The organism is Brevibacterium sp. SMBL_HHYL_HB1, assembly GCF_018208375.1.
Classification (GTDB): domain Bacteria; phylum Actinomycetota; class Actinomycetes; order Actinomycetales; family Brevibacteriaceae; genus Brevibacterium; species Brevibacterium intestinavium.
Map to the genome: position 1 here is coordinate 57,672 of NZ_CP062936.1, position 57,671 is coordinate 115,342.

Annotated in this window: 49 protein-coding genes, 1 tRNA gene, 3 pseudogenes and 1 other annotated feature (2 of these 54 cut by a window edge); of the genes and pseudogenes, 33 read left to right on the forward strand and 20 right to left on the reverse strand. The window is 66.5% G+C overall.

All coding sequences use genetic code 11. The annotated features are described in order from the left end of the window. The 3 genes from IG171_RS18920 to IG171_RS00280 form a co-directional block, all read left to right on the forward strand. A protein-coding gene (locus IG171_RS18920) for an HNH endonuclease signature motif containing protein (protein WP_249203883.1) crosses the window boundary here: on the forward strand, positions 1 to 1,147 show its 3' portion. It extends 1,106 nt beyond the left edge of the window; 1,147 of the gene's 2,253 nt are visible here — the last part of the coding sequence; the start codon falls outside the window, past its left edge; its stop codon occupies positions 1,145 to 1,147. A 98-nt stretch (positions 1,148 to 1,245) separates the two neighbouring features. After that, positions 1,246 to 2,331, forward strand: coding sequence for an MsnO8 family LLM class oxidoreductase (locus IG171_RS00275; protein ID WP_349252133.1), 1,086 nt, complete (start codon positions 1,246 to 1,248; stop codon positions 2,329 to 2,331). Between the two features lie 433 nt (positions 2,332 to 2,764). Beyond that, a complete protein-coding gene (locus IG171_RS00280) occupies positions 2,765 to 3,853 on the forward strand; it encodes a C40 family peptidase (protein WP_212128971.1) in 1,089 nt (362 codons plus the stop codon). A gap of 226 nt (positions 3,854 to 4,079) precedes the next feature. On the opposite strand, the gene pepN is transcribed toward IG171_RS00280, so the two are convergent. After that, entirely contained in the window at positions 4,080 to 7,004 is a 2,925-nt protein-coding gene (gene pepN, locus IG171_RS00285; protein ID WP_212128973.1) for an aminopeptidase N, read from the reverse strand. Between the two features lie 85 nt (positions 7,005 to 7,089). On the opposite strand from pepN, the gene IG171_RS00290 reads away from it, so the two are divergent. The 8 genes and pseudogenes from IG171_RS00290 to IG171_RS00325 all read left to right on the forward strand — a co-directional run bounded on the left by IG171_RS00290 (position 7,090) and on the right by IG171_RS00325 (position 15,094). After that, positions 7,090 to 8,241, forward strand: coding sequence for an FUSC family protein (locus tag IG171_RS00290; protein WP_212128975.1), 1,152 nt, complete (start codon positions 7,090 to 7,092; stop codon positions 8,239 to 8,241). A 421-nt stretch (positions 8,242 to 8,662) separates the two neighbouring features. Then, positions 8,663 to 9,283: pseudogene (locus IG171_RS00295) on the forward strand (ISL3 family transposase); the annotation flags it as partial. Positions 9,284 to 9,394: 111 nt separating this feature from the next. Continuing rightward, positions 9,395 to 10,726, forward strand: a complete 1,332-nt coding sequence (locus IG171_RS00300; protein WP_249203587.1) for an IS1634 family transposase — start codon at positions 9,395 to 9,397, stop codon at positions 10,724 to 10,726. A gap of 45 nt (positions 10,727 to 10,771) precedes the next feature. Continuing rightward, entirely contained in the window at positions 10,772 to 11,083 is a 312-nt protein-coding gene (locus IG171_RS00305) for a transposase (RefSeq protein ID WP_212127336.1), read from the forward strand. Then, positions 11,041 to 11,173, forward strand: a sequence feature (AL1L pseudoknot). (Overlaps the previous gene by 43 nt.) Next, positions 11,122 to 11,994, forward strand: coding sequence for an IS3 family transposase (locus IG171_RS00310; RefSeq protein WP_249204296.1), 873 nt, complete (start codon positions 11,122 to 11,124; stop codon positions 11,992 to 11,994). Its footprint overlaps the feature before it by 52 nt. Positions 11,995 to 12,036: 42 nt before the next feature. After that, positions 12,037 to 12,315, forward strand: a pseudogene (locus tag IG171_RS00315) (IS1634 family transposase); the annotation flags it as partial. Between the two features lie 17 nt (positions 12,316 to 12,332). Further along, positions 12,333 to 13,025, forward strand: a pseudogene (locus IG171_RS00320) (ISL3 family transposase); the annotation flags it as partial. 1,189 nt (positions 13,026 to 14,214) lie between these two features. Further along, positions 14,215 to 15,094 (forward strand): IS5 family transposase gene (locus IG171_RS00325; RefSeq protein ID WP_212127312.1). Its coding sequence is split into 2 segments (ribosomal slippage): positions 14,215 to 14,571 and positions 14,573 to 15,094, totalling 879 coding nucleotides; the frame shifts between segments, so codons are not numbered across the junction. Between the two features lie 82 nt (positions 15,095 to 15,176). Here the strand turns inward: IG171_RS00325 and IG171_RS00330 are convergent. Then, on the reverse strand, positions 15,177 to 15,794 hold the full coding sequence (locus IG171_RS00330) for an XRE family transcriptional regulator (RefSeq protein ID WP_212128977.1): 618 nt from the start codon (positions 15,792 to 15,794) through the stop codon (positions 15,177 to 15,179). A gap of 66 nt (positions 15,795 to 15,860) precedes the next feature. Here IG171_RS00330 and IG171_RS00335 point away from each other — a divergent pair, with 66 nt between their 5' ends. From IG171_RS00335 to IG171_RS00365, 7 genes are all read left to right on the forward strand, one after another. Then, positions 15,861 to 16,706 carry an AzlC family ABC transporter permease gene (locus IG171_RS00335; protein ID WP_212128978.1) on the forward strand — a complete coding sequence of 282 codons (846 nt, stop codon included), beginning with the start codon at positions 15,861 to 15,863 and terminating at the stop codon, positions 16,704 to 16,706. After that, entirely contained in the window at positions 16,703 to 17,140 is a 438-nt protein-coding gene (locus IG171_RS00340; RefSeq protein ID WP_212128979.1) for an AzlD domain-containing protein, read from the forward strand. Before IG171_RS00335 ends, IG171_RS00340 begins: the two co-directional genes overlap by 4 nt. Before the next feature lie 159 nt (positions 17,141 to 17,299). After that, complete coding sequence (locus IG171_RS00345) at positions 17,300 to 17,611, forward strand: DUF2516 family protein (protein WP_212128980.1); 312 nt, start codon at positions 17,300 to 17,302, stop codon at positions 17,609 to 17,611. Between the two features lie 13 nt (positions 17,612 to 17,624). After that, the gene (locus tag IG171_RS00350; protein WP_212128981.1) at positions 17,625 to 18,434 is read left to right on the forward strand and encodes an alpha/beta hydrolase; all 810 of its coding nucleotides are present in this window, start codon (positions 17,625 to 17,627) and stop codon (positions 18,432 to 18,434) included. A gap of 20 nt (positions 18,435 to 18,454) precedes the next feature. Continuing rightward, entirely contained in the window at positions 18,455 to 19,753 is a 1,299-nt protein-coding gene (locus IG171_RS00355; protein ID WP_249203887.1) for a glycosyltransferase, read from the forward strand. A 51-nt stretch (positions 19,754 to 19,804) separates the two neighbouring features. Continuing rightward, positions 19,805 to 20,395 (forward strand): YbjN domain-containing protein, encoded by a 591-nt coding sequence (locus IG171_RS00360; protein WP_212128982.1) that lies wholly within the window; start codon positions 19,805 to 19,807, stop codon positions 20,393 to 20,395. Further along, a complete protein-coding gene (locus IG171_RS00365) occupies positions 20,392 to 20,772 on the forward strand; it encodes a DUF1801 domain-containing protein (protein ID WP_212128983.1) in 381 nt (126 codons plus the stop codon). The genes IG171_RS00360 and IG171_RS00365 overlap by 4 nt, the downstream gene beginning before the upstream one ends. 31 nt (positions 20,773 to 20,803) lie before the next feature. On the opposite strand, the gene IG171_RS00370 is transcribed toward IG171_RS00365, so the two are convergent. Both IG171_RS00370 and IG171_RS00375 read right to left on the reverse strand, forming a co-directional pair. Beyond that, entirely contained in the window at positions 20,804 to 21,415 is a 612-nt protein-coding gene (locus IG171_RS00370) for a GNAT family N-acetyltransferase (protein WP_212128984.1), read from the reverse strand. After that, on the reverse strand, positions 21,412 to 22,455 hold the full coding sequence (locus IG171_RS00375) for a bile acid:sodium symporter family protein (RefSeq protein WP_212128985.1): 1,044 nt from the start codon (positions 22,453 to 22,455) through the stop codon (positions 21,412 to 21,414). Before IG171_RS00375 ends, IG171_RS00370 begins: the two co-directional genes overlap by 4 nt. A gap of 122 nt (positions 22,456 to 22,577) precedes the next feature. Between IG171_RS00375 and IG171_RS00380 the strand changes: the two genes are divergently transcribed. Further along, positions 22,578 to 23,321 (forward strand): phosphoglyceromutase, encoded by a 744-nt coding sequence (locus IG171_RS00380; RefSeq protein ID WP_212128987.1) that lies wholly within the window; start codon positions 22,578 to 22,580, stop codon positions 23,319 to 23,321. 61 nt (positions 23,322 to 23,382) lie between these two features. On the opposite strand, the gene IG171_RS00385 is transcribed toward IG171_RS00380, so the two are convergent. Next, positions 23,383 to 24,297, reverse strand: coding sequence for a LysR family transcriptional regulator (locus tag IG171_RS00385; protein WP_212128989.1), 915 nt, complete (start codon positions 24,295 to 24,297; stop codon positions 23,383 to 23,385). Positions 24,298 to 24,368: 71 nt separating this feature from the next. Between IG171_RS00385 and IG171_RS00390 the strand changes: the two genes are divergently transcribed. After that, on the forward strand, positions 24,369 to 25,325 hold the full coding sequence (locus IG171_RS00390; RefSeq protein WP_212128991.1) for an EamA family transporter: 957 nt from the start codon (positions 24,369 to 24,371) through the stop codon (positions 25,323 to 25,325). Here the strand turns inward: IG171_RS00390 and phoU are convergent. Further along, positions 25,288 to 25,950, reverse strand: a complete 663-nt coding sequence (gene phoU, locus IG171_RS00395; RefSeq protein WP_212128993.1) for a phosphate signaling complex protein PhoU — start codon at positions 25,948 to 25,950, stop codon at positions 25,288 to 25,290. The genes IG171_RS00390 and phoU overlap by 38 nt on opposite strands. A gap of 272 nt (positions 25,951 to 26,222) precedes the next feature. Here phoU and IG171_RS00400 point away from each other — a divergent pair, with 272 nt between their 5' ends. Together IG171_RS00400 and IG171_RS00405 are read left to right on the forward strand one after the other, a co-directional pair. Next, entirely contained in the window at positions 26,223 to 27,674 is a 1,452-nt protein-coding gene (locus IG171_RS00400; protein WP_249203888.1) for an ATP-binding protein, read from the forward strand. Beyond that, positions 27,671 to 28,354, forward strand: coding sequence for a response regulator transcription factor (locus tag IG171_RS00405; protein WP_212128995.1), 684 nt, complete (start codon positions 27,671 to 27,673; stop codon positions 28,352 to 28,354). The genes IG171_RS00400 and IG171_RS00405 overlap by 4 nt, the downstream gene beginning before the upstream one ends. Positions 28,355 to 28,490: 136 nt before the next feature. Here the strand turns inward: IG171_RS00405 and IG171_RS00410 are convergent, their stop codons facing one another. Continuing rightward, positions 28,491 to 29,057 (reverse strand): hypothetical protein, encoded by a 567-nt coding sequence (locus tag IG171_RS00410; RefSeq protein WP_212128997.1) that lies wholly within the window; start codon positions 29,055 to 29,057, stop codon positions 28,491 to 28,493. Positions 29,058 to 29,354: 297 nt separating this feature from the next. Here IG171_RS00410 and IG171_RS00415 point away from each other — a divergent pair, with 297 nt between their 5' ends. From IG171_RS00415 to IG171_RS00425, 3 genes are read left to right on the forward strand one after another with little or no spacing between them, the layout of a single operon-like run. Beyond that, positions 29,355 to 29,837, forward strand: coding sequence for a CarD family transcriptional regulator (locus IG171_RS00415; protein ID WP_212128999.1), 483 nt, complete (start codon positions 29,355 to 29,357; stop codon positions 29,835 to 29,837). Between the two features lie 11 nt (positions 29,838 to 29,848). Then, positions 29,849 to 31,300 (forward strand): 2-C-methyl-D-erythritol 2,4-cyclodiphosphate synthase, encoded by a 1,452-nt coding sequence (ispF, locus tag IG171_RS00420; protein ID WP_283091858.1) that lies wholly within the window; start codon positions 29,849 to 29,851, stop codon positions 31,298 to 31,300. Beyond that, complete coding sequence (locus IG171_RS00425; protein WP_212129001.1) at positions 31,297 to 32,232, forward strand: hypothetical protein; 936 nt, start codon at positions 31,297 to 31,299, stop codon at positions 32,230 to 32,232. Before ispF ends, IG171_RS00425 begins: the two co-directional genes overlap by 4 nt. A 38-nt stretch (positions 32,233 to 32,270) precedes the next feature. Here the strand turns inward: IG171_RS00425 and IG171_RS00430 are convergent, their stop codons facing one another. The 5 genes from IG171_RS00430 to IG171_RS00450 form a co-directional block, all read right to left on the reverse strand. Continuing rightward, on the reverse strand, positions 32,271 to 33,689 hold the full coding sequence (locus tag IG171_RS00430) for an amino acid permease (protein ID WP_249203891.1): 1,419 nt from the start codon (positions 33,687 to 33,689) through the stop codon (positions 32,271 to 32,273). Between the two features lie 139 nt (positions 33,690 to 33,828). Continuing rightward, entirely contained in the window at positions 33,829 to 34,500 is a 672-nt protein-coding gene (locus IG171_RS00435; protein WP_212129003.1) for an MBL fold metallo-hydrolase, read from the reverse strand. Continuing rightward, the gene (locus IG171_RS00440) at positions 34,500 to 35,591 is read right to left on the reverse strand and encodes an S-(hydroxymethyl)mycothiol dehydrogenase (protein ID WP_212129005.1); all 1,092 of its coding nucleotides are present in this window, start codon (positions 35,589 to 35,591) and stop codon (positions 34,500 to 34,502) included. The genes IG171_RS00435 and IG171_RS00440 overlap by 1 nt, the downstream gene beginning before the upstream one ends. A 423-nt stretch (positions 35,592 to 36,014) precedes the next feature. Next, positions 36,015 to 36,119, reverse strand: a complete 105-nt coding sequence (locus IG171_RS00445; protein WP_212129007.1) for a methionine/alanine import family NSS transporter small subunit — start codon at positions 36,117 to 36,119, stop codon at positions 36,015 to 36,017. Positions 36,120 to 36,121: 2 nt separating this feature from the next. Next, complete coding sequence (locus IG171_RS00450; protein WP_212129009.1) at positions 36,122 to 37,696, reverse strand: sodium-dependent transporter; 1,575 nt, start codon at positions 37,694 to 37,696, stop codon at positions 36,122 to 36,124. A gap of 249 nt (positions 37,697 to 37,945) precedes the next feature. On the opposite strand from IG171_RS00450, the gene cysS reads away from it, so the two are divergent. Further along, positions 37,946 to 39,397 (forward strand): cysteine--tRNA ligase, encoded by a 1,452-nt coding sequence (gene cysS, locus IG171_RS00455; RefSeq protein ID WP_212129011.1) that lies wholly within the window; start codon positions 37,946 to 37,948, stop codon positions 39,395 to 39,397. Positions 39,398 to 39,458: 61 nt separating this feature from the next. Continuing rightward, on the forward strand, positions 39,459 to 40,397 hold the full coding sequence (rlmB, locus tag IG171_RS00460) for a 23S rRNA (guanosine(2251)-2'-O)-methyltransferase RlmB (RefSeq protein WP_212129012.1): 939 nt from the start codon (positions 39,459 to 39,461) through the stop codon (positions 40,395 to 40,397). 88 nt (positions 40,398 to 40,485) lie between these two features. On the opposite strand, the gene IG171_RS00465 is transcribed toward rlmB, so the two are convergent. From IG171_RS00465 to IG171_RS00480, 4 genes are all read right to left on the reverse strand, one after another. After that, positions 40,486 to 41,976 carry an amino acid permease gene (locus IG171_RS00465; RefSeq protein ID WP_212129013.1) on the reverse strand — a complete coding sequence of 497 codons (1,491 nt, stop codon included), beginning with the start codon at positions 41,974 to 41,976 and terminating at the stop codon, positions 40,486 to 40,488. A gap of 108 nt (positions 41,977 to 42,084) precedes the next feature. Continuing rightward, on the reverse strand, positions 42,085 to 42,906 hold the full coding sequence (locus IG171_RS00470; protein ID WP_249203893.1) for an SDR family NAD(P)-dependent oxidoreductase: 822 nt from the start codon (positions 42,904 to 42,906) through the stop codon (positions 42,085 to 42,087). A gap of 51 nt (positions 42,907 to 42,957) precedes the next feature. Beyond that, entirely contained in the window at positions 42,958 to 44,202 is a 1,245-nt protein-coding gene (locus IG171_RS00475) for a DUF4032 domain-containing protein (protein WP_212129014.1), read from the reverse strand. Positions 44,203 to 44,205: 3 nt separating this feature from the next. After that, positions 44,206 to 44,913 carry an ABC transporter ATP-binding protein gene (locus IG171_RS00480; RefSeq protein WP_249203894.1) on the reverse strand — a complete coding sequence of 236 codons (708 nt, stop codon included), beginning with the start codon at positions 44,911 to 44,913 and terminating at the stop codon, positions 44,206 to 44,208. A gap of 183 nt (positions 44,914 to 45,096) precedes the next feature. On the opposite strand from IG171_RS00480, the gene IG171_RS00485 reads away from it, so the two are divergent. Further along, the gene (locus tag IG171_RS00485) at positions 45,097 to 46,152 is read left to right on the forward strand and encodes a LacI family DNA-binding transcriptional regulator (protein WP_212129016.1); all 1,056 of its coding nucleotides are present in this window, start codon (positions 45,097 to 45,099) and stop codon (positions 46,150 to 46,152) included. Further along, complete coding sequence (locus tag IG171_RS00490) at positions 46,149 to 47,252, forward strand: LacI family DNA-binding transcriptional regulator (RefSeq protein WP_212129017.1); 1,104 nt, start codon at positions 46,149 to 46,151, stop codon at positions 47,250 to 47,252. The genes IG171_RS00485 and IG171_RS00490 overlap by 4 nt, the downstream gene beginning before the upstream one ends. A gap of 115 nt (positions 47,253 to 47,367) precedes the next feature. Here the strand turns inward: IG171_RS00490 and IG171_RS00495 are convergent, their stop codons facing one another. Next, positions 47,368 to 48,306 carry a trehalose-phosphatase gene (locus IG171_RS00495; RefSeq protein ID WP_212129019.1) on the reverse strand — a complete coding sequence of 313 codons (939 nt, stop codon included), beginning with the start codon at positions 48,304 to 48,306 and terminating at the stop codon, positions 47,368 to 47,370. Between the two features lie 10 nt (positions 48,307 to 48,316). Further along, positions 48,317 to 49,906 (reverse strand): trehalose-6-phosphate synthase, encoded by a 1,590-nt coding sequence (locus IG171_RS00500; protein ID WP_212129020.1) that lies wholly within the window; start codon positions 49,904 to 49,906, stop codon positions 48,317 to 48,319. A 65-nt stretch (positions 49,907 to 49,971) separates the two neighbouring features. Here IG171_RS00500 and IG171_RS00505 point away from each other — a divergent pair, with 65 nt between their 5' ends. From IG171_RS00505 to IG171_RS00515, 3 genes are all read left to right on the forward strand, one after another. Beyond that, positions 49,972 to 51,963, forward strand: coding sequence for a serine/threonine-protein kinase (locus IG171_RS00505; RefSeq protein ID WP_212131452.1), 1,992 nt, complete (start codon positions 49,972 to 49,974; stop codon positions 51,961 to 51,963). A 133-nt stretch (positions 51,964 to 52,096) separates the two neighbouring features. Further along, complete coding sequence (locus IG171_RS00510) at positions 52,097 to 52,957, forward strand: thioredoxin domain-containing protein (RefSeq protein WP_212129022.1); 861 nt, start codon at positions 52,097 to 52,099, stop codon at positions 52,955 to 52,957. A 176-nt stretch (positions 52,958 to 53,133) separates the two neighbouring features. Further along, positions 53,134 to 53,209: transfer RNA gene (locus IG171_RS00515), tRNA-Thr, on the forward strand. 119 nt (positions 53,210 to 53,328) lie between these two features. Here the strand turns inward: IG171_RS00515 and IG171_RS00520 are convergent. Beyond that, complete coding sequence (locus IG171_RS00520; RefSeq protein ID WP_249203896.1) at positions 53,329 to 55,341, reverse strand: AarF/UbiB family protein; 2,013 nt, start codon at positions 55,339 to 55,341, stop codon at positions 53,329 to 53,331. Between the two features lie 58 nt (positions 55,342 to 55,399). Continuing rightward, complete coding sequence (locus tag IG171_RS00525; protein WP_212129024.1) at positions 55,400 to 56,680, reverse strand: MFS transporter; 1,281 nt, start codon at positions 56,678 to 56,680, stop codon at positions 55,400 to 55,402. A gap of 84 nt (positions 56,681 to 56,764) precedes the next feature. On the opposite strand from IG171_RS00525, the gene IG171_RS00530 reads away from it, so the two are divergent. Beyond that, positions 56,765 to 57,671: the 5' portion of a low temperature requirement protein A gene (locus tag IG171_RS00530; protein WP_249203897.1), read on the forward strand. The gene runs 347 nt beyond the window's last position; only the first 907 of its 1,254 coding nucleotides appear in the window; it begins with the start codon at positions 56,765 to 56,767; its stop codon lies off the right edge, out of view.

Below are 57,671 nucleotides of genomic sequence, written 5' to 3' on the forward strand. Positions count from 1 at the left end.
ACAGGTGCGCGTCCGCGATATCCATGTGCTGTTCGACGAAATCCTCGGCTGGATCGACCCCGATGGGAAGCGACCGAAAGAAGAGGCGGACCGGGAGAGCTTCAATGTCAACCTGCGCCAGATGAAGGACGGGACCTGGGCCCTCAAAGGGCGGCTCGACGAAGAGACCGGTGGAGTCCTCAACGGGCTGCTCACTTCCCGGATCAAGACCGACGGCAAGTCGGACGCGGGCAGTGCCGAGGCCGCGGCAGGCCGTGACGCCGCAGCCGGTCGGGACGCTGCCGCCAGCGCCGACACCGCGGTCGACACCGCAGCCGATAACGCGGCCGACGACGATCCGGCGGCCGACGACGGTCAGGCGGCCGGCCGAGGCGGAACGGAAGCCGCCGAAGAATTCGATCAGGCCGTCGTAGACGCCTATTCCGAAGTCCTCCGTGGCGACCGCGCCGACTGTCTCGACCCCTCGCTCGATTTCTCGCAGCCGCAGGTCGGCGACAACGGAGAGATCCCACAGGGAGCGGGGGTACGAGAGGACGGCTCGCTTGTCGCCATGGCGGCCGAGCAGCCGAGCGTTCGCAGGCGCATCTACGAACGCTTCTCCAGCCTCGTCGGCAGCATCGAGATGAACCGGATCAAAGCCGGAGCGGCGTACGCCCTGGTCGTGACCGCCAAGGCCGAGGACCTCGCCGAGCAGACGGGCAAGGCGACCACCGGGGCCGAAGCGCCCTTCCCGGTCACCACTGCCGCACTCGAAGGGCTGAACGGCTCGGTCTTCTTCCACCTGATGAGTGAGAAGACGAAGACGATGGCCCTGGCGACCGAACGTCGACTGGCGACCGAGAAGCAGCTGGCGATTCTGGCCAGCCGGGATCAAGGCTGCACCTTCCCCGGATGCGACACACCTCCCGGATGGTGCGAGGCGCACCACATCGTCCCCTGGGCAGACGGAGGCAGAACAGACGTCAACAACCTCACGTTGGCCTGCTCTGCACACCACCACTTGATCGACAGATCCGACTGGTACTGCCGAATGCTCGCGGACGGTCGACCGGCCTGGGTGCCTCCGGCATCGATCGACCCAGCCAGGGAACCGGTGCTGCACGCCCGATTCATCGCTCGCGAGATCGTGGAGACGCTCTTCGGCTGAGTTGCGACCCGCTTCGGCTGGGGCCTGCTCGGGTGTGTCAGGAATGAACCTGTCACGCCGGCTGTTGCCTCGATATGAAGCTTTCCATCCTTGACCTCGTGCCGGTTCGCACGGGACAGACGACCGCAGACTCCTTTGCCGCCTCGAAGCAGATCATCGACAAAGCGGACAAGCTCGGTTTAACTCGTTACTGGGTCGCGGAGCACCACAACATGCCCTCGATCGCCTCGACGATGCCGGGTCCCGAACTCATGCACCTCGGCCAGGGGACCGAACGCATCCGACTCGGTTCCGGTGGGGTCATGCTTCCCAATCATGCGCCTCTGGCGGTCGCCGAGCTCTTCGCCCTGCTCGCCGCGGTCTACGGTGATCGCATCGATCTGGGAATCGGACGCGCGCCCGGAACAGACCCGATCACCTCGGCGGCGATGCGCGGGCACCTCGGCGAAGGTCGGATGGTCGATCGGGACGGTCGAGCGATCGACCCTGTGGAACAGTTCCCACAGCATGTGATCGACACCCTCAGCCTGATGACTCCGGAAGGGCTGCGCATTCCCCTGCACGGCGGACGCGAGCATGTGCTGAAAGCGACGCCGGCCGCGGTGCCGGGAACCCAGCCCCTGCCCTGGCTCCTCGGGTCCTCCGGCTACTCGGCACGACTGGCCGCCGAACTCGGCATGCCCTATGTCTTCGCCAATCACTTCGCCTCCGGAGCGACCACGGGCATGAAGATCTATCGTGACAACTTCACCCCGGGCGCCTATGGCGACCAGCCGCAGACCTTCGTCACGGCCAACGTCGTCGTCGCACCGACCGCCGAAGAGGCTCAGCTGCGATCGGAGCCCTTCCTGCTGCAGATGTCGCGTCTGCGCACCGGCGGACCGATGGAGAAGCTCCATCTTGCCGGCGATGACGTGCGCTCGGTGATGAACGACAATGAGCGCATGGTCGGTGAGGAGTTGTCGAAGAACTGGATCATCGGCGATCCGAAGTCCGCTGCCGCGCAGCTCGAGGAGCTCGCAGCTCGGTTCGACGTCGACGAGATCATGATCCAACCGATCGCCGGGGCGATGGACGGTGAGGACCCGCGTGAGGATCCCGGCCGTGTGCAGACGATCGACCTCCTCGCCGACGAACTTCTCGGGGCGGATGCGGCGGCCGAATCAGTGGGCGCAGACGCGTAGACCGGGATGACTGGGTCCGACACTGGAGACGCATCGGCTGGGCCCGACCCCGGGGCCGGGTCGGCCGGACCCGATGCGTAGACCGGACCGGGTGGACCCGATGCGTAGACCGCGACGACCGGCGCGCCCGTACCGACGCGGAATCCGGCGCTCAGCCACGGCCCTGCGCCCCGTCTGAGGTCTCAGCTCAGCATCGATTGGAGCAAGTGGACTTCAAACCAGCGGCAGAGCACGTTATTCTGTCAACGTGTCATGATTGGTGACGGCCCCAGGGTCGTCAGTAGGATTGACACCGTGCATTGACTCGGCATCGGCGAGAACGACCCGCAAGGGGCGCTCTTCACAGTGGCGAATCAAGCACGCCGAACGCGCACGCGCACCTTCGGAGACTTCCCCCACGCGGGCCCGCCGCCCGCAGACCGAAAGAGAAATAATGCGTACCAAAATTGCTGTTTCGGCAGCACTTGGGGTCGGACTGGTATTCGGCGCCGGTGCTCCCGCACTGTCGAGCAATCTGTCCTCGACCGACGCTGCCAAGTCAGCGGACATCACGGCTGATGTCGTTCCGGGTCAGGAACTCGAACGGATCAGTGACGGAAAGATCGAAAAGGGTGAGACCGCCTACGTCGATGTCACGGTGGCAACTCTCTGGGCCGACCGCGACGCTCCCCGCAAGGTGGACAAGCCCGCCCTCGGCCATCCTGTCGACCTCGACAAATGGAACAAGAACCTCAAGAGCACCGATGTGCGACGGGGCTTGACCGGCAAGACCGAGACGCAGGCGGTCTACGGTTCGGAAGTCACCGTCCTCGACATCAAGGGCGACTGGGCCGAAGTCAGCGTCAAGGACCAGAAGACGCCGAAGAACGAGAAAGGCTACCCGGGCTGGCTGCCGACGAAGCAGCTGGTCGAGAACGATCGGTTCACCAAGCTTCGCGAGGAGCAGCCGCGTGCCGTCGTGACGACACCGAAGAGCGACCTCGAGGGCATCGAGTTCACCAAGGACGCCGGTGCCGACGTCAGCTTCAACGTCGACGTGCCGCTCATCGCCCAGGACGTCGACGATGTCCGCGTCGCCCTCCCCGGTGGTGGAGCGGCCTGGATCGACGCCGATGACGTTGATGTCTACGACGTCGGAGAGAAGCCCGAGAAGCCCAGCGGCAAGGACCTCGTGAAGACCGCGAAGCAGTTCGACGGCCTGCGCTACCTGTGGGCCGGCGTCTCCGCCTACGGATTCGACTGCTCCGGGTTCACCTACAGCATCTACCGCGCCCATGGCATCGACCTTCCACGCGACTCGGGGGACCAGGCGAAGGCCGGCAAGGCCGTGTCCTCGTCGGACCTCAAGGCCGGTGACCTGCTCTTCTTCTCCACTTCGTCGGGGACCGTCCATCACGTCGGCATGTACGTCGGTGACGGCAAGATGATCCACTCGCCGAATGCCTCGAAGGACGTCTACGTCACCGACTGGAAGAAGTGGGACACGGGCAACGAGTTCTCCGGAGCCCGCCGGATCCTCTGACCCGTCGGCAGGCGAATCGACTGGTCAGCCAGCAGGTCTATCGGCTGATCAGTCGCAAAGTGCGTTGGCAGACCCGTCGGCGGCGGATGCAGCGCAAATCAGAAGGCCGGTGCCCCGTCAGCGGGCACCGGCCTTCTGCTTGTCAGTTCAGGGGCGGGGCAACGTCCTCGGACCAGTGGGGGAGAGGAGTGCCCTCCGCGCTCGGGTGCAGGCACTCACCGTCGACTCAGTGACGCGAGCTCTGCGTTGATTTGAGGAAGATGGCGCGGGCCAGGTCGTCGCGTCGTTCGATGATCAGACGGCGCAGAGCCGCAGGCGCATCGTCGTGGGCGGCCAACCAGGCATCGGTCTTCTCGACCACGGCCTCCTCGTCGACCGACCAGCGCGGATAGAGTCCGAGCACCAGCCGGCGGGCGATCTCGATCGAATTGTCGGTCCAGAAGCCGAGCAGGCCAGCGAAGTATTCGTCGACGTAGTCCTCGATGAGAGGCAGCGCGCTCGAGGCGATGAACCCCGAGATGACGGCCGAGAGGACATCGTTGCTCAGCGAACCCGCCTCGCGGATGACCTCCCACGCGCGGATCTTGACGATGGGCAGGGGCAGAGCGGCACTGGCCGTCTCGGCGCGGAGCCGCCCCGAGGAGCTGGGGTCCGACTGAGTCTCTCTGGCGATGTCCGTCTGATCCGCCCAACCAAGACACACGAGCGCTGTGAGCGCATTCCACCTCAGCGTGTGGTCGTTGATGAGACCGCGGAAGGGCAGCGCCCCGGCCGAATGCTCGGCCCCGCCTCCGTCGTCCGCAGCCTCGGAGGGGGCTCCGGGGTACATGCGGTCGATCTCCTCACCGACGGGCACGGCCAGCACCTGACTGGCGAAGCTGCGTCCCAGAGCCACCGCCGAGCCGCCGGCCGAACAGCGCGCCGTCCGCGAGGTCAGCGCGAGCACGAGATTGGCCAGATGCAGCTGAGCGTCCGAACCGGACTTCGCCGCGGCCAGGGCATCGAGAGCGGCCCCGAGCAGTCCGCCGATCGCGGTATCGAAATTGCGGTCGGCGACCCACTGATCGATGCAGGTCAGGGCCGTCTGACTGAGACCAGCCATGATTCCCGCATGGCTTTCCTTGCCGAGGCTGCGCGCATAGGCCGTGAGGTACTTCTGCACGGGCAGGAGTCCGTCCCGAACGGCATTGTCCAGGGCCGACCACACGAGCGCCCGCGACAGAGGATCGATGATCCGCGACACCGAGGTGATCGCCGTCTCCGTCGATGCCGGGTCGAGACGCACCCGAGCGTAGTCCAAGTCGTTGTAGTTGAGCAGGGTGATCACACCGGCGCTGCGCCCGATGAGCTGTTCGACCTCGGCGGATGCGGTGGAGAACTCGCAGCGGAACGTGTCCAGCGGAACGATCGCACGACCCGAGCGGCCGAGAGTGGCGATCTCGATCGTGTGGGGCCGCAGCAGAGCCGCACCTCTCGCCGAATCGGCCTGGGTGATGGTCGCGGCCGTGATCTTCTCCGCTCCGGTCCGTCGGCGCGGAGCCCGAGCATCGGCCCCACCTGCGGTGCCGGCCCCGCCTGCGGCGTCGGCCCCGCTGGCCATGCCGACGGCGGCAGTCCCCTGCCCGTCACCGGCATCGGCGGTCGCTCGCAGCCTGGCTCCCGTGCTCGAGGCGATGCGGACCCCGCTTCCCGCGCCCTGGGCCGGGTCGGTGGCCGAGGCATCGGAGGTGGTCAGTTCCAGCGACAGCTCGGACACCCCGGATGTGCCCAGCCAGGCACCGGCCCAGTGCGCGATATCCCGGTCAGGAGCCGCCTCGGCGAGGCAGTCGAGGAAGTCGGCGAGCTCGGTATTGCGGTACTCGAACCGTTTGAAGTACAGCCGGGACCCGGCGAAGAAGGCCTCTCTGCCGACGAAGGACACGAGCTGTTTGAGCACGGACGCACCCTTGGCATAGGTGATGCCGTCGAAGTTGAGCTTCGCGGCCTCGACATCGGGGATGTCAGCCACGATCGGGTGCGTCGTCGGATACAGATCCTGGGTGTACGCCCAGGCCTTCCGCCGCAGCGCGAAGGTCACCCAGCCGTTCGTGAACCGGGTCGCCTCGGCCAGGGCCAGCCCGCCCATGTAGTCGGCGAAGGACTCCTTGAGCCACAGATCGTCCCACCACTTCATCGTCACCAGGTCTCCGAACCACATGTGCGCCATCTCGTGGAGGATGACGTTCGCGCGTGACTCGTAGTTCGCATCCGTGACCTTGTCGCGGAAGATCAGGGAGTCCGTGAAGGTCACCAGCCCCGGGTTCTCCATCGCGCCGAGGTTGTACTCTGGAACGAAGATCTGATCGTACTTGCCCCAGGGGTAGGGGTAGTCGAATTCGGCGGTGAAGAATTCGAGGCCGGCCTTCGTGATGGAGAAGATGTCGGAGGCATCGAGGTGGTCGACCAGGCTGGCTCGCGTCCATGCGCCCAACTGCACGGTCTGCCCGGTGTTCGGGTCCGTCCACTCATCCCTCGCCCCCTCATAGGGTCCGGCGGTGATGCACGTGATGTAGCTCGACTGCCTGAGCGTGGGCAGGAACCGGTGGGTGACGACGTCGCCGACCGCATCCGTATCCGCCTCGGCCCGATGCGGTTCGGCCGGCCCGGAGTCCGCCTCCGGCCGGTTCGACAGCACCTGGAAATGCGCCGGGGCAGTGACGGAGAAGCTGAACTCGGCTTTGAGGTCGGGCTGGTCGAAGTTCGCGAACACCCGCCGGGCATCGGTGGGTTCGTACTGCGTATAGAGGTAGACCTTGCCGTCCGCGGGGTCGGTGAAGCGGTGCAGTCCCTCACCCGAGGTGGAATAGCGGGCCTGCGCTTCGATCGTCAGCGCATTCCGACCGGCGCGAACCGGAAAGGTGACACGAGCACCATCGAACACCTCGGCGGGGGAGAGGGTCTGACCATTGATCTCGACGAAGGAAACGGAGGCGGCGATCAGGTCGATGAACGTCGAACCGGTCGAACCGGCAGTGAATTCGACGACTGTGCGGGAGAGATAGGTCTCGTCATCGGTCTCGGCGTTGCTGATGTCGATATGGACTGAGTAGGATTCGACCTCGAGCAGCTGAGAGCGACTCTGCGCTTCGTTTCGGGTGAGATTCGTCGTCATTCAATAGCCTCCTCAGCGCACAGACTTTAGCATGCCACATTTCCGGTATTCTGAGTACAGCACCGGCGAGAGGCAGAGGGGACTGATGGCGAAGACTCGGGTCAGCCAGCTGCCTCGGCGGGCGGTCAATGTCGCCTCCCACCGCCTGCGTCTGGGACTCAAGCGCGTATGGGTGAACTCCGGCCAGCTGATCCAGATCCCGATCGCCGCCACCGCCGCCTATGCCTTCTGCGTCTATGTGCTCGGCCACCCCTATCCGTTCCTCGCCGCGGTCGCCTCGGCGGTCGGGATCGGCCCGGTCGCCGACCGTCGCCTGCGAAGAGCACTCGAGATCGGCTTCGGAGCCACCTTCGGGGTGCTCGTGGGCGAGGCCCTCGTCAACTTGTACGGCACCGGCATCTGGCAGCTCGCCCTGACCCTGATCATCGGCCTGTGCATCGGCACCATCATCAACTCCGGCGGCATCTTCATCACCCAGATCGCCGTCCAATCCGTCTACGTCGTCGTGGTCCCGGCCACCTCCACGACCATGCCGTTCCCACGCACGCTCGACGCCCTGACCGGATCGATGTGCGCGATCCTGTTGGCCTTCCTCATCCCGCGCGATGCCCGGAAGGTGCCCAGACGCCTGGCCGCGGACATGCTCGAAGAGATCAACGACGTGTTCAAGATGATGAAGCGGGCGCTCAGCGATGCGGACTCGACGATGGCGAACCGCGCCCTCGAACGCGCCCGCGAGACCCAGGACATCATCGATTCGTGGGGTTCGTCGCTGCGGATCTCCCGCGAGGCGGCGAAGATCAATGCTCGGGCCCGCCGCCACGCCGCCGAGGTGACCCGACTCTCCCGGGCCCACACCTTCTCAGACCGGGCGATGCGGACCATGCGGGTGATCGCCCGCAGGGTCGTGGGCATGACCGAACTCGGTGTCGAGAAGCCGGTCATCGCCGATTACGTCGGATCGCTGGCCGACGGTGCCAAGAAGCTCGAGATCGCCCTGCGTCGCGGAACCGACCGATCCCTCGCCGAGGCGGCCCTGTCCGAAGCCGCGGGAACTCTCGATCCGCGGGCGAACTCCGACTGGGACATCCACGACGAATCCCTCGTCCTGCTCCTGCGGACCGTCGCCGTCGACCTGCTCCAGGCCGCGGGACTGACGCGGGACGAAGCCCAATCGCGACTGCCGCCCCTGGCCGCCGACGCCGAGGACGCCGACGAAGGTCCGATCGCCGAATAGGCACCTCGGGAGCGCCGCGAGATAGAGCTGCGGTTGGGGTCGCGAGCCAGCACGGCGGCCACCGCGCTGTGGTTACCGACAGGACATACGTTACGCGTCAGCCGTTCTCGATGATGAATTCGGCGTTCGTGCGCGGCGCGAGTGTATGGAAGGACTGTGGTTGGTCCGCCGGAAGCCCCACCTGGCCACGTGTATGGAACGCAGCAAAAGTATTTTTGGATTGCTGTCAACACAATGATTCAGGTTTAGCTCGGATTAGTTTATGGATGACATTGGACGGTTGTCAGTATCGTGTTTACGGGCTCTTCGTAAAAGAGAGTGTAGATCGGTGATTCCAGGACACGGCGCGTCGCTGCGCGGATAGGCGTCGAGGTCTTCCGATGATGGAAGTTCTCACACAACCCATCCGAAAGACCTCGACGTGGCCAAGCCTACTTTCTCGACCCCTGACCTTACGACATTCTGCCGACTCGACACCCTCGATCTGACCTGCACCGGCCAAAACATCACCGGGCAAAAGGCCATCCTGGAATGCCGTCCAAACACGGCAGATGACTGGTGCCGACGGTGCGGTGGTCACGGGATCGTCCGCGACACCGTCGTCCGCCAGCTGGCCCACGAACCTTTCGGCCACCGACCAACCACGCTTCACATTCGCCTCCGCCGTTACAAATGCGTCGAGTGTGGCCGCGTCTGGCGTCAAGACACCACAGCTGCGGCGCCACCACGAGCGAAGATCTCGCGAACCGGCCTCGACTGGGCGTTGCGTGCCCTCGTGATCGATCACGACACCGTGTCCGTCATCGCTGCGAAACTCGCCGTGTCCTGGCACACCGCGAACTCCGCGATCCTCGCGGCCGGACATCGACTGTTGATCAACGACCCGACCCGTTTCGACGGGGTCAGCGTCATTGGTGTCGACGAGCATGTATGGCGGCACACCCGGCGTGGTGACAAGTACGTCACCGTCATCATCGACCTCACCCCGATCAGCGAGGGAACAGGCTCGGCACGTCTGCTCGACATGGTGGCTGGCCGTTCGACCTGACTTCCACAACTAGGCGCTGATTTCGCGATTCCGTTCGTGTTTGTGCTGGTCACAAGGCCGGGAATTCTGTTGGTGGGACACTAATTGGCTGTCTACGATGGGGCTATGTCGCCTCGTCTGCGGAAAGTCACCACCGGGTCCGGGGCCACAGCCGTGCAGATCGTGCGCAAACACCGTGGGAAAGTCACCGTCCTTGAACACCTCGGATCCGCTCATACAGAAGCAGAACTAGCGGCTCTGCTCGCTGCCGGCGAAGAAGGGCTCGCCGACTACGGGGCGGCCGAACAACTCGAACTTGAGCTGGGCCTACCTACCGATGCTGCCGTGCCACCGCGGGCCCGAACTGTGGTGGGATCACGGTCTTCCGTCCTCATCGATGCCATCGCCGAGTCGTGGAAGAGACTCGGTTTCGACGAGGTGGTCAACGACAACGCCTTCTTTCACCTCGTGCTGGCACGGCTGGTTGAGCCGACATCGAAAGCCGACAGTCTCCGTGTCCTTGCCGAGCTCGGTATCGAGCCACCGCACCACAACACGTTCCTCAACTGTCTGGTTCGGGCCAACGAACGCGACTACCGGGACAAGATCGCCGAGAAATGCTTCGCCCACAGCATCGCCACCACCGGCATCAGTCTGCTGCTGTATGACGTCACGACACTGTATTTCGAGGCTGAGAAGGAAGATTCTCTGCGTCAGGTCGGGTACTCCAAAGAACGCCGCGTGGACCCGCAGATCGTTGTTGGACTCCTCGTCGATCGGACCGGATTCCCGTTAGAGATCGGCTGCTTCGAAGGATCGAAAGCAGAGACCCACACGCTCATTCCCGTGATCAAAGCCTTCCAAGAACGCCACCAGGTGACAGACATGGTCGTCGCCGCCGACGCCGGAATGCTGTCGGCAAAGAACCTCAAAGAACTCGATGACGCTGGGCTGCGGTTCATCGTCGGGTCGAGGCAGACGAAAGCTCCACACGATCTGGCGACGCATTTTCGGTGGAATGGTGAGTACGCCGAGGACGGGCAGATCATCGACACGATCACCCCGAAAGGAACCAAGCGGCTTGATCCTGAGCGGGTGAAGAAGAGACGCGAACCCGTCTGGTCAGCGAAAGAGCATCCTCATGCGTGGCGAGTGGTGTGGCAGTACCGGCGCAAACGGGCGATGCGTGATGAGCAGACGCTGAACCTGCAGCGCAACCGGGCATTGGCGATCATCGACGGTGACAAGCCGGCGAAGAAGGCTCGGTTCGTCAAGGTCACTGATGAGGAGAAAGCCTTCGATGAGAAGGCTTATGAGCGGGCGATGAAGCTGACAGGGTTCAAAGGCTACGTGACGAACATTCCCGTCGGGACCATGCCTGCGGCCGAGGTCATCGGCAGCTATCACGACCTGTGGCATGTCGAGCAGTCTTTCCGGATTGATTCGTCCTTGGTTTGATGGAGGGTGTGCGGTTACCCAAGAAAGGACTACCCTCAACTCATCATGCCTACCTCGAAATATCCACCAGAAGTACGTGAGAGAGCCACTCGACTGGCTCTCGAGGCCCGCGCCGACCCAGAGACTCGAAACGGTGCCATCGCCCGCATTGCCGAGCAGACCGATGTGAACAAGGAAGCCCTGCGCAACTGGGTCAAGAAAGCCGAAGCAGCCAACCTGCCCGTCGAGACCGAGGACGTCCAGGCACGGATCCGGCGGCTGGAGAAGGAGAACCGGGAGCTGCGGAAGTCCAACGACATCCTCCGATCAGCGACCGCGTTTTTCGGCAAGGCGGAGTTCGACCGCCTACAGAAGTAATCGTCGCCTTCATCGACGAGAACAAGCACAGGTGGGGAATCGAACCGATCTGTCAGGTCCTGCGCCAGGACCTGGGCCTGAGCATCGCCCCATCAACGTACTATGCCTTCAAGACCCGTCCGGTCAGCGCTCGAGCCCAGCGAGATGCGGTGCTCAAAGAAAGGATCATGGCTATCCACACTCACCGCCGCAACAAGGTCTACGGCATCCGCAAGATCCACGCCGAACTCACAAGGACCTACGGCCCCGTGGCCCGGTGCACGGTCGAGAGATTGTGCAATGAGTTGGGCATCCGGGGTGTTGTGAGAGGGAAGTTCCCGCGGACGACGAAGCCCGGTCCCGAGACGAAACGACCGGCTGACCTCGTCAAACGTAACTTCACCGCTGCGGAGCCGAACCGTCTCTGGGTCGCGGATCTGACCTACGTTCCCACTGAGGCCGGCTTCGTTTACGTCGCGTTCGTCCTCGACGTATTCTCTCGAATGATCATCGGCTGGCAGACCTCGACGCGAATGTATACCGATCTGGCTCTCGATGCTTTGAATATGGGCATATGGGGCCGTAAACGTGCAGGTCACGACGTTGTAGGGCTGACCCACCACTCGGACAGAGGGGTGCAGTATCGGGCTCTGCGCTACACCCAGGCACTGGCTGAGGCCGAGGCAGTGGCGTCGGTGGGATCGATCGGCGATAGTTACGACAATGCCATGGCCGAAGCGCTGAACTCGTTATACAAATACGAACTCGTCTTCACCGACGGCCCCTGGTCCGGTCGCAACGATCTCGAGGCCGCGACGGCTGAGTGGGTGCATTGGTTCAACACCGAACGGTTGCATTCGATGCTTGACTATCAGACTCCCGCCGAGATCGAAGCAGCCCACTACACGAGCCTGCAGACTTCGGCGGCCTAATAACTGAACGAACGTTCAGCCTCCAGAAAACCCGGGACTTGACAGATGTCGAAGACCGACCTACGAGCCAGGCCGATCTTCCACCGCACCAGAGATGCGATCGAGGCGCACTTGACAGTCGTGTTCACCGCGTTGGCCATATCGAGGTTCATGCAGGACACGACTGGGGCGTCGCTGAAGAAGATCATCACATCGTTGCGGCCGCTGCGGGAGTTCACCGGCCGCGTGGGTGGGCAGGACATCACCTTCGACCCAGAGGTCACCGGGGAAGCGAGAAAAATCGCGGGTGAGCTACTGCCGGACCGTTTTGCGGGGCACTAAAGTTGTGGAACTCAGGTTCGAAGCAGGTGTTCAAACAATGGTTGAAAGACCGACCGAAAGAATGGCGTGAGGGCATCGACGTCGTCGCGATGGACGGATTCTCCGGCTTCAAAACAGCCTCAGCTGAGGAGCTGCCCGACGCTGTGGAAGTCATGGACCCCTTCCACGTCGTCAAACTCGCCGGTGATGCCCTCGACGAGGTACGTCGCCGAGTTCAGCAGGAGACAACCGGCCATCGCGGACGAGCAAAGGACCCGTTGTACCGGGCAAGAAGAACTCTTCACACGGGCAGCAGCTTACTCACGACCAAGCAGCAGGAAAGAATCGCGAACCTCTTCGCTGACCCGAACTTCACCGAAGTCGAAGTCACCTGGGCTGTCTACCAAGACATTGTCAGCGCCTACCGAACCGCGGACTGCAAAGAGGGCAAGAGACTCTTGCAAACGGTCATCGACGCCCTGACAACGAATCTGCCACCCGAACTTGTCGAGCTCAAACGGTTAGGACGAACGTTGAAGCGTCGAGCTGCTGATGTGCTCGCATTCTTCACCCGACCGGGAACGTCGAACGGTCCCACTGAAGCGATCAACGGCAGACTCGAGCATCTACGCGGGTCCGCGCTGGGATTCCGCAACCTCACGCATTACATCGCCAGATGTCTGCTCGAGTCCGGTGGCTTCCGACCGGTCCTACACTCTCAATTACGATGAGCCTGTTTACGGCGTGGACTAGTCACGAACGGAAGACGTTGATTGGACGGAATGAACTGCTTTAAGAGAGCCTATTGCCGAATTGAATTCACGGACTTGCCAACGGCTAGATGAAGGCTCCGACAGATCGTGCAGCCACAACATCTAGACCGCAAGGGGCCAAATCGCTGGATTTCGACGATTCGGCGACAGACTCTAAGAGATGCTGCTGATTACTCCAAAGAGCCACTGCATAAATGAAATACAAGCCTGCTGCCCTAGCGGAGTGCCGGCCAAAAAGCCAGCGAGAATTAGCGCTACGCTCAATTTGACAATCTTTGATACCGGTTGATTTCGACGTATCACCAGATGCCACTGGCCTAAGATGAGCGCTGCCACTCCGATTGCGCGAAGAGCATACGCGAAAATGCTTGTTAGGCCCAGTCGATCAATTGACTCTGAGAACTCTTCTGGGCTGGGGCTGATTAATGGTTCGACTCCGGGGTAGCCGTCGGCGAATGTATATAGCGCCAGGACGGCGACCACTGCGAAGATGCCGGAGCTAATTGTAAGTAGGATTTTGATTATCCTTGTGGTGCTCGTTCTCCCGCGACTTTGCCAGAATACGAATATTGATCCAAAGAATAATATGACTGGGAGGATCCACATGAATGGCCCAACAAATTTCCAAGCCCAAGCGAGAGCTGCGACGCCGATTACGCAACATAGGCCAACACCTATGATCAAACCGCAGGGGTCGTCGGTCGAGTTGTTGGCCGTACCCTGATTAACTGTTTGGTTGATCGTTGTATGGTTTTGGTTCTGCACATTGTTGTTGCCGACTGCGGTTTGAGTTTGTCCGCTTGAGTTCGGTTGTGTCGGTGCTGGGCGCCCGACGATCGCTGCGACAATGACTCCCGCGGCACCTACGAGTGCAACTACGACTGGTACGACTACTGTTCCAAGGTCCATGGTAGATATCGTGCCAGAATACTGCCCGACTTTGACGATGGGGCAGGGCGGCATGACGATATGTGACTGAACTCGTTCCGTTGGGCGTGGAAATAGAAAGCTGCTGTGGACTTTGAAGCACCTTGTTGAATTGGTTCAAAATCGTCTGCTGAATGGAGCTTGGAGGCGTGTGAAGCCTCGCGTCAGGGCTAGGGCGTGTCTGATAAATTTCCCGGTGGGATTCTGAAACCCTGGAATCGTGTCTCGATTCCAACTACTCACTGATGACCAATGGGCTCTCATCGCCGACTACCTCCCGGCACCGACCGGCCGACGAGGCCGCCCGTTCTCCGATCCCAGACAGATGGTCGAGGGCATCATCTACCGCTACCGCACCGGTATCGCTTGGCGCGATCTGCCCGAGACCTTCGGCAAATGGCAGACCGTGTGGACCTGGCACCGCCGCCTCGCCGCCGACGGCACCTGGGATGCCATCCACCAGGCTCTGACTGTCCACGCGGCAAAGAATGACAAGGTCGACTTCACCGTCTCAGTCGACTCCACGATCGCTCGCGCACATCAACACGCGACGAACATCAGCCGCGTAAAAAAGGGACTCGTCGAATTACAAGGATCTACTGACAGAGTCGCCTGACCACGCTTTCGGCCGCTCGCGCGGAGGCTTGTCGACAAAGACTCATCAGCTCGTCGATGGCCACGGGCTGCCGCTGGTGTCGATCTGCACCGCTGGTCAGGACGGCGACAGCCCGATGCTCGCCCCTCTGTTGGACAACCTTCAGGTCGGTCGACGCACCCGCCCGGACGCCGTCCTTGGCGACAAGGCCTACTCATCGAGAGCGAACCGGTCACTGCTGCGGTCGCGGAAGATCGAGGCAGTCATCTCCGAACCGTCCGATCAGCAAGGCCATCGTCTCCGGCGAGGATCAAAGGGTGGCCGTCCACCGAAGTTCGACGCGATCAAGTACAAGGGTCGCAATGTCATCGAGCGCGGTTATGCCCGTTTGAAGCAGTGGCGAGGACTGGCCACTCGCTATGACAAACTCGCCGTCGTCTATCGAGCCGCTGTCGTGCTCAACGGTGTCATCGCTTGGTTACAGCATTTATCAGACACGCCCTAGTCCGGCGCGGAGGTGAGGAGAGGTGGGGATTTTGTCTTGGGTGTTGTGTGCCTGTCGACGATGGGTGCTCGAACTTTGGTAGTCAGCTGCTTTCGACGACGAAGACGGCGTTCGTGCCCGGTTCCAGAGCCGTGAAGCGATGAGGCTGATCGCCCGGATGGGTGAGATAATCGCCGACGCCGAGCTCATAGGACTGTCCGAGCACCTCGATGCGTGCGGCTCCGCGACCGAGGATGACGTGCTCGATGGTGCCCTGCGGATGCGGCTGGGATCGCTTCGTCTCACCCGGCTCGGCCTGAATGAAGTAGACATCGCGCCTGGCGTTCGTCGGCGAGGGCGCGAGCAGCGTGGCGACATAGTTCGCGGTCGTCGACGGCAGGCTCGGCATGTCGCCGACGTGCTGCAGCGCCACCTCGTGCGGGGGAGGGTCGAGCAGCCGAGCCAGCGGGATGTCGAGGGCGGCGGCCAGCGCCCACATCGTCTCCAGGCTCGGATTGCCGGTTCCGGTCTCGAGTCCGGACATCGTCGACTTCCCGATCCCCGCGCGCCGGGCGACCTCGGACAGGGACAGTCCGGCCCGCAGCCGTTCGCGCTTCAGCGCTGCCGCGATCTGCTGGCTGGGTGAGAGCACGGCGCTGGGCTCTTCCGGCGGGCCTGGAGGGGAGTCATCCTGCGGATCGTCGTCACGTCGAGAAACCATGTGTTCACTATACCGGATAATATGTTCGAGTTGACGAACGTTTCCGCAGAGTGCACTGTATGGAACATGGGTTCATTATTTCGCACGGGTGAGAGGGTGCTCCCGGGCTCGACCTATCGTGCCGTGGCCATCGTGACCATCACGATCATCGCGGTCGCGCTGTCCTATGGGGCGATCTCCGCCGTCTCGGGTTTCGCCTGGTGGCAGACCCTGCTGCTGGCGATGTTCGCCCTCGGCGGCGCTGCCGAATTCACCTTCGTCGGCGTCATCGCCGCCGGTGGCGCGCCCATCCTCGCCGTTCTGGCCGGGCTGCTCGTCAATTCCCGCAACTTCGCCTTCGGCATCGCCGTCGGCCCCTTCTTCCCCCAGGACTGGCGCGCGCTCATCGCCTCCCACTGGATCAACGACGAATCCACCGCGATCTCACGCACCGGACGCAACGACCGTGCCAGATGGCACGCCTTCCTGCTCATGGGCGCTGCGATCGCCCTCATGTGGCCCAGCGGCGCCATGGTCGGTCAGTGGCTGGGCAATGTCATCGACGCCGATCTGCTCGGTCTCGATGCGGCCTTCCCGATCATCCTCTTCTGCCTCATCCGCGGGGATCTGAAGAACCGCGCCACGCTGTCCCTGACGGTGGCCGGCATCCTCATCGCCGTGGCGCTCACACCGCTGCTGCCCTTGGGGCTGGGCGCGGTGACCTCATTGTCCGTGTTCGTCCTCGTCGCCGCCGGATGGGCGGTGCGCTGGCTGCTCGGCCGTCGCCGACGCGGTCTGCCAGGCCGTCGCCGAGGCGGTCTGCCGGGCCGCCGCCGAGGCGGGACTGCGGACGAGGGCCGGAATCCTGCCGACGACGAACGGGCGGGCACGGCGATTGAGGCCCCGACAGGGGACGAGGAGGGACGGGCATGAGCGCAGGAAGCTTCCTCATCGCCCTGGCCGCGCTGAGCATCGGAACCTATCTCATGCGCTTCGCCGGGGTGAAGCTCGGTGCGGCCATCGCCACGAAGGGGCGACGGTCGCGAGCCGGTCAGGTCGGTTCGGTCGCCTCGGCGAACCCAGCTGCCTCGGCGAGCCCGTCCACCTCGGCGAACCCGAACGATCAGTCCGCCTCGGCGGACTCGACCGAACGGGTGACGATGTGGATGGACCGGGCCACCGTCGTGCTCATCGGTGCCGTGTGCGCGACGACCGCGGTCTTCGACGGCAAGGACATCGCCGATCCGGCCCGCCTCATCGGCGTCGGCGCCGGAGTGCTGGCCTCGATCCTGCGCGTGCCGATGCTGCTGGCCGTGATGATCGGCATGGCCGTGTGCGCGATCATCCGCACGACCGGGATGCTGTGAGGGGTGAGGTGCTCTGACGGGACCATTGAGGGCACGCCTGCCGAGCGACCTGAGGTCGCACGCACGGCCTCTGAGAATGTCATGAGCCGGGCGTGGGCAATTGCCCAGGATCCGTCTCCCGGGACTGCTTGGGGCGGCAGTCATTGCTAGGGTGAGAGAATGGAATACATCGCGGGCTTTCAGCGTCTCGTCTTTCTTGCCCTGACGGTGGCCGCATTCATCGTCCAGCTCTGGGCCTTCATCGACTGCCTCCGCTTCAAGGACGAGAACTACCGTGCCGTGGACAAGCAGAGCAAGAAGTTCTGGGTCATCCTCCTCGGCATCGGACTCGCACTCGCCCTTCTCGCACTGCCGCCGATGGGCATGCGCATGATCTTCCTCAACATCATCGCCCTCGTCGCCGGCATCGTCTACCTCACCGACGTGCGCCCGAAGATCCGAGCCGTCGATCCGCGCTACCGCAAGCGCTGAGGCCGCACACCGCATGAGCACCGACCTCAACCTGCCGGGCCCCGAGTCCGGCTACATCGCCACGTTCGGATCCGGCGACCCGCACACCCTGTTCGGCCACGGCTTCGCCGGCGCTATCCGCGACACCCGCCCGTTCGGCACCGGAATCACCGGCACCCGCCATTTCCTCCACCTGCCCGGACACGGCGGGCGTCCCTCACCCGGACCCGGATGGAACTACCCGCAGATCGCCGAGGTCCTCGTCGAGGCCCTGAGAGCCACCTCGGCCAGCCGCGCCCTCGGTGTGTCGATGTCGGCCGGCGGGCTGCTCCACCTGCTCAGCACCGCACACCCCGTGACCGCCGACCTCGACAGGATCGCGCTCGTGCTCCCGGCCTCCTTCACCGGCTTCTCCGCCGAGGTGGCCGAGGCCAACCGCTCCCACCTCGAAAGACTGCGGAGCCTGGTCGCCGCCGAGGACATCGACGGAATCGTCGACCTCATGCTCTCGCGCGAACCCGCCGAGGTCGCCCAGATGCCGCCTGCGCGGTCCTGGACGAGGTCGAAAGCGGAGAACCTCGTGCGCACGGACATGTCCGACGGGCTCGGCCTCGCCCTCGAGATCGCCGTCGACGACACTTCGGTCGCCGCCGAGAATCTGCGTGACTTCGCCGGTGAGGTCCTCGTCCTCACGCACGAGGACGATCCCGCACATCCGGTCGAAGTCGCCGAGGCGATCCACGCGGCCATCCCCGGCTCTGACCTCGAAGTGCTCCCCGCCGGATCGATCCTGTGGCGCGGACGTCAGGAAGTGCGTGGGATCCTGGGCGAATTCTTCGGCTGATGGTTGGCTAGACTGTCCCCGTGCGCATCTCCGTCCTGTCCCTCCACACCTCGCCCGCCGCTCAGCCCGGCCAGGGCGATGCCGGGGGAATGAACGTCTACGTCGACCAGTCCGTGCGTGCGCTCGCCGCCGCCGGGCACCGGGTCGATGTGTTCACCGCCGACCCCGGCGGGATCGACGGCACCGGCGGCACCGGTCAGCGGCTGCAGATCTCCGAATCGATCACGCTGCACCACCTGCCGGTCGACGCCAGGACGAAGGACGAACTCGCCGACGCCATCGACGAACTCGCCCGGCTGCTCATCGACCATCCGGGCTTCCGTGCCGCCGAATTCGTCTGGGCCCACTATTGGATCTCCGCCGAGGCGGGTCTGCGCGCCCATGACATCGCCGGGGAATCCGTCCGTCCTCCCCTCGCCGTGAGCATGCACACGATCGGTGCGGTGAAGAACCGCGATTCGGAGACCAGTCACGAACGTCCCCAACGGCTGCAGGCCGAGGAGCGGATCGCGGCCGAGGCCGACCTGCTCGTGGCCGCCACCCCCGCCGAACGACGGGATCTGATCAGCGAGCTGCGAGCCGATCAGGACTCCATCGTCATCGCCCGCCCCGGCGTCGACCACTGCCTCTACCGGCCCGCCGCGAAGTCGGCGGCCAGGCAGCGGCTCGGCCTGCCCGATGACGAGGCCATCGTCCTCTACGTCGGTCGGATGCAGTTCATCAAAGGAACCGACGTCGCCGTCGACTCCCTGGCCGATCTGCGCAGGCGCAATCCGCACCTGGCCTCTCGGACCCGCGGGATCCTCCTCGGCGCGGTCTCCGGCGTCGACGCGGGAGGCACCGCCCGGTCGGCGTCCCCGCTGCCCGGCAGCGGCTCCTCGTCCTATCTGCGGCAGCTGACCACCGCCATCTCCGCCGAGCCCAGCGTCGAGGTCCGCCCGCCCGTTCCCGCCCACGTCCTCGTCGATTACTATCGGGCCGCTGATGTGCTCATCGTTCCCTCGCGCAGCGAATCCTTCGGGCTCGTCGCCGCCGAGGCGGCCGCCTCCGGACTGCCCGCGATCGCCTCGGCGGTGGGAGGACTGCCCGAAATCGTCGAACACGGCCACTCGGGACTGCTCATCGCCGACCACAACCCCCACCACTGGGCGACGGCGATCGAAACCCTGCTGAGCGATGAGCACTTCCGTGCCGAGCTGGGAGCCCACGGCGTCGAACGCGCCGACCGCTTCGACTGGGGCCGCACCGTCGCCGCCGTCCTCGACGCCCTGCCCGCCGCCGTGCCGGCGGGATGCTGCGAGGCCCTCGGGGTGTTCTGACCGACTAGAGTCGACGCTGAGCACGGAAGTCGAACGAAGGAGCTTGATCAGATGAGCACCGACACCGAGGAGATCCTCGACGGCGTGCGCGCCTGGGCGGAGGAGAACGACGTCGCCGTCGACTCGGTCGCCGCCTCCGAGATCGTTGTCACACTGCCGGGTGAGAAGAAGCTCAAGACGAACGTCGCCATCAGCGTCTTCGCTCGCACCGCACACCTGCAGGCCTTCGTCATCCGCCACCCCGACGAGAACTCGGCCGAATTCAACCGGTGGCTGCTGCAGAAGAATCTCAAACCCGGCCCTGTGACCTTCGCGATCGACAGCCTCGGCGATGTCTACCTGCGCACGAGCGTGCCCCGGGAGCATCTCCTCGACGAACTCGATGCGCTGCTCGGGGCGATGCTCGACGCTGCCGACTCCTCGTTCAACGAACTCCTCCTCATCGGATTCCTCACCGGGATGAAGAAGGAATGGGCCTGGCGGGTCAGCCGCGGGGAGTCGACGCGCAACCTCGCGGCCTTCGAACAGGTGCTCAGCGGTGAGGACAACGAATTCCTCGCCGCCGGACCCGAGGCGGAAGCCGAGTCCGCGTCCGAGTCAGAGTCCCGAGCCCGGGCCGGCGGCGAATCAGGGCAGCGATGACGGAGGACGGGGCCCGACCGGAGAACGTCGACGAATACATCGCGTCGTTCTCCGACCGACGCCGCCGGGACTTCCTCACCCGGCTGCGCGAGCTCTGCCGGGCCGAGGCGCCGACTGCCGCTGAGAGCCTCAAATGGGGCAATCCCGCGTATTCCCTCGGCGCGATCCTCTTCATGTTCGCCGGTTACTCGAAGCACGCGAACTTCGCCTTCACCCCGAGCACGAAGGACGCGTTCGCCCACCGGCTGGGCGATTTCGAGACCGGGAAGGGAACGATCAAGCTGCCCTACGACCGCGACATTCCGACCGAGCTGCTGACCGAGATGATCGCCCACCGGATCCGCGAATTCGAGGTCGACGGGGTCAAATGGATGTGAGGCCGAGCCCGCTCGGGCGGCAGGGGCCGACTCACTTCAGCGGCAGCTTGAGCCCTTCGTGGCTGGCCTCGTATCCGAGGCGAGAGTAGAAGCGCTGCGCATCGGTGCGTGACCTGTCGGTGGTCAGCTGGGCGAGGCCCGCGCCGAAGCGGCGACCGCAGTCATGCGCCCACTCGAAGACCGCCGTGCCGAGGCCGAGCCCCTGCGCGGCGGCACCGATCCGCACCGCCTCGATCTGCAGCCGCAGAGTGCCCCGACGGGACAGGCTGGGAATGAGGCTCAGCTGTAGGGTGCCGACAACGCTCGCGCCCTCCTCAACGGCGACGAGCAGCTGATTGGGATCGGCCGCGATGAGGGCGAAGGCGCGTCCATAGGCGGCCGCATCATCGGCGCCGTCGCTGCCCTCGCGGGCGGTGCCGAGCACATCATCGCGCAGCAGCTCGACGAGAGCGGGCACATCCGACTCGGTGGCCCGCCGGACGACGAATCTCCGCCCCGCCGTCTCCAGGGTCTCGGGAGCGAACCCGTCGAACCCTCTGGCCGGTCCGACCGGGGCCTTTCCGGCCGGGGTCGGACCGGCCGGGGATGCTTCGTCTCGACTGCCTCCCGTCGCCGCCGCGCCCGCCTGCGCCTCATCGCTCATCGGCCGAGGTTCTCACTCACGGCAGCCGCAGGCTCGGACTCGCCGAGGGACCCGTCGACCGGCGGCTTGCCGTAGGGGCGGCGGGCGAAGACCGACGCCAGAAGGGCGCCGGAGACGTTGTGCCACACACTGAAGACCGCTCCGGGCAGGGCCGCCAGCGGCGAGAAGTACGTGGTCGCCAGGGTCGAGGCGAGCCCGGAGTTCTGGAGGCCGACCTCGAAGGACAGCGCCCGACGCGTCGGCGTGTCGAGCCGGCAGGCTGCGGCCACACCATAGCCGACGCCCAGCCCGAGCACATTGTGCGTGACGATTGCCAGCAGCACGAGCACACCGGCCGTGGCGATCGACTCGGCCGAACCGGCCACGACGATGGCGACGATATAGGCGATGGCGATCGAGGCCAGCCACGGCAGCACCGGGGAGATCCGGTCGACGAGGTTCGAGGCGACGACGCGGATGATGACGCCGACGATGACGGGCCCGAGCACGGTCTGGCAGATCGTGACGAACATCGACCAGAACGGCACATCCATGTACGAACCGGCCAGCCACAGGGTCAGCAGCGGGGTCAGTATCGGGGCGAGCAGAGTCGACAGGGTCGTGACCGACACGGACAGTGCCGTATCGCCCTTGGCCAGATAGGTGACCACGTTCGAGGCCGTGCCGCCGGGGGCGCAGCCGACGAGGATGACGCCGACGGCGATCTCCGCCGGCAGTCCGTAGACCGTGACGACGAGGAGGCCGAGCAGCGGCATCGCCACGAACTGGGTGACGACGCCGAGGACGGCGATCCAGGGGCGCTTGGCGATGCGGGTGAAGTCCGGCAGCGTCAGCGTCAGCCCCATGAAGAACATGACGACGCCCAGCGACCAGGTGATCGACGGTGCCAGCGGGTTGAAGGCATCGGGCAGGAGGAACCCGAGCACGCCGGCGATGACGACGAGGACCGGCAGGGCCGTGACGGCGATGATCGAACTGCGGTCGGCGGTCGGCGCCGCGGTGGTGTTTCCGGAGGACCGGTGGGCTGGTGCGTCAGGCATGGACATAGGCTACTCGTTCCGCACCACCGATCGAGTGTGTATTGCCATTCGAGACAGCATGTCGAATAGTGAGAGTTACGGTCGCGGGTCGCTTCCGCACCGGGTCGTGCGAAAATGGAGCCATGACGTATAACCTCATCCTGCTGCGCCACGGCGAGAGCGAATGGAACCAGAAGAATCTGTTCACCGGATGGGTCGACGTGACCCTGACCGACAAAGGCCGCGCCGAAGGCGCACGTGCCGGCGAACTCCTGCGCGAGAAGGAGCTCATCCCCGACGTCGTCTACACCTCCCGGCTCAAGCGTGCGATCCTCACCGCGAACATCGCGCTGGAGGCCGTCGATCTGTCCTGGCTCGACGTCCATCGCAGCTGGCGCCTCAACGAACGCCACTACGGCGCCCTGCAGGGGAAGAACAAGAAGGAGATCCGGGAGGAGTTCGGCGAAGAGCAGTTCATGATCTGGCGCCGGTCCTTCGACACCCCGCCTCCGGCCCTGGCCGACAGCTCCGAGTTCTCGCAGGCGGGTGAGGCCCGCTACGCCAACCTCGGTGATTCGCTGCCGCGCACCGAGTGCCTGGCCGATGTCATCGACCGCCTCCTGCCCTACTGGTACGACGTCCTGGTCCCCGAACTCTCCGCCGGAAAGACCGTGCTCGTGGCCGCCCACGGCAATTCGCTGCGCGCGTTGGTCAAGCACCTCGACGGAATCTCCGATGCCGACATCACGGGCCTGAACATCCCGACCGGCATCCCCCTGCATTACGAACTGACCGAGGACTTCACCCCGGTCAGGCCCGGCGGCACCTACCTCGACCCCGCAGCCGCCGAGGCCGCGATCGGGCAGGTCGCCAACCAGGGCCGCTGACCGCTGGCGGCCGTTCAGCGGTGGGGCCGGCGGCGGTTCGGGACCAGGAGCCGGCGTGCGGCTACGCCGCCGTCTCGTCGGCGCCGGCGATCGCCTGCATCTGCTCGAGCAGCCGGACGATCGCCGGCGACGAGGACATCGACTGGCGCCACACGAGGTGGATCGTGCGCGCGATCGCGGGATCGTCCAGGGGCACGACCGTGACGTCGCTGGGCAGATGCGGGCGCCCCAGTCGGGGGACGAGGGCGAGCGCCCCCATAGCGCGGACGAATTCGACCTGGGTGTCGTACTCCAGTGCCCAGTACTCGATGCGCGGCTGACTGTGCAGGTCCTCGAACAGGGCGGTCAGCCAGCGATGGCACACGGCGTTGCGCGGGGCCGAGACGAACACCTGACTGACGAGGTCGGGCCGTCCCACCTCGGCGCGGGTGGCCAGATGGTGATCGCGGTGCATGATGATGTCGGCCCGGTCGACGGTGATGAGCGCGGAGGCGAGCGTCGGCGGCAGCGACAGCGACGAGTTGTTCCAGTCGAAGATCAGCGAGGCATCGATCCTGCCGGCGGTGACCATTTCGATGAGCTCTTCGGGCTCCTCTTCGATGTTCGTCACCGTCAGCTCGGGGGCGGCGGCCCGCAGCGGCGGCAGAGACGGCACGAGGAGGCCGCGGATGCCGGTGGAGAACCCGCCGACGGTGATGCGCCCGCGCGGCTGTCCCGAGCTGGCCCGGGCCTCCGACTCGAGGCTTTCGAGGTCTTGGAGGACCGAGGCGCCGCGCCTGCTCAGCTCGCGGCCCATCGGCGTCAGCGCGATCCCGCGGCCGGTGCGCTCGGTCACCGGCGATCCGAGTTGGCGCGAGAGCTTCTGCAGCTGGTGGCTCACCGCCGCCGGCGTGTACCCGAGGGAGTCCGCCGTCGCGGTCACCGAGCCGAAGGAGTCGAGTGCGACGAGGGTGCGCAGGGCGACAGTGTCGATCATCAAATAATCCTAACGAAATCTTAGAATGACTTTCAATGGAATTTTGATCATCGAGCTGAGATCCTGGGACCATGCGCCCGGTTCACATCATGCTCGCCCTGCTCGTCGTCGTTCTCTGGGGCGTCAACTTCGTCTTCATCGACATCGGTCTGCGCGATTGGCCGCCGATGCTGCTCGCCGCTGCACGCTTCACCTTCGTCGTCATCCCCGCCATCGTCTTCGTTCGCTTCCCCCGCGGCAGCTTCGGTCGTATCCTGCTCATCGGGGTGTTCATGACCGCCGGACAGTTCGCGCTGCTCTACACAGCCATGTCCCTCGGGCTGCCGGCCGGGCTGGCCTCGATCGTCATCCAGATCCAGGCTGCCTTCACCGTCATCGTCGCCGCCCTCGCCCTCCGCGAGGTTCCGCGCCGCCGGCAGGTGCTGGGCATCGTCATCGGAGTGTCCGGACTCGCCGTCATCGGGCTGAGCCTGCAGGCGGCGGTGCCGGTCGCGGCCTTCCTCATCGCGCTCGCCGCAGCCCTGTCGTGGGCGGTCGGCAACGTCATCGCCCGCGGCGTGGGCGAGGGCATCAACGGCGTCCAGATGACCGTGTGGTCGGCGGCCGTGGCCCCGATCCCTCTGGTGGCGCTGTCGACGCTCATCGACGGGCCCGCCGAGGTGGCCGAGGCGCTCATGCACCCGACGTGGGGTGTTGCCGCCTCGGTCGTCTACACCGCCGGTCTGGCCTCGCTCGTGGGCTACGTCATCTGGAATTCGCTGCTGGCCCGCTTCCCGGCCGCCCAGGTCGCTCCGTTCTCCCTGCTCGTGCCCGTCGTCGGGGTGCTGTCGGCATGGGTGTTCCTCGGCGAGCGGCCCACCGGCGCAGAGATCATCGGCGGGACGCTGCTCGTCCTCGGTGTGGCCGTGACGACCGGGGTGATGACCACTCTTGCCCGCAGCCTGCCCGGCCGTGGCCGCAGAGCCGACAGGGCCGTCATCGACGAGTCGGTCACTTCTTCGACAGATCCGGCTCCCAACTGCCGGTGAGCAGGTACTCGACCTTCTGAGACACCGACACCGCGTGGTCGCCGAAGCGCTCGTAGTAGCGTGAGAGCAGGGTGACGTCGGCGATGTGTCGGGGAGCGAGGCTGCCGGCGGGCACCTCGGCGAGTTTGGCGAAGACGCTCAGATGCAGCTCATCGAGCTCCTCGTCGATCGCATTGATCGTGGGCACCGCGGACAGACCGGGGTTCGACAGCAGGCTCTGCGTGGCCTCGGCGATCTTCTCGCCGGATTCACCCATGCGGGCGAACGTCGATTCGAAGGTCTCGGGGATCGCCGATTCCGGATAGCGGATGCGCACCTGCTGGGCGATGTGGCGGGCGAGGTCGCCCATGCGCTCGAGTGAGGTCGACATCCGCAGGGACCCGATGATGGCACGCAGATCGGCGGCGACGGGCGCCTGCAGCGCGAGCATCTCCGCGGCCTGCTGATCGAGGGTGAACTGCATGTTGTCGATGACGACGTCGGCCTCGATGACCTGCTCGGCCAGCTCGAGGTCGTTGCTGTGCAGAGCCTGATTCGCCAGGCGAATCGCGTCGAGGGCCTTGGTGGACATGCCGACCAGCTGGGTGGCCAGATCGTCCAGTTCGTTTCTGAAGACTTCGCGCATTGACGGCGGTTCCTAACTCTCAGGCGTGCGGGGGCGGTTCGCATCGGGACGTCGGCGGCATCGTGACGTCGCTGGGTGTGCGCATCCGATCGTCAGCCGCCCACGGCCGTGAGCGGCCGGTGGGTGCGGAGCGGGGAGCGCAGGCACACAGATCTCAGCGTCGCAGGCGCGGGTGAACGTCGATTGTCGGGAAGGTGAATTCCTCGGCAAATGGGGTCAGCGAAGGTGAACTCGGTGCACCGAGACGCCCGAGTGCGCCTAAGCTTGTGGTCGTGGATCTCTTGGTAGTGGCGGTCCTGACCGGCGTCGTCGGCCTGGGACTGGGCATAGCGGGCATTCTGGCGTTCCGATTCAGCGAACGCTCCCGTGATGCTGCCGATCTGCACTCCGAAGACGACCTGCCCGAAGGCATCGCCGAGGTGCTCGCCGTCCTGCCCTCGGCCGCGATCGTCATCGACGCCGGCGACGATGTCGTCAAAGCCTCCCCAGCCGCCTATACCTTCGGCCTGGTCAGAGGCCATTCGCTCGCCTCTGCCGAGATGCTGCGCGTCGTCGGCCGAGTCCGGGCCCGCGGCCTCATCGAGGAGATCGACCTCGAGCAGACGCGGGAGAACTCCGAATCGGTGCTGCGCTACCTCCACGCCCGTGTCGCTCCCCTGGGCACCTCCTTCGTGCTCGTCCTCTGCGACGACCAGACCGAATCGGTGCGCGTCGACGCCGTCCGTCGTGACTTCGTGGCCAATGTCTCCCACGAACTCAAGACCCCGATCGGCGCGATGGCCCTTCTCGCCGAGGCGGTCACGGACTTCGCCGACGACCCGGCCGCGGTCGAGCGCTTCGGCGGACGCATGCAGCGGGAGTCGAAGCGCCTGACCCAGCTGGTCCAGGAGATCATCGACCTCTCCCGCGTCCAGGACCATGCGGCGCCGGCGACCACGGAGAAGATCTCCGCCGCCGAGGTGGTCGACGACGCCGCCGACCGCGCCCGGACAGGGGCCGAGGGCAAGAACATCCACATCGAGATCTCGCCACCGGCGGATCTGCTCATCGAGGGCAACTACGAACTGCTCGTCAACGCCGTCCGCAATCTCATCGACAACGCCATCAACTACTCACCCGACGGCACTCGCGTCGGGGTCGGAGTCGAACTCGTCGACGAACGCGTCGAGATCTCCGTGGCCGATCAGGGCATCGGCATGTCCGCGCAGGACACCGAGCGGGTCTTCGAACGCTTCTACCGCGTCGATCCGGCCCGGTCGCGGATCACCGGAGGAACGGGCCTGGGCCTGAGCATCGTCAAGCACATCATCGCCACCCACGGCGGAGAGGTGCGGGTGTGGAGCCAGCTGGGCAAGGGCTCGACGTTCACCATCGTGCTGCCGCTGGCCGGAACCTCGTCCGACCAGGAGGCCAGCGATGCCGCCCCGCAGGGCGTCCTCATCGAGCACTCGGCCGAAATCGCCGGCACCGCCTCGACGGGCAGGGCAGGGGCCCCCGACGGGCCCGGTGAGGCGGATGCGCCCGGCGAGGGCGACGGAACCGGCGAGGCGGACGACAGCACGCCCTCGGGCGACGATAATGAAGATGACGGCGACGTCGGCAGAGGCGATGACCGCGCCGCGAGAGATGCCGCCCGTGCCGGCGATGAGGGCTCGTCCCGGAGGCCGGGCGGCTCACCCCAGGATCTGACCGATGGAAGCGAACAAAGGAAGCTCACAACGTGACTCGTATTCTGCTTGTCGAGGACGAGGACTCGTTCTCGGACCCGCTGTCGTACCTGCTCGGTAAGGAAGGGTACGAGGTGACGGTCGCCGATGACGGACTGAAGGCTCTGGCGGAATTCGACCGCAGCGGCGCCGATCTCGTCCTGCTCGACCTCATGCTGCCCGGGGTCTCCGGCACCGAGGTGTGCCGTGAGCTGCGTGCGAAGTCGAATGTGCCGATCATCATGCTCACGGCCAAGGACTCGGAGATCGACAAGGTCGTGGGACTCGAACTCGGCGCCGATGACTATGTGACGAAGCCCTACTCCTCGCGTGAGCTTCTGGCGCGTGTGCGTGCGGTGCTGCGTCGCAATGTCGAGACCGAGGAAATCGACGACGAGTCCGTGCTCGAGGCCGGGGGAGTGCGCATCGACGTCGAACGCCATGTCGTGTCCGTCCGCGGTGAGGAGCTGTCCATGCCGCTCAAGGAGTTCGAGCTGCTCGAGATCCTCGTGCGCAACTCCGGACGAGTGATGACCCGCGGACAGCTCATCGACCGCATCTGGGGCGAGGACTATGTCGGCGATACGAAGACCCTCGACGTCCATGTCAAACGTCTGCGGGCGAAGGTCGAGGTCAATCCCTCGCAGCCGCGACTGCTCACCACGGTGCGCGGTCTCGGCTACAAGTTCGAGGCCTGATCCGAGACTGATTCGAAGGCCCGGCCGAGGGTCGACTCGGAGTCCGGCCGGCCCGGGAACGGTGCTGAATGCGGAAGGAGCCGCTCACACGATGTGAGCGGCTCCTTCCGTGCACCGGGTGTGCTGGAGTCCAGGATCAGCCGTTGGCCGCGGCGGTCCCCTCGGTGGCGGCCTCGTCGGTGGAGGTCGCGTCCTCGCTGGGGACGTTCGACGGCGACTTGGAGGGCACGTACTGCTCGTAGTAGGGCAGGGAGTCCGTGAGCAGCTGGGCCTCGATGATCTTCTCCTCGCCGCCGACGCCGACCGTGACCTCGACGAGGTCGCCGGGCTCGGCATCGAGCTGGTCGACGGTGACGACATCCTCGGTCGTGGTCGCAGGGCTCTCAGGGTCCTGGACGAAGGTCTCTCCGGCCTTGACCGATTCGGTCACCGAGGTGCCGGCGACATCGACGGAGACCTTTGCCGTCGAATCGCCCTTGTTGATCAGGGTGAAGAACAGCTGAGCCGGTCCTTCGCCGGTCTCGTCCGTGATGAGCATGAGCCCACGGACCTCGACGTCACCGACAGTGCCCCAAGCTCCATCGCCGCCGTTGTAGTGGTACTCGGCTGTCTGGTGGGGAGACAGCAGGCTTGCACATCCGCTGACGGGAACGACGAGAGCGAGTGCGGCAACGGCGAGAGCCGCGCGGTTGTGCCGTTTCATTGTGCTCCTTGAAGTGGCAATACAAGATCAGTCTGTATACTACCCCGTTTTTGACCTGCTGTAGAACCAGATCCCTCCCGTGGGCGAAGTCGAGACGGTGCGCGGTTGGGGCGACCCGCCGGATTCGACGTTGAGACAACTCACCCGATGACGATGTTCTCGCTGGCGAGGAGGTCGCAGGGGGTGCCCGGTGCGGGTTGAGGGGCGGAGCCTAGCATGAAGATTCATTGCTCCGGGCGATTTCTGTGGCGAGCCTCATGGTAAACTGGGATTCCGCGAAAGGGGTTTGAAGAGAATATGAGTTTCCAGGTCGGCGACACTGTTGTCTATCCACATCACGGTGCAGCGACAATCCAAGAAATCAAGAAGCGATCCATCAAAGGTGAGGAGAAACTGTATCTCAAGCTCCAGGTCGCCCATGGTGATCTAGTGATCGAGGTCCCGGCCGAGAACTGCGACCTCGTCGGTGTGCGAGATGTCGTCGGTGAGGAAGGCGTGGAGAAGGTCTTCACCGTCCTCCGCGCGGAATTCGTCGAAGAGCCTGCCAACTGGTCCCGCCGCTACAAGGCCAATCTTGAGAAGCTGCAGTCCGGCGACGTGATCAAGGTCGCCGAGGTCGTCCGTGACCTCTGGCGCCGCGAGCAGGACCGCGGCCTGTCGACCGGAGAGAAGCGCATGCTCTCGAAGGCGCGTCAGATCCTCGTGTCCGAACTCGCCCTGGCTGAGAAGAAGGAAGAGTCCGAGGCAGAGGCTCTGCTGGACGAAGTGCTCGCATCCTGAGCACCTGTGTCATCCTCGCGGCTGCGGGGTCGGGGACTCGCCTGGGCGGCGATGAACCGAAGGCTTTCGTTCGTGTGAACGGGCGCAGCCTGTTGACCCGCAGTCTTGAGGCGATCAACTCCTCGGGAGTGGCTTCCGCAGTCGTGGTGGTCGCTCCCGAGGAGTTTCTCGTCCGTGCCCGCGAGGAAATCTCCGCGATAACCGAGAATGGGGAAAGCGGAATATCTATTACAGCCGTAGCCGGGGGAAGCGATCGCACCTCATCAGTGCAAATCGCCTTGAAATATGTCGGGGATGTCGAATTCGTGCTCGTCCACGACGCCGCACGCTGCCTGACCCCGCCCGAGGTGTTCCGCCGTGTGCTCACAGCAGTGCGTTCCGGCGCCGAGGCGGTCGTGCCCGTCCTGCCGATGACCGACACCGTCCGTCCTGCGGTGCCGAAGGAATCGGCCCAGACGCCAGGAGGCGGGCGAGGGGTCGACGAGATTGAGACCGCCGGGGGAGGAGGCGCAGGACCTTCCGCCGCTGCGGCAGGCGAGACTGAGATCCTGCGCGGGGCGTGCGATCGGACCCAGCTGCGGCGCGTGCAGACCCCGCAGGGTTTTCGCGCCGACACCCTCCGTCGCGCTCACGAACAGCACCGGTCGAAGACAACCGCAACGACCGGAGCGAGCGGCGATCCGACCGGCGGTCCCGCGACGTCTGACGGCGCCGCAGCGACCGATGACGCGGGACTGGTCGAACGGCTCGGCTGCGATGTCGTGGCCGTCGCCGGTGACGAAGAGGCTTTCAAGATCACCTACCCGCTCGACCTGCTCCTCGGCGAGCAGCTGGCCCGACTCAGAGATGAGAGCCCCGACGTCGGACCCGGAGGAACCGGCCCCGGCGTCGGACCCGGAGCGGTCGCCCCCCGATGTCGGGCACACGGTGGGACCGCGGCGATGAACGCGATCATCCCCCGCATCGGCGTCGGGGTCGACGTCCATGCCTTCTCCACCGACCCGGAGCGGCAGCTCTGGGTCGCAGGCCTGCTGTGGCCGGGGCAGACCGGACTCGTCGGCCATTCGGACTCGGACGTCGCCGCCCACGCCTGCGCTGATGCGCTGTTCTCGGCCGCCGACCTCGGCGACCTCGGTCAGCACTTCGGCGTCGACCGTCCGGAACTCGCCGGAGCCTCAGGGACCCATCTGCTCGCCGAGGCGGCCCGGATCGTGCGCGAATCCGGCTTCGAGATCGGGAACGTCGCCGTCCAGGTCATCGGGAACCGTCCGAAGATCGGCACTCGACGCCTCGAGGCCGGAAGGGCGCTGTCCGCCGCGGCCGGCGCAGCCGTGTCCGTCTCCGGCACGACCGCCGACGGGCTCGGCCTGACCGGGCGGGGTGAGGGGCTGGCCGCCATCGCCAATGCCGTGGTGTATCCGAGCCGTGGTGCCTCCGAAAGGAGCGGACAGGTTCCGACGTGAAGATCCTGTTCCAGGGCGCCGGCGCCATCGGCGTCGCCGCAGCCGCGCTGTTCACCGATGTCCACGAGGTCGCCGTCGCCGGTCGCACACCCGTGTCCGGATCGCGTGCGGCCTTTCCCCGGAGGGTGGGACACCTCGATCCGGATGGTCCGGCGCCATCGGAGACCCACGGCGGCAGCCACGGCTGGACCGTGACCGATGTGGCATCGACCCGACGCGTCGCCGTCACCGACTTCGCCGGGGCCCGCGCTGCCGGGCCGTGGGATCTCGTGGTCCTCTCCACCCGACCGGGCGAGCTCGACCCGCAGGTCGCCTCGGCGATTCGGCGGATCGCACCGAGGCACATTGCGATCACCAGCCAGGTCGAAGGTGACCTCGACCGGGCCCGAACCGAATTCCCCGCCGCCGAGGTCGTCGTCTTCGCTCCGCTGTTCCTGTCCGAACGCGCCGAGGCGGGTGCGGCCCCGAGCGGGCGTGAGGTCCGCTATTGGGCCCCGATCGGTGCCCCGCGGTTCCTCCTCGCCGGCCGGGCGGCAGCGGTGCGACGACTCGCCCGCGGACTCGGACGACTCGCCCTCCCAGCACCGACGAGCGCCGTGGTGCTTCCGCCGACGGTGTTCATCCCCTATGTCGCCGAACTGAGCATCCAGGGCGGGAACTGGGCCGGGCTGCGATCGCATCTGCACCGCCCCACGCAGGCCGCCGCCGAGGCGGTGCGCTCCCGCCTCGGCGTGCCGGTGCCCACGTCCGCGCTGATCGCTCGCTGCGTGCTCGAGTCGCTGGAGCGGATCGTCCCGATCGACGTCACGACCTACGCCGGTCGTCACTTCGCCCGCCACAGAGGACAGACCCGGGACATGCTCGCCGGGTGGGCGGCAGCGGAGAGCTCGCCGGCTCTTCATGCGCAGATCGCCGAGCTCGACCGGGCCTGACTCGGCGTCGAAGACGACCGGGCCGGGCCGCGGCGGACTCAGACTGCGGCGGTCCGATCGCGCCTGGTGACGACGAGGCCGACGACATAGAGCGCGACGACGAAGAGCAGGGTGCCCACGATCTGGAACCGCACGGACTCGACGGTCAGGCCCAGCCCGATGATCACGGCGATGCCCGCCAGGGTGGCATAGGACAGCCACGGATATCCCCACATGCGCAGCGGCAGAGCGGATCCGGCCGCCTCGGCGCGTCGGCGGAGGACGATCTGAGACACGAGGGTTGCGACCCACGTGACGATCAGCGTCGAACCGACGATGTTGAGCAGCACGCCGAGGACCTCGGCGGCCCAGAAGTAGTTGAGCCCGACGGCCACGAAGCCGAACGCCGAGGTCGCCAGCACCGCCGGCACCGGCACACCACGACGGTTGGTGGTCCGGAGTCCACGGGGGAGCATGGACCGCCGGGACATCGAGAACGCCATCCGGGAGGCGCCGTAGATGTTCGCATTCATCGACGACAGCAGGGCGATGACGATGACCGCTGCCATCAGCGAGGCGGCGAAGGGCAGACCGGCGGTCTCGATCACGGCCACGAACGGCGACTCCGCCAGCCGATCGTCGGTCCACGGCAGGACGAGGACGATGACGGCCACGGACCCGACGTAGAGGAAGAGGATGCGCCACACGATGGTCTTGATCGCCTGGCTGACGCTGCGTTCGGGGTTCGCGGTCTCGGCCGCGGCCACCGCGACGATCTCGATGCCGCCGAAGGCGAAGGCGACGACGAGCAGGCCCGCGGCGACGCCGGAGACGCCGGTGGGCATGAAGCCGTCGGCGAAGATCTGCGCGGGCGGATCGGCCGGGGTCCAGCCGAGGAGATAGGCGAGGCCGAGGAGGAGGAAGAGCCCGACGAAGGCGACCTTGATGAGCGAGAACCAGAATTCGAACTCACCGAAGCTGCCCGAGGCGGTCAGATTGATGGCGGTGAAGACGAGCATGATCGCCAGGGCGATGACCCACTGGGGGACCGATGGAATGTAGGCGGCCGCGATCTGGGCGGCGGCGGTGGCCTCGGCAGCGACGACGAGGCACAGCTGAACCCACCACAGGGCACCCACGGCGAAGGCCGCGGCCGGACCCAGGGCCTTGCCCGCGTAGTGGGAGAAGGCTCCCGGGTTCGGGTCGGCGGCGACGAGTTCGCCGAGCGCTCGCATGACGAAGATGACGATGAGGCCGGCGACGACATAGGACACGAGCACGGCGGGCCCGGCCGCCTGCACGCCGGCGCCGGAGCCGACGAACAGTCCCGCACCGATCGCCGAGCCGAGGCTCATCATCACCAGATGGCGGGGCTTCATCCCCGCCTTGAGGCCGGTGGACGAGCCGGAGAGGTCTGATGCGCCCGACGCCGAGGCGGACACCGCATCGGCCGGCTGCTGTGAATGTGATTCAGGCACCTGTCGAGTCTATCCGTCGGCGGCCGAACACGCAGAAGCGGGTCGCAGCCTGCGAAGCGGCCGCGACCCGCGTCCGTGTCTCATCTGCCGGCATGCCGTTCCGTCGAACCTCGCATGCGTCAGGCGGCAGGGTGCGGGATCAGTACCCGCGCTTGATCCAGTCCTCCAGCGCCGGACGTTCGGCTCCGATCGAGGTCGAATCGCCGTGCCCGGTGAGCACGACGGTCGCCTCGGGCAGTTCGAAGAGGACATCGCGGATCGACTCGATGATCGTCTCGAAGCTCGAGTGCGAGCGTCCGGTGGCCCCGGGCCCGCCGCTGAACAGCGTGTCACCGGAGAACAGCACCGGACCGACGGCCCGGCCGGCTCCGGCGGAGACGGGAGCCGGCAGACCGGTTTCGACGAAGAAGCACGTCGAACCGGGGGAGTGGCCCGGAGTGTGCAGGGCCTTGAGCCGGATCCCGGCGACATTCCAGGTGTCGCCGTCGGAGATCTCACCATCGGGCCGGTAGCTGTCATAGGTCATGTCCCACAGGACGTAGTCGTCCGGGTTGAGGTACACGGGGGGATTGCCGACCCGGTGCGCGAAATCGCGGACCACACCCACATGGTCGTCATGACCGTGGGTGAGCAGGATGGCCTTGACCTCTCTGGACCCGACCGCCTCGGCGATGGCGTCGACGTCGTGGGCCGGGTCGATGACGATGACCTGCGAGTCATCGCCGATGATCCATACGTTGTTGTCCACGTCGAAGGTCTCCCCGTCGAGGGAGAAGGTTCCGGACGTGACGAGATGTTCGATTGCAGTCATCAGAACTCCACCACCGATCTCAGTACCTGGCCGGCATTCATCTTGTCGAATGCCGGCTCGACATCGGCGATGCCGATGCGTTCGGATACGAACTTGTCCAAGGACAGCCGGCCCTGTTCATAGAGGTCGACGAGCATCGGGAAATCGCGCTCGGGCAGGCAGTCGCCGTACCAGGAGGACTTGAGCCTGCCGCCGCGACCGAACACATCGGCCAACGGAACGGTGAGCTCCATCTCCGGGGTGGGCACGCCCACCAGCACGACGGTGCCGGCGAGGTCACGACCGTAGAAGGCCTGCCGCCAGGTCTCCGGGCGGCCGACGGCGTCGACGACCACATCGGCTCCGAATCCGCCGGTGCGCTCCTGGATCGCGCTCACGACCTCGTCCTCGCTCATGCCCTTCGTGTTGACGACATCAGTGGCTCCGAGGTCCTTCGCCCAATCGAGCTTCTTCTCGTCGATGTCCAAGGCGATGATCGTCCCGGCGCCGGCCAGAGCCGAACCGGCGATCGAGGCACAGCCGACTCCGCCGCAGCCGATGACGGCCACGGTCTTGCCGCGGGTGACCTCACCGGTATTGATGGCCGCACCGATGCCGGCCATGACACCGCAGCCGAGCAGCCCGACGACAGCGGGATCGGCTTCGCGGACCTTCGTGCACTGCCCCTCGGCGACGAGGGTCTTCTCGGCGAATGAGCCGATGCCCAGCGCCGGTTCGAGTTCGGTGCCGTCGGTCAGGGTCATCTTCTGCGAAGCATTGTGGGTGTCGAAGCAGTACCAGGGCTCACCGCGCTTGCAGGCACGGCAGTCACCGCAGATGGCGCGCCAGTTGAGGATGACGAAGTCGCCGACCTCGACGCTCGTGACGCCTTCGCCGACCTCGGAGACGACGCCGGCGGATTCATGACCGAGCAGGAACGGGAAGTCATCGCTGACTCCGCCCTCACGGTAGTGGAAGTCGGTGTGGCAGACGCCGCACGACTTCACATCGACGATGACCTCTCCCGGCCCCGGATCGGGGATGACGATGTCGGTGAGTTCGACTGGTACTCCCTTGCTGCGGGAGATGACGCCCTTGACAGTCTGTGGCATTGCGTCTCCTTCTGTCTGCGACGACGGGTGCCCGCTGACGCCGGCACCCGAAGTGGACTGAGTGCGCCCCGGGCGGGGCGCTCACAGTCCCCACCCTAACCAAGCAGCCCATTGTCGACCAGTTGCACGTCCGCACTCCGGGAACCGGCGTCAACGGCCTCGTGCACCGCCGTCAGCGGCCTCGGGATCGCCGTCGGCGGCCTCCGTCACCCGCCCTGTCAGGCGGCAGGAGCGGTCTCGGGCACAGCGCGATCGGTCTCGGGCACAGCGCGATAGTGCGGTGGCCGCGAACTGCGATGAATGCCCGAGGCGGCCGGATGCCAGAGCATCGGGCCGCCTCGGTGAAGGTGTGATCGCGCGTTTCGGATCACCGCCGGCAGGCCGCCCCGGATCGGGGCGTCTGCGCGGTCAGGTGCTCTCCGGTCACTCCTCGTCGGGGTGGTTGCGCAGGTGCAGGATCGCACCCGCCAGTCCGCCCCAGACGGTGACCATGGCGATGATCATCATGATGATTGCTGATGCACCCATTGTCAGGCTCCCTTGTTCTCGGTGGACGGGTTCGCAGTGGAGGCGTTCTCTTCGGCGACGGAGTCGGTGATCGCCGACTCCATCTCATCAATGGTCTGCTTGGGCCATTTGATGATCGAGAGGATGATCGCGGCCACGGCCAGCAGACCGATCATGCCCCAACCGTAGGTGCCGGTGATCAGCGCCGGGTAGTCCTCGTACCCCTCGGTGAGGAAGGTCATGATCTGCGTGATGAGCATGTAGATCAGCACCACGCCGGTGATCGAGATCAGGATCATCCAGATCCAGCCGAGCTTGAAGCTCGAGATCGCGTTGAGGTGACGGCTGAGGACCGGCAGCTTCCGCAGTAGCCAGGCGACGACGACGATCGAGAGCACGGCCGAGCCGACGATGCCGATGTTGTTCGCCCAGGCATCCATGGTGTCGAGGGCGTAGAGGCCGGTGATCGTGGGCATGAGCAGCAGCGAGACGATCGCCATGGCACCGCCGACGACGATCGTCGAGGTGCGGTTGCCCAGGCGGAACTTGTCGCGCAGGGCCTGAATCGGCACCTGCACGATCGAGATCAGCGAGGTCAGTCCCGCGAACACGAGGCAGGCGAAGAAGACGAAGCCGAAGATCGGACCGCCGGGCATCTCGGAGATCAGCGTCGGGAAGCCGACGAAGGCCAGTCCGATGCCGTCGGCTGCGACATCGCCGACCTCGACCCCCTGCGCCGTGGCCATGAAGCCCAGGGCCGCGAAGATGCCGATGCCGGCGAGGATCTCGAATGCGGAGTTCGAGAAGCCGACGACGAGGCCGGCGCCGGTGAGGTTCGTCTTCTTCTTCAGATACGACGCGTAGGTGATCATGATGCCGAAGGCGATCGACAGGGAGAAGAAGATCTGCCCGTAGGCCGCGATCCACACCGAGGGATCGCCCAGTGCTGCGAAGTCCGGGGTGAACAGCGCATTGAGTCCCTCGGCGGCTCCGGGCAGGAACAGCGCCCGGATGACCAGGGCGAGGAAGAGGACGATGAGCAGCGGAATGAAGATCTTCGAGAAACCGGCGATGCCGTTCTGCACGCCCATGAGGAGGACGCCGAGGACGATGATCCAGACGATGATGAGCGGGATGAGCACGCCGGGCACGAACTCGAAGGAGATGCCCGGATCGCCCATCTTGAGGTACTCGCCGAAGAAGAACCCTTCGGCATCGTCTCCCCAGGCCTCCCCGAGCGAGAAGAACATGTACGAACCGGCCCAGCCGACGATCGCGGCGTAGTAGATGCCGATGATGATCGCCACGCCGGTGGCGAACCAGCCGATGGGCTCGGCCGCCTTGTGGGTCATCCGGTAGGACAGCGGGGCCGAACCCCGTGACCGGTGCCCCATCGCGTAGTAGAAGAACAGCAGCGGGATGCCCGCCGACAGCAGTGCGACGAGGTAGGGGATGATGAAGGCGCCGCCTCCGTTGTCGTATGTGACATAGGGGAAGCGCCAGATGTTGCCGAGGCCGACCGCCGAGCCGATGGCCGCGAAGATGAACGCGGATCGGGAGACGAAGACCTCCCTCTGGGGTGATGACTTGATCGACATGATGTCCTTTCCTGACCGGCCGCGATCTCTCGCGACCGAGCTCCGCCCGTGCCGAATCGACCGCGAGGCGGCACGGACTGATGTGAGGACCGAAATGCGACAAAGGCCCTCACTTCGGTCTTCATTGCTTGCTTCCACTTTACTGTGAATCCTCTGTGCAGTGTGCGGTGCATCACGTGAGGTGCATAACAGTCTGATATCGAATGCGCGGAAACGGGGATTCCGGCCCGGCCCGGTAGACTGAGCGACGTGACTATCTCGCTCTACAACACCGCCAGCCGCACGACCGAAGAACTGCGACCCGTCCATGACGGTCAGGTGGGGATCTACGTCTGCGGTGCCACGGTGCAGGGGCAGCCGCACATCGGTCATCTGCGCTCGGCCTCGGTCTTCGACACCCTGCGTCGCTGGCTGCTCTACAGCGGCTATCGGGTGACGATGATCCGCAATGTCACCGACATCGACGACAAGATCCTGACGAAGTCCGTGGAGGAGGGCCGGGAGTGGTTCGCCCACGCCTACAAGTACGAACGCGCCTTCACCGCCGCCTATGAAGCCCTCGACGTGCTCCCGCCGAGCAGCGAGCCGCGCGCGACCGGGCACATCACGGAGATGATCGAGCTCATCTCCCGCCTCATCGAGGCCGGTCACGCCTATCCCGCTCTCGACGGCAGCGCCGACGTCTACTTCGACGCCGCCTCGTGGGCCGACTACGGTCAGCTGACGAACCAGCGCCTCGAGGACATGGAGCTGTCCGAGGGGGCCGAGCTGCGGGGCAAGAAGGACGCCCGGGACTTCGCGCTGTGGAAGGCGCACAAGCCCGAGGAGCCGATCACCGCCTCCTGGCCCTCGCCGTGGGGTCGGGGACGGCCGGGCTGGCACATCGAATGCTCGGCCATGTCGACGAAGTACCTGGGCGCGAACTTCGACATCCACGGCGGCGGACTCGACCTGCGCTTCCCCCACCATGAGAACGAGCTCGCCCAGTCACGGGCGGCCGGTGATGCCTTCGCGAACATCTGGATGCACTCCGGCCTGCTCAACGTCGGCGGAGACAAGATGTCGAAGTCACTGGGCAACTCGGTGTTCGCCTCGGACCTCTTCGCCCGCTTCAGCCCCTTGGCCGTGCGCTACTTCCTCACGGGAGCCGGCTACCGGTCGACTCTCGACTTCTCCGACGAAGCGATGGAGCGGTCCGAGTCGTCCCTGGAGAGGCTGACGAACTTCCTCCAGCGCGCTCGCCAGTCACTCGGTGACAACGCCCCGGCACTGCCGGACGTGCGCGACGGCTACGCCGGTCGCAGCCTCGATGTGCCCGTCGAATTCGCCGCCGCACTCGACGACGACCTCGGCGTGCCCCGTGCACTGTCCGTGGTCTTCGCCTCCGTCACCGAGGGTGCGAAGCTGCTCGACTCGGGAACCGATTCCCAGCAGCTGGCGAGGATCGTCGCCGAGGTGGAGCTCATGCTCGACATCCTCGGGGTCAATCCCAGCGCCGAAGCATGGGCGGTCACGGCCTCGGACGCGAAGGCGGAGTCGGCGCTCGAGGCCCTCATCGCCACCATGGCCGAACGGCGGGCCGAGGCGAAGGCGGTCAAGGACTTCGCCACCGCCGACTCCATCCGCGATGAGCTCGCCGCGGCCGGGGTCGTCATCGAGGACACGGCCGACGGATACCGCTACCACCTCGGCGAGGGCTGAGGACTCGAACGTCGGTCGCGGGCACGAGCCTGCGACCCCCAACGCATCCCAAAGGAATCACATGGCTTCCAACTCCCGCTCCGGCGGTTCGAAGAAGGGCCCGACCAAGGGCTCGGGCGGCAAGAACAGGCGCAGCCTGCGCGGCAAGGGCCCCACGCCCAAGGCCGAGGACCGCGTCTACCACAAGGCCTACAGGGCCGCGCAGAACCGGAAGAACCAGAACGCCTCGGCGCAGGCGAAGCGGAAGAAGAGAGAGCACGGGCCGAACATGGTCGCCGGGCGCAATTCGGTGCTCGAGGCCCTGCGCGAAGGCGTACCGGCCACCACGATGTACGTGGCCGGTCGCATCGACTCCGATGACCGCGTCCGCGAATCCATCACCTTGGCCGCCCAGCGCGGCATCTCGATGCTCGAGGCGAGCAGGCCCGACCTCGACCGACTCACCGACGACGCGATCCACCAGGGCATCGCTCTGCAGATCCCGCCGTACGAGTACGCGGCGCCGTCCGATCTGCTCGAACACGCCGCCGACCGGGCCGAGACGCCGCTGCTGGTCGCCCTCGACGGGATCACCGATCCGCGCAACCTCGGCGCGATCGTGCGCTCGACGGCGGCCTTCGGCGGTCACGGGGTGATCATCCCCGAACGTCGCGCCGCCTCGATGACGGCCGCCGCGTGGAAGACCTCGGCCGGTGCCGCCTCACGGATCCGCGTCGCCCAGGTCGTCAACCTGGCCCGAGCCATCGACGAGCTGAAGAAGCAGAATGTCTTCGTCGTCGGCCTCGACACGGCAGGCGAGGTCGACCTGCCCGAGCTGACGTTCAGCCGCGACCCGCTGTGCATCGTCGTCGGTTCCGAGGGCAAGGGGCTGTCCCGTCTGATCTCGGAGAAGTGCGACCAGATCGTGTCGATCCCGATCGCGGCGAGCACCGAGTCGCTCAACGCCGGCATCGCCGCGGCCGTATCCCTCTACGAGGTCGCTCGCGCCCGCCGCTTCTGAAGCTGTCAGCGGCCCTGCCGCCTCACGCGAGGCGACAGGGCCGCTGCTGCATAGGTGCGCCGTGGGGTACGGGGCACCGGCGGGCGGCTCAGGCGTCGACGCTGGTGCGGTAGTCGGACTCGCTGAGTGCGCCGACGACCGAGTGGCGGCGGCTGTAGGCGAAGTAGACGAGAGCGCCGACGGCCATCCACGCGCCGAAGACCGCCCAAGTGGTTCCGCCGAGGTTGATCATGAGGAACGCGCAGGCCAGCGCTCCGAGGGCCGGGACGACCGGGCCGAATGGCACCTTGAAGGAGCGTTCGAGATCGGGGCGCTTGAAGCGCAGGTAGATGACGGCGAGATTGACGAGGAAGAAGGCGAAGAGCGTGCCGATGCTCGTCGCGTCGGCGAGCTCTCCCAGCGGGATGAGGGCCGCAGTCATCGCCACCAGACCGCCGATGATGAGGGTCCCGGCCAGGGGAGTGCCGGTGCGTCGGGACACGAGGCCGAAGATCTTCGGCACCATGCCGTCGCGCGACATCGTCAGCAGGATCCGCGACTGTCCGTAGAGGACGGTGATGACCACGGAGAAGATCGCGAGCACCGCGGCCACGGCGAAGAGGAGGACGGCGAGGTTCGAACCGGTGATCTCCTCGACGATCTGGACCAGCGGAGCCTGAGCGGTCTCGAACCACTGCCACCTCCGTGCGCCGATCGCGGTCACGGCCACGAGCACGTACATCGAGGTCACGATCAGCATCGAGAGGATGATCGCCCGCGGCAGGTCGCGGCGGGGGTTCTTCGCCTCCTCGCCGGCAGTCGAGGCGGCGTCGAAGCCGATATAGGAGAAGAACACGCTCGAGGCTGCCGCCGTGACCCCGGCCGCGCCCATCGGCATCATCGGGGCGAAGTTGCCGGCCTTGAACGCGGTGAAGGCGACGACGGCGAAGAAGACGAGGATGCCGAGCTTGACGAACACGAGGATGGTGTTGGCCACGCCCGATTCCCAGGCCCCGCGCATGAGCAGCACGGTCGCCAGCGCCACGACGATGAGGGCCGAGAGGTTGATGACCCCGCCCGGGTTCTCCGCCAGTCCCGGGCCGGTGGTCAGGGACGCGGGCAGTTCGAGGCCGAAGACGCGCAGGGTCTCATTGACGTAGTCGGCGGCCCCGACGGCGACCGCGGCGACGGAGACGGCGTATTCGAGCACGAGGCACCAGCCGCACACCCACGCCACACCTTCGCCGAGGGTGGCGTAGGAATACGAATAGCTCGACCCGGACACCGGCACCATACCGGCCATCTCGGCATAGCTGACCGCCGAGAGCAGGGCGGTGACACCGGCGAGGACGAAGGCCAGCCACACCGCCGGACCGGCGACCGGCACGGCCTCGCCGAGGATGACGAGGATTCCCGTGCCCAGGGTGGCGCCGACGCTGATCATCGTCAGCTGGAAGACGCCGAAGGTCCTGCGCAGACCGTTCGCGTGCCCTGTCTGCATGTCCGCGGCCATGGAGCTGATCGACTTCCGTCTCCCCAGCTGTCGGATCACTCCGGTGGAGGCTGACGGTGGGGTGGACGGGGTGTGCGAATCGGTCATATGAATATTCTTGCATAGTCGTGAATATGTTCTCGGCCGGGAGTGCCGCGTTCCCGGGCGAGGGCGGTTGTCAGCGTCGCAGATCTCACACCCTGGGCGCTCGAGGGCTCAGACCTCGGGAGTGAACCGACCGTCGTGCGCCATCCAGCCGCCGTCGACGAGCTGCGAATGGCCGGTGACATAGCTCGAGGCGTCCGAGGCCAGGAACAGGACGGGGCCGGCGATCTCGTGCAGGCGGCCCCACCGGCCCAGGGCGGTCTTGTCCGCATAGGCGCCCCACCACTTCTCGTCGGCCTTGATCTGCTGAGTCAGCGGGGTGTCGAAGGGGCCGGGCAGGATCGCGTTGACCCGCACACCCCGGTCGCCGAGCTCGCTGGCCAGGGTCTTCGTCAGCTGCACGACTCCGGCCTTGGCCGCCGCATAGAGTCCCTGCCCGGGCTCGATCGCCAGGGCCCGGAACGAGGCGTAGGTGACGATCGAACCGCGCCCCCGGCCGGCCATCTCGCGGCCGAAACCGCGCATCAGCCGGTAGGTGCCCTTGAGATTGAGGTCGATCACCCGATCGAACTCCTCGTCGCTGGTCGAGACCAGGCGCTTGCGCACATTCGCCCCCGGGGTGACCACGAGGACCTCGGCCTCGGCCCAGGCGGTGACGAGGGCCTCGACGGAAGCCGTGTCCGTGATGTCGACCTCGGCGGGCTGGGCCGATCCGGCACCCCGGCCGGCGATCAGTGAGGCGGTGTCGTCGGCGCCGGAGAGATTGAGGTCGGCGGCGATGACGTGGGCACCGGCATCGGCGAGTCCGATCGCACTGGCCTGACCCAGCCCGGAGCCGGCTCCGACGACGACGGCGGTGCGTCCGCTGAGGTCGAACAGACTCGGCAGCGTGGGGTTGTGCTCATTCGTGGGCATCGTCTCGTTCGTCGTCATCGGGATCCTTCCGTGGGGGTCGGTGCGGGGCGGGGCAGCCTCGGCGAGGTCTCAGAACTGTTCGCTGTCGACATAGCGGATCTCGTCGGGCAGGTTCGCCAGGTAGTCGACGATGAAGTAGGCGATGGCCTCCATGATCGGGATGTCACGCTGTCGGGCCCTGGCCATGGTGCGCCGATGCTCGGCGAACTCGTAGAAGATCTGCCCGGGCTCGAGTTTGCGCGTGAGGTTCTCCGGAATCGCCTGGATGAGCGGTTTGTAGACTTCCTCGAGCCACCGGCGGGCGGCCTGGGACTCGTCGAGGTCGTCGACATCGGTCAGCGCCGGGTCCGAACGGAACGAGTCGAGGTCGTTGAGCATCGCCCTGGCCTGATTCTCATTCGCCCCGATGCCGGTCAGGCGCAGCAGGCGCCGGGAGTGGTGGTTGGGTTCGACGACCTTCGGCTCGACGAGCAGGCTGATCCCGTCGAGGTCGGTCGTCACGGTCAGCTCACCGAGGTCGAAGCCGAGGTCGTTGAGGCGGCGGATGCGCTCGTCGATGCGCCAGCGCTCATTGACGCTGAACTCCTCGACCCGGGTCAGCTCCGTCCACAGGGCGCTGTAGGACTCGCACAGCCGCTGACCGGCCTCCATCGGATCGGTCTCGGGGTCGACGAGGCCGGCGGCCTGCAGATCGAGGAAGTCCCCGGCGATGTTCATCCGCGCGATCCGCAGATCCATGTTCCGCTGACCGTCGGAGAGCTGATCGTGCAGCTCCCCGGTCTCCGCGTCGACGACATAGGCGGCGTAGGCGTCGGCGTCGCGGCGGAAGAGCGTGTTCGACAGCGAGACATCGCCCCAGTAGAACCCGACGAGGTGGAGCCGGGCCAGGAGCACGGCCAGGGCGTCGACGAGCCTGCCGCCGGTGTCCCGGGCGAGGTCGCGGGAGAACAGCGCGCGATAGGGCAGGGAGAATTCGAGGTAGGCGGTGATCAGCGCGCCGCTGAGCTTCTCACCGGTGGCGGATCTGCGGCCGCTGACAAAGGCCCGCGGCTCGACGAGGGGGACGTCGAGGTTGCCGAGCGCGCCGAGGATGTCGAACTCGCGCAGCGCCTGCCGGTCATCGGTCTCCTTGATGGCGAGGACCTCGTCGCCGATCTCGACATAGCGCACGACGTGGCGGGAGATGCCGCGGGGCAGACCGCCGAGCAGCGTTTCCGGCCACTCGTCGAGCGGCAGGTGCCAGGGCAGTTCGGCCAATGCACGGCGATCGGCATGGCGAACCGTGTGGATCTCGGGTGTCGGCGTCTCCGACACGGCTCAGGAATCCGAGTCGGGAACCGAGGCCACGAGCGCCTCGGCGAGTTCCGGTTTCTCGACTCCGATGAGCCGACCGCGGTCGAGGAGCGCGATCCGGTCGCCGAGGACCTTCGCGTCCTCGAGATCGGAGGTGGCGTAGATGGTGGTCAGCTCGAACTCCTGCTGCAGGTCCTTGATCAGCGACAGGGTCTCGGCCTGCTGTTCGGGCACGAGGTTGACCACGGGCTCGTCCATGATCAGCACCTTCGGTTTGCGCACGACGGCTCTGGCCAGCGCCACGGTCTGCCGCTGCAGCCGGGTGAGGTCGCCGGGCACCGAGTCGAGGACCTCGGCCATCCCGATCTTGTCCATCACGGTCTCGACCCGCTCCCTGATCTCCTCGGCCGGGAGGCCGTCGACGCGGAGGGCGAAGCCGAGGTTGTCGCGCACGCTCATGTGCGGGTAGAGGGCGTAGCTCTCGAGCGCCAGAGTCACGTCACGATCGTTGACGGCGGCATGGGTGATGTCGTCGCCGTCGATGAGAATGGTCCCGGTCTTCGGGGTCTCGAGGCCGTGGAGCATCCTCAGGATCGTCGACTTGCCGGATCCGGACGGGCCGTAGAGGACGAGGAACTCTCCGGTGTCGACGAAGAGGTTGAAGGGGTGCACGGATTCGGATGTCGTGTTCTCGTAGACATGACTGAGGCCATTCAACGACACCGTTGACATGTGTCCTCCTCTGAGTAACTCGGTGAGCAGCTGGTCGTCGGTGACCTGGCGGGGATGCTCAGTCCCTCTCATCCTACGGGGTGGACCGGTTCGGTGCAGACAGATTTCGACAAAGCGTAGAGTGATTCTCAGCACGATGACAGTGCACCGATGCACACACCAGCCGAAAGTAGACTGACGCATATGAAGGTCACGCTCGACGAGGTCGCCGCCCGGGCCGGAGTGTCCCTGGCCACGGTCTCGCGCGTCCTCGGCCGGCGCGGCGCGGTCGCCGACGCGACGCGGACGAAGGTCCTCGAAGCGATGAGCGAGCTCGGCTATTCGCGCTCGACGCTGCTCCAGGACGCGCCGAGGCGGCTCGTGGCCGTCAGCGCCCCCGGCAATCCCGAGCACTGGCAGGTCCAGGTCTGCACCCGCGTGTCCAAGGCCCTGCAGGATCACGATCTGCTCGTGACCCGTCCGCTGGTCGAAACCGATCCCGAGCCGCTGCAGGTCGCGATCGAGGCCGGGGCCATCGCGCTGGTGACACCGACGCTGACGAGCCTGGACACCGACATTCCCTGCATCCGCGTCGATGAGCAGTCCGCGGCCACTCTCGACGAACCCGGCGGGCAGGCGGTCGGGGGAGCACCCGTGTCGAGTGCCACTGCGGGGGAGTCGGGACCTGCGACCGGGCCGGGCAGCGCCGATATCATCGCGGCCCGGCTCGACCTCGGCGGCGGGATGACCACGGCCTTCGAGCACCTGCGCGCGATCGGGCACCGGCGGATCGGCCTGATCTGCAACGACAGCGGCGAATTGGCCGTGCAGCTGATCCGCCGCTTCCTCGCCGAACATCCGGCCCGCAATCTCGGGCTTCGCCTCGAGGACTGGATCGCGCAGGTGCCGAAGTCGTTCTCGGGCGGGTCCCGGGCGGTGCTCGAGCTCAAGGACGCCACCTGCACCGCGGTCATCGTGCAGTCGGCGCTGCAGCTGCATGGGGCCCTGCACGGTCTGCGCAACCGCTATCTGCAGGTGCCGCGGGACATGTCGATCGTCGGCTTCGGCGATTCGCCGACGATGAAGTTCACGGGTCCGCCGGCCACGGTGCTCGGACTCGACATCGAGGGGCTGTCGAATGCGCTGGTCGCAGCCACGCTGACGACTCTGCGCATCTCGACGACGGGACTGCCGACGGTGCCGCCGGTGTTCCGTCCCCGACTCATCGCCCGCACCTCGACGACGGCGGCGAGGCGATGAGCGAAGGCAAGGGCCAGGTGCCCGGCGGGCAGTCGCCGCCGGAGCACCGGCATGTGCGGCTGGCGGAGATCGCCGGCACGGCCGGAGTGTCGAAGGCCACCGCCTCCCGGGCGCTGCGCGATCCCGAATCGGTCTCAGCGGCGTCCCGGGCGAAGGTGCAGCAGGCCCTGGCCATCCTCGGCGCCGCCGGCCACAGCACGGGCCCCGGCCGGTCCGGGCGGCCGCCGACGCCGGAGGACGGAGGCGGGTCGCCGATGATCGCGCTGATCAAACCCGCCGTGTCGGCCGGCAACGTCGACCCGTATTCGCGGCTGGCGGAGATCCTGACGAACCGGATGTTCGGTCTGCGCATCGCCGTCGTCCACATCGAAGCCATCGCCGAGCGCAATGCGATCCTGGCCGAGACGCTCCTCGGCGCCGAGCACGGCGGGCCCACGGTCGCCGGTGCCGTCGTCGTCGGCGGAGGAGCGGCCGGGGAGCTGGCCGGGATGCTCGCCGCACGCGGGCTGCCGCTCATCCGGATCTCCAATGCCCGCCACGACGACGGGATCCCGCGCATCTACCTCGACGCCACCGGCGGCATCGACACCGCCGTCGCCCATCTCGTCCACCTCGGGCATCGCCGCATCGGTCTCGCGGTGCTGCGCGATTCGGCGGCACCGGCGCGCATCGCCGGGTTCCGCCGCTCGATGGCCGGCATCCTCCACATCCCCGCGACCCGCGATCAGGCTCCCGTCGTCGAGGCGGCCGGGGGTGCGATGGCCGGGGTTGCGGCTGCCGAGGAGCTCATCGACCTGCGCTGCACGGCCGTCATCGCCTGCGCCCCCGCGCTGTCCTTCGGCCTGCTCGAGGCCGCCCAACGGCTGCGCCTCGATGTGCCCCGGGACCTGTCGCTGCTCACGGTCGGCGACGTGCCCGATGCCGATGTCGTCGAGCCGCCGCTGTCGCAGGTCGTCTACGACTGGGCGATGGTCGCGCAGTCGGCGATCGATGAGATCCGGGCGATGATCGCCTCCGGGGAGTCGGGAGCGCACGTGGACTACACGGTCGATCCCGATCTCGTGCTGCGCTCCAGCTCGGTTCCCCCGCAGCGTCGCTGACGAGTCAAGGGCCGCTGCAGCGTCGCTGACGAGTCAAGGGCCGCTGCAGCGGCGGGGGCGGCTCGAGTCCGAGGTCGCCGGCGAGAGCAGGGCTGCGGCCGTCGCGGGAGCCGGCTCAGGCGCGATCTCGGTCGAGGTGCTCGGCGCGGGCCGCGGACAGCCGCTCGAGCAGGAGCGCGACGGCCGCGGGGTCGGCGATCCGGCACTGCGCACGCGTCGGGGCGCGCCCGACCTTCACCGACAGCCCCGCGGAGAGCGAGGGCTCGGCGGCGTTCGGGTCGCTGAGCTGCTCGAGGGCGGCGAAGGCGTCCTCGTCGGTGACGTCGTCGCCGAAGTACGCCATCGCGGTGGGCTGCTCGGCTCGGGCCAGCAGCCGCAGACCGTCGCCCTTCGTCGCCTGCTTGACCGCGAGTTCGGTGATGTCGTGGCCTTCGATGACGCGGATGTCGGGATAGTCCGCGGACACCGCAGCGGCGTGATCGTGCAGGGTCGCGGCGAGTTCGGGGTCGAGGCCGCGGGTGTGGACGGTTCGCGAATACGGTTTGGCCTCGACGCGGACACCGGAGAATCCGTCCCGGTCCGACAGCGTGTGCTCGAAGTCGACGATGTGGGCGTCGATGGCAGCGAGCATGCGAGCCTCCTCGACCGTGAGGTCCGGGTCCGGGTCCGGGGCGGCCGCGGCGCCGGCGCCGAGTTCGGCCCCGGCATCGAGTTCGGCCCCGGTGCCGAGTTCGGCTTTCGCACCGAGTTCGGCTTCGGCGCCGTGGGAGCCGATCAGCCACACCGTCTCCGGGACCGCGCTCAGTCGACGCAGGGTCGCGATATCGCGACCGGAGACCAGAGCCACCCGGGTGCGCGGCAGCCGCGCCAGCACGTCGATGGCCGCGGCCGAGTCCGGGTCCATCCGGGAAGTCTGCGGGTCGTCCTGCAGAGGTGCGAGCACTCCGTCGAAATCGAGGGCGATGAGCAGGGAATCGGCGGTGATGAGCTCGCGCAGGTCCACCTCGGCGGGGGTCGTCAGGACAGGGGAGAGCTCGGTCGGTCGTCTCGTCACTCTGCGGCTCCTAGCGGGCGGTGGAGATATCGGCGGCCCAGCCGGCCTCTTCGGGCTGGTGGGCGCGATCGGACGGGGCCGCCGGAGAATCCGCGGCCGCAGCGGTCCGCCGCTTCGGCACCACCGGACCGTCGGGGACGATGGCCTCGGGATTGTGCTTGATGTGGGTGAGTTCGGCGAGGAAGTTCTCGGACCACAGGCTCACGGTGTCCGTGGTGACCTTCTTGCGCAGCTGCCGCATCCGCCTCCTCCGCGTCCGCTCGTCCATCTCCACGGCCTCGAGGATGCCCGCCTTGAGATTGCCGATGTCGTGCGGGTTGATCATCACCGCGCCCTTGAGCTGTTCGGCGGCGCCGGTGAACTCGGAGAGCACGAGCGCTCCGTCGTCGTTCTTCCGGCATGCCACGTACTCCTTGGCCACGAGGTTCATTCCGTCGCGCAGAGCGGTCACGAGCATGACATCGGCGGCGAGGAAGAACGCCGTCATCTCATCGCGCGGATAGGAGTGGTGGAGGTAGCGCACGGGGATCGAGCCGACGTCGACCTGCTCACCGTTGATCCGGCCGACGGCGAGCTCGACATCGTGGCGGATGATCTTGTACTGCTCGAGTCGCTCGCGGGAGGGGGTCGCGATCTGGATGAGCACGACGTCCTCGACATTCAGACGCCCCTCGGCCAGCAGTTCGCCGTAGGCCTTGAGCCGGTGCCGGATGCCCTTCGTGTAGTCCATTCGGTCGACGCCGAGCATGACGATCTTCGGATTGCCGACATCCTCCCGGATCTGCCGGGCCCGCTCGATGATGTCGGGATCCTCGGCGAGCCGCTCGAGATAGGCGGTGTCGATGGAGATCGGGAACGCCTCGGCGCGGACCACATGCGCCGGCAACGACTTCCCGGCCGGGACGGTGACCGTCGGACCCTTCGTCGTGAAGCCCAGCCGACCGCGGACCGCGCGGCGGAAGTTCGCCGCGTCGGCCGGGCGCTGGAAGCCGACGAGATCGGCGCCGAGGAGTCCGCGGAGGATCTCATCGCGCCACGGCAGCTGGGCGAAGAGCTCATAGGGCGGGAACGGGATGTGGTTGAAGAAGCCGATCGACACATCGGGTCGCAGCCGGCGCACCATGAGCGGGACCAGCTGCAGCTGGTAGTCGTGGACCCACACCGTCGCGGACTTCGCGGCCACCTCGGCGACCTTCGCCGCGAAGCGCTCGTTGACCCGCACATACGCGTCCCACCAGGTGCGATGGTATTCGGGCGGAACGATGACGTCGTGGTACAGAGGCCACAGTGTGGCGTTGGAGAACCCTTCGTAGTACCTGTGCACATCCTCACTGGTCAGGGTCACGGGAGTCAGGTGCATGCCATCGATGCTGAAGGGCTCGAAGTCCTCATCGGCGACCCCGGTCCAGCCGATCCACGCCCCCTCCTGCGACTTCATCACCGGAGCCACTGCGGTGACCAAACCCCCAGGTGAGGTACGCCATTCACCGTTCTCGCCGTCGGGATCGCGGTCCACTGGAAGACGGTTGGCCACGACGACGAAATCACTGTCGCCGAAATGGGTTCCATTGCTGGGCTCGGCAGGGTTGACGATGCTCATCTGCGCCTCCTCCTGTGTCAGTCCTTGGAATGAACTTTACTCGCTCGACTAGGCTTGGCCAGGTGATGGATCAGGAACTGGGAGGCTACCGCCTCATCGAGGAGCTCGGCTCGGGCGGCATGGGCGTCGTCTACCTCGGTGTCGACGGCGGAAACAACCCGGTTGCGGTCAAGGTCCTCCACCCCCATATCGCCAATGACGAGACCGCGCGCAGGCGTCTGGCCCGGGAGACGCGGACGCTGCGGCGGATCCGGCATCCCCGCATCGCCGAGGTGCTCGACGCCGAGCTCGACGCCGCGCAGCCGTTCATCATCACCGAGTTCGTCGACGGCCAGACCCTGTCCGATGACGTCCGCGACAACGGTCCCTTCGCCGAGGACGAGCTCGTCCACTTCGGCCACGCCCTCCTCGACGCGCTGGGTGCCGTCCATGAGGCCGGCGTCATCCACCGTGACCTCAAGCCCGCGAACGTGATGATCATGGACGGCGAACCCATGGTCATCGACTTCGGCATCGCCCAGGTCGCCGACGAGGTGCGGGTGACCGCGACCGGACTCGTCATGGGCACGCCCGGGTACCTGTCACCGGAGATCGCCGACGGCAAGAGCTCATCCGAGAAGACCGACTGGTGGGGCTGGGCCGCGACCATGGCGTTCGCCGCGACCGGCCGCAACCCGTACGGAACCGGACCTCTGGAGGCGGTGCTCGGGCGGGTCGCCATGGGCAAGTTCGATCTCGACGGGGCGCCGCGGAACTTCGTGCCGCTCATCGGCGCCTGCCTCGATCCGAAACCGGAGCGCCGCCCCTCAGGACAGATGATCCTCGACGCACTCGTCGACATCGAGTCCGGGCGGATGCCGCAGCTCGGTGCGGGATCGAATCGAGGCGGGGTCGACCGCTCGCCGAGCGGAACCGCTGTCATGCCCGCCGTCGACGACGACGGTGTCGGCCGAGGCGGGGCCGCAGGAGGTGCCGCGCTCGGCGGGGCCGCCTTGGGAGGAGCGGCCGGAGCCGCGGCGGGATACGGAGCCGCGGCGGGATACGGTGCCGCCGGTTATCCGGGCGCGGACGGGCCGATGGGCGCAGCCCCGCAGTACCCGGGCTCCAGTCGCCCGACCAATCACAGCGGTGCGGGTCATTTCGCCGGCTCCGGGCCTGCTCACGGGCAGGCGCCACAGGGGGGTGCGTCTCCGGTCGGAAACCCCCAGGGAAACATCCAGGCCGGTCCGGGATCCCCGCTGGCCGGGGCCGATCTGGGGCGGTCGGGATTCGTCCAGCCCGGCTCCGGGCAGGGCTTCGTCGATCACAGCGGTCGGCTCGTCCGGCCCGGCGATCAGGGGCCCTGGCAGGCCCAGGGCGGGCCCAGCGGCCAGATCGCGCAGCCGGGCAGCCAGGCGATGGGCCCGGGCGGCCAGCCCATGGGCCCGGGCGGAGTTCCGGGACAGCCGTGGGCGCCGATGACCTACCGGCGGATCCGCCGCGGCGGCTGGGTCCTGTTCGCCCTGATCGTGATGACCGTGGCGGTGATGCCGCTGAGCCCACTCGTCATCTGCATCATCGCCCTGCTGTGGTCGATCCTGGCACGCACGGGCACCCGCCTGGACCGGAAGGTCCAGCGGTACCGGTTCGAGCGCGGAATGGAATCGGGCGGATTCGGCCGGGCGCTCGCCTCGGCGCCGGGGGCCGTTCTGGCGTCGGCTCTGACCTCGATCGCTTCATTCATCCTGCCGGCGATCGCGGCTGTCGCCACGCTCGTGCTCGTGCGCCTCGACATCGCCGGACTCGTGCCCAGCGGGGGCTCCGAGCAGTGGTCGGTGTGGGCGGCCGGAGCCGCCGGTGCGCTGGTCCTGTGGGTCGGTCCCGGGGCCTCGAGTCTGCGGCACGGGTCACGGCTGCTGGTTTCGGGCGCCACACGCAATCAATTGGGGCGGCTCATCGCGCTGGCGGTGGCCGTGCTGCTCCTCCTGCTCGGCGTCATGGTCATCCAGTCAGGGGCGAGTATGTCCTGGTGGCCGCTGCCGATCAACCCCTTCGACTACCTGCCGGGACCCGTGTAGTTGAACCTTGAATGTTTCTGGGAGTCGGTGCTGTGCTCGTTTCGGTACAGTGGTTCCGTCGGGTCGCGGCAGCCGTCCCGAACCGTCCGGGCCCCCGGCCGCATCGATGTCAGACGATCCAACGTGAGGAACAATGGCGAAGAACAACTCCGCGGACGACAAGCGGAACAGGGCACGTGAGAACGCCCGCCAGATCGCAGCGAATCAGGCGAAGAAGGAGAAGACGGCCAAGACCATCCTGTACGTCGGCATCGCCGTGGTCGTTGTCGTGGTCCTGGCGGTGGTCGGCGTACTCATCTTCCAGCAGAACAAGCCTGCCGTGAGCCCTGAGAACTACGTCGCCGGCGGCCTCACCGTGGGCAAGGACAACACACCCGTCCAGCCGTTGAAGATGCCCGAGGGCGAGGAGTCGGATCTGCCCGCCCCGAGCGAGGCCGGCGCGAATGAGAACGCGGCCACGGTCACCGTCTACATCGACTTCCAGTGCCCCGGCTGCAAGGCCTTCGAGGAGGGCAACTCGTCGATGCTCAAGAAGCTCGCCGATGAGGGAACGATCGTCGTCGACTACAAGCCGGTCTCGTTCCTCGACCGCATGTCCAGCGGCAACGAGTACTCGACCCGGTCGGCCAACCTCGCTGCCTGTGTCGTCGACAGCCAGCCCGAAGTCGCCGTCGACCTGTTCGACGCTCTCTTCGCCCAGCAGCCCGAAGAAGGCGGCGACGGACGCACCGACGCCGAACTGCTCAAGGTCGCCGAGGACGCCGGCGTCGACACCTCGAAGGCCCTCAGCGCCGACCCCAAGCAGACCGTGGAATCCTGCGTGAGCGAGAAGACCTTCGAGAAGTTCGTCGAGCAGTCGAGCCAGAACGCTCTGGACAGCGGCGTCGAAGCCACTCCGTGGGTGCTCATCAACGGTGAGAAGACCGAGAACACCAGCGACTCGCAGGCTCTGGCCACCGAGATCCTCAAGGCAGCCGGAGAGATCAAGGGCTGAGTCGCCCGGGCGCTCGCGGCGCTCGCCTCTGGAGTGGGGCGTTCCGCTTCGAGCTGAGTCGCCCGCCTCGGTGGTGGGCCCTTTGCTTCGAGCTGAGTCGCCCGCCTCGGCGGTTTTGTCGCCGTCGAGGCGGATGGACTACTATCGTGTAGGCGCGGACGCTCTGTCTGCGCACCGCCTCCTTAGCTCAGTTGGTAGAGCACCGCTCTTGTAAAGCGAAGGTCGTCAGTTCGAGTCTGACAGGGGGCTCCAAAATTGCCGAGCCGTCGAGAGCTCGGCCTGCGACGGGGAGCTCGGTTTGCGACCGGAGCTGTCTGTCGTGGACCGAGCTGTCGACATATCTGAGGCGGTACTCCCGAGGCGAGCAGCACCTATCCGTCGACACCGCGCCTGAAGACGAGCATGAGCGAACGCATGCTCAGCACAAAGCCGCCGAAGAGCAGGAAGAAGCCGAAGAACGAGTACAGCCGGATGTCCGTCGTCAGCATCGGGCCCTCCGAGCTGGTGATGAGCATGATCGCACCGACCACGGCGGCACCGGCGAGGACGGCGACGATGAGCTGCTGGAACAGACTGGTGAGGAAGCGGCGGTCGGAGGGGTTCTCGAGCACCCGCATGTTCATCGAGAACCGGCCGTGCTCGAGGTCCTCGGTGATCTTGTTGATCCGCCTCGGCATCCGGTCCATCATCGGCAGCAGCTGCAGGACACGACGCTGCAGCTCCTCGGTGATCTTCGTGCCCTTGAGCTTCGAGCGCACGAGACGGTTGCCCTCCTGCCGGGCCACGGTCACGACATCGAAGCTCGGGTCGATGGTCAGCAGGGCACCCTCGACGGAGGCCATGGCCCGGAAGGCGGCGCTGATCGGCGCGGGCACGGAGAAGCGGTGGGCGAGCACCAGGGTGAACAGATCGTCGAAGAGCTTCTGCCCCTGTGCGGAGCTGCCCCCTCCGCCGTAGCGCAGCAGGAGCGCACCGACGGCGCGTTCGACCTCCCGGTCATCGAGCCCGTCCGGCCGTCCGAGGAGCTCGATGAGGGCATCAGTGGCTCCGGCACTGTCGTTCTGATCGATCGAGTAGAGCATCAGTCCCAAGGACGTCTGCGTGCCCGGGTCGAGGCGGCCGACCGCGCCGAAGTCGAGCAGGCCGAGCGAGCCCTCGGGGGTGATGAAGATGTTTCCGGAGTGCAGGTCGGCATGGAAGGTGCCCTCGCCGATGATCTGCTGGAGCGTGGCCCCGAGCAGGGTGGTCGCCAGGCGGGCGCGTTCGGCGCTGCTGAGCTCCTCGAGCAGCGCCCCTGCCTGCGCGACCGGCTGACCGGGCAGCTTGTCCATGACGAGGAGGCGCTCTCCGCTGAGTTCAGGGTAGCCGTGGGGGACGGTGACATCGAATCTGCCCGACCGCCTCAGCGAGTGCTCGATGCTGGTCATATTGTCCAGTTCGATCCGATAGTCGAGCTCCTCCTCGAGCGAATCCGCGAACCCCCGGGCCAGCGCGTTCACCCCCAGGTTCTTGCCCCACACCGTGGTCTTGTTCAGCCAGGCGGCCAGGCGCAGGATGATGTCGAGGTCCTGGCTGACCTGATTCAGGGCCTTCGGGCGTTGGACCTTGACGATGACCTCGGTGCCGTCGAGCAGGGTGGCCTCGTGCACCTGGGCCACCGAGGCGGCCGCCAGCGGGCGCGGATCGATGCTGGCGAACACCTCGCCGATCGGTCGCCCGAGCCGGTCCGCGATGGCCGGTTCGATGACCGACCAGGGTTCGGGGGTGACCTGGGTCTGGAGGGTCTCGAGCTCACGGATGAATGCGGCCGGGAGGATGTCGCGGCGGGTCGAGAGCATCTGTCCGAGCTTGACGAAGGTCACTCCCGCCTCGGCGAGGGATTCCCTGAGCGCCCGCGCGGTCTTGACCGCCCGTCCCGGTGAGTCCCCGCCGAACCCGCGCAGCTGGGAGCCCAGGCCGTGACGGGTGGCGATGGACAGGACCTGCGCGTAGCGGCGGGCGCGTCGGCGGCGGGACTTCCAGCCGAAGAACAGCGACTGCGGGCTCGGCAGGCTTCCGGTCGGGAACGCGGCTTCGACCATCACCAGGGCGCCGACGCCGAGAGCGAAGATCCACCCGATGGCCAGTGCCGTGAACAGCGCTGCCACGCCCGGGGCGACTTCGAGGCCGCCGTGGTTGTCTCCGGTGCCGGCGCGGTAGAGGTACTGGACGGTGACCGCCATGCCCGCGCTCATGACGAGCCCGACGAAGATCGTGCGCGGCCAGCCCGTGGGCACCCCGACCACGCGGCGGACGACGGTGGCGGCCAGCCAGGACTGGAGGACGAGGAAGACGAGGGAAGCCGTGCTCAGCAGCACGAATCCGCCGATGTCCAAGGCTTCCATCGCTGCCCCTCCTGGTCGGTCGGTGTATCAGTGCGACGTCGAACCGCTCGCGTCCAGCCTAGTCCTTCGGCGGCTTCCCGGAACGTCGGCGCGGGCTGAGGCGGCCCCGGCGACCGGGCAGGTCGATCGCACTGGCCCAGACGAGGATCCAGACCGCGCCGGCGAGGGCGAGCAGTCCGGGGAACAGCACGCCGAAGGGCAGACTCGTCACGGTGATGATGAGCGAGAGCAGAGTCGGACCGCCGAGCTTGCCGCCGTTGTTGAAGATCGCCCAGATGCCGAGGAAGCGCGGGCGGCCGACCGCCGGTGACAGATCGGCCCCGATCGTCATGTTCACTCCCGCGCCCAGCCCGTTGCCGAAGGCCATCACGGCCGCGGCGATGACCATCCCGGACAGCTCCGGCAGGGTGCGCATGATGATGAATCCGGAGCCGAAGATCGTCAGGCAGGCGACGAGGGTCGCGATCCGGCCGAGGTGGTCCTTGATGTAGGCGCCGAGGAACATGACGATGAGCTCGAGTCCCGCGCCGAAGGCGATGACCAGGGAGATCGAGGACTTGTGCAGCCCGATCTCGACGCCCCACAGCTGGATGACCACGGGCTGGGCGGCACGGGCGGCGGCGAGCGTGATGATCGTGATGCCCACGAGGACGACCGATCTCCAGTGCACGTCCAGCGGCGGGCGCCGGTCCCGGCCCGATTTCGGTCCTCGGCCGCCTGCCGCAGCGGGAGGGTGAGCCGCCTCGGCGCGCTGCTGACGGTCGTCGAACCCGGGGATCCTCGCAATGGGCAGGGCCATGATGACGATCGCGGCGATGGCGGCGAGGCCGGCGAGGGCGAACACCGACCAGATGGGGAAGACGAGCATGAGCCCGGCCCCGATCATCGGACCGAGGAGGTTGCCCACCCGCTGAGTGCCGCCGAGCGCGGTCATCGCCTTCGCGAGATCGGCCGCTGGCATCACCTCGGCGACCACGGCCTGTCGGGCCAGGCTCCACACATCCGAGACCGGGCCGAAGACCATGAGTGCGATCGTGTAGACGGCCAGCGAATACGGTGAGTCCCAGATGAAGGCTGTGATGATGGCGCCGAGGACGATGACGGCCGCGGCCGTGGCCACGAACATGGCCCGGAAGTCGCCGAGGCGGTCGATGAGGATCCCGGCCGGCACCGTGGCCGCCAGGGACACGGCGCCCATGATGCCGACGATGGCCGCGGCGAACGCCTGGGTCGAGCCGAGGGAGAGCGCGCCGAGGACGAGGACCGGCATGATCGAGCCCAAGCCGATGGCGAAGAGCAGGAACGGTATGAGGACCGGCCACAGGATGGGTTTGAGCACGCCGTCAGTCTAATCGGCGGCCGAGGCGCTCAGACTGTCTAGACTGTTCCCAGCAATTTTCCCCGTTCCGGCCGAGGAGCCGATGTGAGCAGCGCAGAAGTGAGACCGAACAGATTCCGACTCGTCCCGATGCGCCCGCGCGATCCCGAGGAGAGCGGTCGGGCAGCCAGCTCGCTCGAGCTGTTCTTCGACCTCGTCTTCGTCATCGCCGTGAGCATCGCGGCCACGACCCTGCATGAGACGGTCACCGCCGGCCGCCTCGGTGAGGGGCTGGCCACGTATCTGATGATCTTCTTCGCGATCTGGTGGGCGTGGATGAACTTCACGTGGTTCGCGACCTCGTTCGACACCGATGACTGGCTCTACCGGGTGCTCACGATCGTGCAGATGGGCGGGGTGCTCATCCTCGCCGCCGGGATCGCTCCCGCGTTCTCGGACAAGGACTTCACATTCATCGTCAGCGGATACGTGCTCATGCGCGTGATCATGATCGTGCAGTGGCTGCGCGCGGCCAAGGCCGCTCCTGAGCAGCGGGCGGCGACGATCGCCTACGCCTGCGGGATCGGCCTCGCACAGGTGCTGTGGCTCCTGTGGCTGCTCATCGACGCACCCGTCGCCCAGGCGGCGGCCTTCATCGTCCTCGTCGGCTTGGAGCTCTCGATCCCGATCTTCGCCGAATCCAGGGGAACGACGCCCTGGCACCCCGAGCACATCACCGACCGCTATGGCTGCTTCACGATCATCGTCCTCGGCGAGAGCCTCCTGGCCTCGGCGAACGCGGTGTTCGGGGCGCTGTCCGATGTCGTCGATCTCATTCCGCTCATCTCACTCGGCGTGCTCAGCCTCATCGTCACCGCCGCGATGTGGTGGATCTACTTCTGGCCGCCGCACCACCGCGCGATCTCGGGTCTGCGGGGATCGATCAAGTACGGCTATGGCCACTACTTCATCTTCGCCGCCGCGGGTGCGTTCTCGGCCGGGGTGGGCATCG

Coding starts and splice junctions, on each gene's coding strand:
- IG171_RS00280 (WP_212128971.1), top strand. CDS start 2,765: ATGCGTACCAAAATTGCTGTTTCGGCAGCACTTGGGGTCGGACTGGTA.
- pepN (WP_212128973.1), bottom strand. CDS start 7,004: ATGACGACGAATCTCACCCGAAACGAAGCGCAGAGTCGCTCTCAGCTG.
- IG171_RS00290 (WP_212128975.1), top strand. CDS start 7,090: ATGGCGAAGACTCGGGTCAGCCAGCTGCCTCGGCGGGCGGTCAATGTC.
- IG171_RS00300 (WP_249203587.1), top strand. CDS start 9,395: ATGTCGCCTCGTCTGCGGAAAGTCACCACCGGGTCCGGGGCCACAGCC.
- IG171_RS00305 (WP_212127336.1), top strand. CDS start 10,772: ATGCCTACCTCGAAATATCCACCAGAAGTACGTGAGAGAGCCACTCGA.
- IG171_RS00330 (WP_212128977.1), bottom strand. CDS start 15,794: ATGGTTTCTCGACGTGACGACGATCCGCAGGATGACTCCCCTCCAGGC.
- IG171_RS00335 (WP_212128978.1), top strand. CDS start 15,861: ATGGGTTCATTATTTCGCACGGGTGAGAGGGTGCTCCCGGGCTCGACC.
- IG171_RS00340 (WP_212128979.1), top strand. CDS start 16,703: ATGAGCGCAGGAAGCTTCCTCATCGCCCTGGCCGCGCTGAGCATCGGA.
- IG171_RS00345 (WP_212128980.1), top strand. CDS start 17,300: ATGGAATACATCGCGGGCTTTCAGCGTCTCGTCTTTCTTGCCCTGACG.
- IG171_RS00350 (WP_212128981.1), top strand. CDS start 17,625: ATGAGCACCGACCTCAACCTGCCGGGCCCCGAGTCCGGCTACATCGCC.
- IG171_RS00360 (WP_212128982.1), top strand. CDS start 19,805: ATGAGCACCGACACCGAGGAGATCCTCGACGGCGTGCGCGCCTGGGCG.
- IG171_RS00365 (WP_212128983.1), top strand. CDS start 20,392: ATGACGGAGGACGGGGCCCGACCGGAGAACGTCGACGAATACATCGCG.
- IG171_RS00370 (WP_212128984.1), bottom strand. CDS start 21,415: ATGAGCGATGAGGCGCAGGCGGGCGCGGCGGCGACGGGAGGCAGTCGA.
- IG171_RS00375 (WP_212128985.1), bottom strand. CDS start 22,455: ATGCCTGACGCACCAGCCCACCGGTCCTCCGGAAACACCACCGCGGCG.
- IG171_RS00380 (WP_212128987.1), top strand. CDS start 22,578: ATGACGTATAACCTCATCCTGCTGCGCCACGGCGAGAGCGAATGGAAC.
- IG171_RS00385 (WP_212128989.1), bottom strand. CDS start 24,297: ATGATCGACACTGTCGCCCTGCGCACCCTCGTCGCACTCGACTCCTTC.
- IG171_RS00390 (WP_212128991.1), top strand. CDS start 24,369: ATGCGCCCGGTTCACATCATGCTCGCCCTGCTCGTCGTCGTTCTCTGG.
- phoU (WP_212128993.1), bottom strand. CDS start 25,950: ATGCGCGAAGTCTTCAGAAACGAACTGGACGATCTGGCCACCCAGCTG.
- IG171_RS00410 (WP_212128997.1), bottom strand. CDS start 29,057: ATGAAACGGCACAACCGCGCGGCTCTCGCCGTTGCCGCACTCGCTCTC.
- IG171_RS00415 (WP_212128999.1), top strand. CDS start 29,355: ATGAGTTTCCAGGTCGGCGACACTGTTGTCTATCCACATCACGGTGCA.
- IG171_RS00435 (WP_212129003.1), bottom strand. CDS start 34,500: ATGACTGCAATCGAACATCTCGTCACGTCCGGAACCTTCTCCCTCGAC.
- IG171_RS00440 (WP_212129005.1), bottom strand. CDS start 35,591: ATGCCACAGACTGTCAAGGGCGTCATCTCCCGCAGCAAGGGAGTACCA.
- IG171_RS00445 (WP_212129007.1), bottom strand. CDS start 36,119: ATGGGTGCATCAGCAATCATCATGATGATCATCGCCATGGTCACCGTC.
- IG171_RS00450 (WP_212129009.1), bottom strand. CDS start 37,696: ATGTCGATCAAGTCATCACCCCAGAGGGAGGTCTTCGTCTCCCGATCC.
- rlmB (WP_212129012.1), top strand. CDS start 39,459: ATGGCTTCCAACTCCCGCTCCGGCGGTTCGAAGAAGGGCCCGACCAAG.
- IG171_RS00465 (WP_212129013.1), bottom strand. CDS start 41,976: ATGACCGATTCGCACACCCCGTCCACCCCACCGTCAGCCTCCACCGGA.
- IG171_RS00470 (WP_249203893.1), bottom strand. CDS start 42,906: ATGACGACGAACGAGACGATGCCCACGAATGAGCACAACCCCACGCTG.
- IG171_RS00480 (WP_249203894.1), bottom strand. CDS start 44,913: ATGTCAACGGTGTCGTTGAATGGCCTCAGTCATGTCTACGAGAACACG.
- IG171_RS00485 (WP_212129016.1), top strand. CDS start 45,097: ATGAAGGTCACGCTCGACGAGGTCGCCGCCCGGGCCGGAGTGTCCCTG.
- IG171_RS00490 (WP_212129017.1), top strand. CDS start 46,149: ATGAGCGAAGGCAAGGGCCAGGTGCCCGGCGGGCAGTCGCCGCCGGAG.
- IG171_RS00500 (WP_212129020.1), bottom strand. CDS start 49,906: ATGAGCATCGTCAACCCTGCCGAGCCCAGCAATGGAACCCATTTCGGC.
- IG171_RS00505 (WP_212131452.1), top strand. CDS start 49,972: ATGGATCAGGAACTGGGAGGCTACCGCCTCATCGAGGAGCTCGGCTCG.
- IG171_RS00510 (WP_212129022.1), top strand. CDS start 52,097: ATGGCGAAGAACAACTCCGCGGACGACAAGCGGAACAGGGCACGTGAG.
- IG171_RS00520 (WP_249203896.1), bottom strand. CDS start 55,341: ATGGAAGCCTTGGACATCGGCGGATTCGTGCTGCTGAGCACGGCTTCC.